The following is a 51268-nucleotide window of genomic DNA, read 5'->3' on the forward strand; positions in this document are numbered from 1 at the left end:
CTTCTTCTCAAGTCCCCTCATCTCCTCGCCAGGAGGAGAAGCGCCAGCTTTAGGTAGGGGTCGTCCCGGCTCTGGAGGGCGCTCATAAGCACGTCCTTTGGGAGGGCTGACAGCACCTTTTCCGAAAGCTCCGGAGGCATCTCCACAAGGGCCTTGACGAGGCAGTCCTGCCACCCCTCCGCCTTTGTCTCAACGCCGTTGTCCCCCGCCGGCATCTCCAGCGCCTCCTCGAGGGACCTCCTCTTAAGCACCATGCGCCAAGGGCGTCTTCAACCCGGAAAAAGGTTATACATATCCAAAGCGGGACGCCTCCTCCTTCACAGCCGTCTTGAGGTCAAGCCTCTTGAGCCACAGCAACTCCTCTATGGTTTTCCTCGCCGATATGGGGTCCTCCATCTCTGCCGCTTTTACCAAGGCCTCCATCCTCAGCGCAAGCTCCTTCTTGAGGTCAACGCCGTACATCTCCTCTACGTAGCTAGACACAGCCGGCGTAAGCGCCGAGACCTCTGCCACCTGCGCCCTACCCCCCTCGACGACGACCGCCTTCGCCTCTTTTACAAATCGGGTGCCGCCTATCGCAGATAGCTGGATTATCAACATGCCGTGTAGACCCTCGGGGGGAGCCTCGGCCTCCACTATGCGCAAGACGGCGTCTTTAACCGTGTCGGCGTGCATCGTCGTCAACGCGCCGTGTCCAGTGAGCTTGTAGTTGACCAGGGTCCTGAGCTCCGCCGGCGTTCTCGCCTCGGCTAGGGCGACGACGGTGTGCATCGTGCCGTACCTCAGGGCTTGATCCAGCGCCGCCCACAGCTTCTCCTCCCCCGGCACGGAGATGTGGAGGAGTTGCCCATCTAGGGGGGCCCAGATCTCCCTAGCCCCCCTCTCCACCACAACGACCTGGAACCACGGCGGGGTGAGGTAGAGGAGCTGGTTTAGCTGCGTCGTTTTTCCGGAGCCCATACCGCCTGAGAACACCACGCCCCCTTTAGTCTCCAGGACAAGAGAGGCCAGAGCCAACAGCTCCAGCCCCTCTGGGCTGTAGGCGCTGGACACCCGCTCCGTCTCGAGCCTTGGCCTTGAGAGATACGGCCTCAGCAACGCCTTGGAGGGCTTGGGGTAGGCGGACGTCTTCCTGATGTTGACGTTGTACTCGATTAGATCTGCGGCTATCCTCGCCTTGTGCACCGGGTCCTCCCGCGTCAACATGGGCTTGTCCATGGTGAGAGAGGGGAGAAGCTGCTTCACTACCACATACATCAGGGGCTCGGGTATGGTGATGTTGGTGGGGAGGCGGATCTCGTTTCTCACCGCGACGACTCGCCTGTACCTCCCCAGCTCCACCACCTGGAACCTGAGGTACTCCAGCTGCTCCCGTAGGTTCTTGGGGACGTATGTGTATTTGGCGGCCGGCGCCGTGGCTTGGGGAATAACTATCTCGGTCAGCAGGGGGTCCTTCATCATGGCCTCCAACGCGCCGTATCCCATGTAGTCCCGCGCGCCTGACCACCGGTCCAGGAGGTAGTGGACCACCTCTCTGTAGTCTCTGTACAAAGCCCAGATGGCCCTATCGCGGAGGCCCTCCGCTATAGATTTAACCACCTTTGGGTACTCCTTCTCGTCGGGGGGCACGGCGCCTCTAAGCATCACGAGCAGAAGCGCCGTCTGTAAATCGTCGGGGAGATCCGGATCGATTACGACGTACATGAGGTCCTCGGTTATGCAGACGTCTGTCCTAAGCCCTCTGTCGACGATCACCCCCTCCCTCCTCAGCCAACACCTAGATCTAAGGCTTTTGTCGGCGTGGGCGTAGATCATGAGAGCTTTATCCGCGTAACGATGTGTTCAACCGACCTCCGGTTTTCCCTATCCCGTAGCACGGAGCTGGCCACGGACTCGCCGTAGTACTCGCTTATGGCAACCCGCTTCAGCACCACAGGCGCGATCTTTCTAGCCAACTTCACCTCGTCCTTTTCCACCATGTTGACCACCACCAGCGCTGAGTAGGCCATATAGCGGCGGTACTGCTCCGCCTTTATGTCGGAGATCCTCGAAATGAGGCGGCGGTCCGCCATGAATATGTTGTACACCCCGGCGCTCTGGAGCTTCGACAGCAGCTCGGCCCTGAGAGCCGCCGTGGTGTCTACGACCACGGTGTCCACCGGGATCCTCAGCTTTGTGACAAACTTCGGCATGTAGCTCATCCACTCGAGCATCGCCTCGCCGAAGTCCTTCACCACGTCCTCCCCCAGCCGCTGGTACAGCTCGAAGGCTTCGTAGCCCGGCATGAGGTAGAGGACGGGGGATATCCTGTGGACGTAGGGCGCGCCGCCCTTTAAGAAGGGCGCCAGCCAACCCGGCCTCCTTGGCGCTCTGAACAACTGCGATAGGTCTGCCTTCTCCCAGTCCATGTCTACCAACAACGTGTAGCCCTTGGCCACAGCCAACACGCTCGCCAGCGTGGTCTTCCCAACGCCCCCGTCTAGCGACGAGATCAGGACCAGCTTTATGGGTCTCACAGCCTCTCCGCCAGCCTCCGGTATACCAAGGCTGCCGCCGCTCTCTTTAAACTTTCGCCGTCTGTCACAGGGCCGACCTCCCTTCTAATTTCCCTCAAGACGTATGAGGCGGCCTTTTTGTCGGATAGGCTCTCCAACCTCAAGAGGGAGGGCCTCAGCTTGACCCCGCCTCCTTTTACGTTAAGCAGGGCGAGGCGCGCCGCGATGCATATATCCCTGTGGGCTCTGTAGAACGCCTCATCTCTACAAGCCTCGGACACCTTCTTGAGCAACTCCGAGGCGGCTCCGTCAAGCATAGCACATCCTGAGCCTTTCGGGGTCCTCCGCCACCTTTTTCACCACCTCTGCGAAGGCGGCGTCTAGCTCGATCTTCTCCCTCAGCACCTTCACCAACTCGTCCAACGCCCACCCGCCCCCCCTCGGCTGTACAACCTGGGGGTTGCCCCTCCGCCCCAGCCGCCTCCTCAAGGCCTCAACCACGACGTCGGGCTCTTCACATAGCAACGGGTACTCGCCGCAGAGGCCCGCGTATCGCACCACCTCTGGGTTTATCTGAAAGAGAGGCACCTTATCCACCTTAAGCGCGAACTCCACAAGCGTCTTGACGGCCTCGGCCGCCTCTCCCCACCTAAACCTCCGGATAAAGGTGGCGGTTGGACAGCTCGTGACTCTGGGCTTCACCCTGCCGTATATGACGTTTAGATCCTCCACCGAGGCGACGATATATACAACGACCGCCTCTCCCCGTCTGCACAAGGGCTCCACCTCCGCCGGATCCGCCATGTGGAACTCCTTAAGCAGGCTCACCCCCCTGGGCGGGGGGCCCCACCTCATCTCCCACCCCTCCCCCAGCCAACTCTTTACCTCTGTCAGCGTCGTCATAACGCCGAGATGTACAAACCTTCGGAGCTTGGGTTTTTTGTACAAGACGGCGAGGTGCACATCCTCCCCAATAGGGCGTCTATATGCGCCAACCTGCCCGTGTCTAGCCAATACAGCCACTCAGCCAGGTGCCTATTTCTCCTATCTCTCCACCTAGTCCACGCAACCCATGCGTACCCCCTGCTATGGGCCAGCTCCCTAAGCTCTGCGGGAAAAGCGCGTCTAAAGACCTCAAGCGGCTGCAGACGCGGCACCTCCGACACCCAGCGGAAAATCGTGGAAGCCCTGTTCCGCCAGGTGTACCTCACGCCGGGTTTATCAAGCGACGACAGGAGAAAACAAGGCGAAACCTGAACCCTCACGTCAAGACGCTCACCAGTCTCCACGTAGAGCCACCTCGCTCTGGCGTGAGGAGCTACGTAGCCTCCCTCGACAAACAGCGTCCACTCATTCCTGAAGGGCCCCCCCACCTCGAGCCCACGTAGACCCACCCACAATATCCCCGGGTTATCGGCAACCAACTGCACCAGGTCGTCCACGTCGCGCGCAAGATGCCTAAACCTCCTCACCAACTCGCCGCTGAGCCTCTCCCCCAGCAGGAGTAGCCAGTCGTCGGGGGAGCTGTGGAGGAATATACATGGGTCCGCCCTAGGCTTAAACACGTATGAAATCCCTCTTTAAAAGCACGTCCAGGGTGGTGGACCGGCCGGGATTCGAACCCGGGATCTCCCGCGTGCAAGGCGGGCATCCTTCCGCTAGACTACCGGCCCCGCCACACACCAACCAACACCTTAAAACTTTTCCGCCACCCATCAAGCCCCGGAGTCCTCAGACGCCTTGTGGTCTCTCCAACGGCTGCGAAAGGAGGCGCCCGCTGGCGGGAGGAGAGGGCGTTGTATTACAACAGAGCCCCCTTAGGACGGGGAGGCGGTCGTGTTTTCTTCGTTTAGCCAAACGGGCGGTGGGTGGGCCTTCTGGGGCTTCACCACGGTGTATCCGCTTGCTGTTTTCACGGCGTGGTGACGGGTCCTCATAAGCTCGAACAAAAGGCTCCCTAGGTGGTTGAGGACGAATATAGCCTCCCTCCCCTCCTCTACCGCCGCGAGCCTCCGCTCTACCCACCTAACCCAGACTCTCGCGTTGTTGATGGTGGCGCAACAGCGATCTAGGCATATCAACCAACCCAGCGGCGTGTCGGACAACATGGGGTAAACGCACCTAACCGCCTTCTGCAACATGGAGACGCTTTTGGTGTAGTACTTCTCCGCGCCAGTGGATAGGTAAAAGCCAAGGTAGAAGAGAGACCAGTAGGCTCTCATGAGGCACTTCCTCTGCCTTCTACATAGCACCGCCGCGGCGTTTATATAGCTTAGGGCGGTCTCCAGGGCCCCGAACACCTTGATGATCCCCGACGCCTTAGAGACGCAGAGCTGTCTTCCAAACCAAAGAACTTCCGTGTCTCCAAGGTCGCCTGGGCACGTTCCAGCGTATATACAAGGCTTGCTAACTACCGGCACGTAGTCTCCCGGCCCCTATTTTAAATCTATGCTCGTAAAAACAGCGGGCGGCAAGCTCTTCACCACATGCCACACGGCGCTACGCGTCTCCTCGGTGTATGGAATCACGATCTTGTTGCCCTCTACCCTTGGGGCAACGACGTAACCCCTGGCCCTCAGCTCCCCCACGATCCTCCTATAGACTTGCTCCACCAGATACGGCGTGTTGAGGGTTATAGAGATGGCCTTCTCCATATATAGACCCCCCAACTCGAAATATAAACTTTTTCCGCCCATCTCCAGCGAAAAAGATTAAAACGTGGGTGTATAAACACGGCGAGCCCGGTCGTCTAGCGGCCAAAGGACAACCCGGCTTGGGATGCGGGGCTTTGGACAGTGCCGCCGGCACCCACAACCCGTGGCCCGGGTTCGAATCCCGGCCGGGCTACCACCGCCCTCACCCCTTCATACGTAGCCGTAGTCCTGCCGAGCACTGCCTCTTCGGTAGTTGGGACGCGGGAAAAATCTATATTGACCACCCCCTTGTCTATAGTGCTCGCCCGGGATTTTGCAAAAAGGCCGGTGGTGACCTCTACGCCCGACGCCTCAATTAGGGAGGTGGCGTCGATTATGTCGAGCCGTCGGATCGGCCTCGTAGTTATCGTTGATAGGCGCAATCCCGAGTTGGTGGTCGGCGTTGTGTCTGAACGCGACATAATTAGGGCCGTGGCCCAAGGGCTAGACCTGGGCAGGCCTGTGGAGGAGGTCATGTCGGCCCCCGCCATCGCCGTTGAAGCGGAGGAGCCGGTTTGGAGGGTGGCCGAGATCATGCAGAGACACGGGATAAGACATGTGGTTGTGACAAGGGGAGGCCGTCTTTATGGCGTCATCTCCATAAGGGATCTCCTCGCCGAACGCGCCGCGTTGAAAACGCTAGCTGAACACGCCAGAGAAATATTTTAAATAACTACTTCGGCATAAACATGGATAAGATCGTGGTCGGCTACGACGGCTCCGTGCAGGCAAAGAAGGCGCTCAGCAAGGCGAAGGAGCTGGCGGAAAAGTTCGGCGCTAAGATATATATAGTTCACGTCATCGATACGGCTGTCCTCTCCCTATCTGACGTCTTCTCTTCTCCAACCGTGTTGGCAAGCCTTAGGGAGAAGGCTGAACAGCTAGTCAAGGAGGCCGTCCAAACGGTGGGGGGCAACGCCGAGGGGAAGATACTCGAGGGAGATCCGGCCCACGAGATCGTGAAATTCGCCAGGGAGGTAAACGCCAGCTTGATCGTGCTAGGCGCAAGAGGCCTTTCAACCATAAGGCGGGTTCTCATGGGTAGCGTATCTTCTAGGGTAGTCCAGGAGTCTCCCATCGACGTTCTGATAGTCAAGGGCTAGCCAGCCTCCGCAATAGCGGTAGAGACGCGGCCGCGAGGGCTATCCCAGACGCCAGAAAGGCCAGGTGGGGAGAGGCGGCGTATAGGTGTGCAATAGAGACGCCTCCGGCTATCGACCCCATATATTCAAGCGCAAGCGTGGAGCCCATAACCCGCCCCCTGTTTTCCGGCGTGATTAAGTCGCCTACCAACGCCCTTCTAATAGACATGGCGACCTCGCCGCCTACCCCCACGATTATCGCCGCTGTAACGAGCGATACGATGTTTTTCCAGAGCCCGAGCATGAGGTAGCCCACCGACATGAGGAGAAGCCCCGAAAACAGCGCGGTGACCCGAGGCGCTTTATCTATGACAGACATCAGGACAAGGCCGAACAAGATCCCAACGGCAGTCGCGGCGCTCTGCGTCACTCCCCACGACGTGTTGTCGATGCCCACCACGTTTACGGCATACAACACGCCGAAAGTCTGTAGAGCCGTTCCAGCAAACGACGTCACAAACCCAAGGAAGGCGACGTACGCCATAAAGGGAGACATGAGGCGGACCCCCCTCCAGATGGCGTAGGACCTCACGACCTCGCGCAGTAGCCGTCTCCCGTCCAACGGACGTACCTCTATCGTCTCCTCCAACGCCCTCATCCGTAGCACGGCCACAGTCACCGATACAAGGCCGGACAGCACGAAGGAGAGACGCATGCCGAGTAGCCCCATGTGATCCAACAGATAGCCCCCCACCGGCGGCAGAAAAAGCCACGGCACCTGGGGGAGCACTGCCGTCAACATCATGCCGCCGCCCCTCCTGTGGGGCGGCAGGGAGTCCAGCAGTATGGCGGTTAACGCCGGTTGGTAGAAGTGAAGAGCCCAGTCCACCACATACACCACGGCGAACTGCCTCCAGTCCTGCACCACCGCGTAGAGGAACTGCACAGCCGCTATGCCCCAGGTCCCCACCACGATAGACCTCTTCCTCCCCACCACGTCCGTTAAAACACCCCCTGGGAGTATTGTGAGAAGCACCGCCAGAGACCCCAAGGATCTCACCAGCCCTATCTCGATGTCGGAAGCGCCAAGCATGTGGAGGTACATCGACATGTATGGCTGAGTCAGAGAGCCGGAGATCGCGAACAGAAACCACGACACCACCATAGCTCCGACGTTCCCCCTAAGCCAATATGAGAGGCCCACGTTGCCGCCTCATACAAACCGCTTTATAAATTTATAAAGTGGGGCCTACGGACGCGCTATGAACAACTGGCTTATAATGGCGATAGCCTTCGCCGCCACCGCGGGTCTGCTCTTTGCCACCTTGGCTACGGGAGCCTATGGCAGAGAACCCCTGTTTAAGCCCTACTGGGAGGACCAAGCCAAGCGGCAGGAAATCCTGGGCAAAGCGGCTCAAATCGGCGTTCTAGCCCAGAGGGGCTCCCAAGGCGTCGTCGTTGTGGGGTACCGCGACCAACTAAACGCCACGAACCGCCAGGAGCTGCTAGCCACGTTAAACGAGCTCCTCAAGGCCGCCGACGGCTACACCGTCTACCTCGCCCCGTGGGCCACAGACAACGCCACCAAGCGCTACCTCTCCCTCCTCTACAGCGGGAAGATAGCCCTCCAAGACTACCTACGGGGGAGGGTGGAGACCTCCACTTTATACGACCAACGTGTGGATCAAGCGCTGGACCTCGCGACGCTGGTGGCTAATACATATGGACAGTACAGACCGCTCGGCGGCTCTCCGGTTTCACAGACGCCGCCTATATACGTCGCCATATTCCGCAACGACACCTCATACGTCGTGTATGAGCCCTTCACAGTCGGCAGAGACCGAACCTACGCCGACTGGTTCAAGTGGGTGAAGACCGCCATCGTGAACCTAGGTCAGGAACAGGGCAAGGTAACTCCATAGATAGTAGACCCCAACAGCGTATACATAGCCGACGAAGAGCCTCCTGACCGCGTCCCGCCTCAACTTCCCCATGATATAGCGGCTTGATATGTAGGATCCCACGAAGCTACCCGCCACCGTTGCGGCCGCCAGAGAGACGTCGAGAACCCCCAGCGCGGCGTACGTCGCAACCGAGGAGACCGCCGTCGGGAAGATAATCCCCATGCTCATGGCGGCCGCCCTCTTTGCGTCAAGGCCGGAGGTCAACATGAGGGTTGGCACAAAGACCGTCCCCCCACCCACTCCGAAAAGAGAAGAGGCGAACCCCCCTATAAACACAAGTGGAGGGCCGAGCCAAGGCGCATTTCTACGCGGTTCCACGTTTTTCAGAAGCACACTCCCCACAGACACTAGATATAGGCCGTACGCCAGCTTAACCCACGGCCCTGAATATTTGACAGAAAATGCGGCGCTTACCGCAGCAGCCGCGAGGGACAAAGCCGCGTAGCCCGCCAAAGACTTGAAGTCAATCGCCCGCCTGTAGTTGTACACTGCAGTCGCCGATGAGACCACTATGGAGAACATACTCGCCGCAGCGGCCGCTTGAAAAGGCACCCCCCAGAGGTTCAACAAAGGGACAACGATCACGCCTCCGCCCACCCCAATAAGAGGGCCAAGAAGGCCGCCGAGCAAGCCTGCCAAAGCCGCGGCCCACACAACATCCGCAACAACAGATATATAAAGCCGCAGACCTACGATCCGTCTCTGTATAATCGTTTAGTCGCTGTACAGGCTCTGGGCTCGGCCATACCGGCACCCTGAGAGGTCCAACCCTCAGAGAGGCCGGTTGTGGAGACCGGCTTCGTAGGGGGCTTGCCGCCTGCGTGGTTGAGGGCGCCAGGGGAATATAGGCGGCATGTTTAAAGAATCTGCAGAGAGAAGCCATACTGTGATGTCGCCTCAATAGCCGGAGGCGTGAAGAGACTCGCATGGGCTGATAAGCTTTTTAAATCAGTTGTATGTTGCTACCGTGGCGCGGAGGAGGAGGTACGAGGGCTTGAACCCCTTCGTGGCGGCTGGGCTTATAAAATTCAGCGAGGAGGGAGAGCTCGAACGCATCAAGCTCACCCCTAAGTCGGCCGTCGTAATTTCTGTGGCTCTCATAGCGGCTATACTGGTGCTAAACCTCATACACCCACTGTAGCGGAAAAATTTTAATTCACCAACATACTGCGTCTCTAGGCGGGGGTGCCCGAGCCAGGTCAAAGGGGCAGGGTTTAGGTCCCTGTGGCGTAGGCCTGCGTGGGTTCAAATCCCACCCCCCGCACCTCCATTATAATTTACTATCACAGAAGCTCATGGTAAATAGGCTTATTAGACATCGCAGGCCGCCTTTCCCATGTCGGAGATGTTAAGGAGGGATCTGCTGAAGATAGGCGGCGGCTTCATAGTTGGTCTCGCCGCCGGCTACGGAATCGGCAAGTTTTTCCAGCCCGCCACGGTGGAGGTGGTGAAGCCGGGCGGCACCGAGACCATCAAGGCCGCCACGACCACCACGGCAACAAAGGCGCGGCCAAAGACGTTTAAACTTGCGGTTGTGGCTTATCAATCCGGAGCCGCCTCTGTCTTCGGAGTTCCAGCCGTCAACATGGCTAAGCTCTTAGTCGATAGGATAAACGCCGGAGGCGGCATAAACGGGGTCCCCGTGGAGCTGGTGGTTAGAGACGAGGCTGGGGGGCCTGACCAGATGGTGGCCTTGTACAGACAACTCACTCAGCAGGAGGGCGTCGACGCCTATGTGGGCCTCATCTCCAGCGCCGACTGCCTCGCAGTGGCGCCTGTGGCGGAGCAACTTGGGACTGCCCTCACTGTGTTTTTCGACTGCGCCACGAAGCAGCTGGTGGATAAGGGCATCATGAAGAAGGTCACCTTTAGAACCGCCACGACCACCGCCCAAGACAACGTGGCGCTTGTGAAGTACCTGCTGGAGGTGAAGCCGGATTTCAAGACCGTTGTTGGGATTAACCAGGACTACGCCTACGGCCGCGACAACTGGGCGGATTTCACGGCGCTGCTGAAGCGCCTAAAGCCCGACGTGCAGATCCTGAGCGAGCTGTGGACGCCCCTCTTCACCACCGACTACTCAGCTCAAATCGGCAAGATACTGGATCTAAAGCCCGACCTCGTATACACATCCTTCTGGGGACCCGACCTCGCCAACTTCGTCCAACAAGCGTCGGCGAGGGGGCTCTTCAAGGTGACCACCGTAGCCTTTACACGGGGAGAGTCCATGCTACAGGATCTAAAGGGGTCTATGCCGCCCGGCCAGATAGTACAGGCGCCCCACTACTTCGAGTATCCGGACCCAAGACTCAACCTCCTGAACCGGGAGATAGCCGGCGAGTATAGGAGACGCTACGGGTCGTGGCCTCCCTACCCGGCGTACCACATGGCAAACGCCATCCTCGGCGTGAAATACGCGTACGAGGCGGCGGCCGCCGTATACGGCGTAGACTGGCCGGACGTGGGGCTGGTGGCCAAGGTCTTCGAAAGGCTGGCCTACCCGTCTCCAGGCGACTACATCATGATGACGCCTGTACACAACGCCGCGAAGGGCGTGGTTGTGGGGACCACGGCAGAGGTCCAGGGATACGACTTCAGACTCCTAAGGCCTTACAGATATATGCCGCCGGCTGAGATAACCCCAACGTGGCCTAGCGAGGAGTGGTATAAGCAGATAGGCTAAATGATCGAGTTTTTCCTCGCCGTGTTGACTTTCTGGACACACCTCGTGCTCCTATCCGTCGGGCTTCAGTTCATCTACAGCTCCGCCAAAACCCTCAACCTGTCCCACGGCTCCTTCTTCGTGCTGGGGGGCTATGTAGCGTCTTGGGCGTTCGCCGCCTTAGGCAACTTCGGCATCGCGGTTTTCGCGGCCGTTGGGGTTGCGGCGTTGGCGGGCGCCGCTTTCTACATAGGCGTATCTAGGCTCGCCCGTGATGAGACGTCGCAGCTGTTTTTCACCTTCTCCCTATTCTGGATCTTCGAAGGGATCTACCGCACCGTCTTCGGAGTCGGCATATACAACGCCTACGCCTTCGCCGAGAGCTTGGGGAGGGCAGCGGGCATCCCCTGGGCCTACATACTAGGCGCAACCGCCGCCGCGGCCGCCCTCACCGCTGTGTACCTCCTCTTGTATAAAACCCCGTGGGGTTTGTACCTCAGGGCAGCGGGCGACAATCCCCTGATGGCCGAGGCCTTGGGGGTGAAGAGCGGGCTTGTCCACGGCACCGGCGTGGTGTTGGGCGTAGCTCTAGCCGCGCTAGGTGGCGCCGTATCCTCCATGTGGCAGAGCTTCACGCCGGGCTTGGCGGGGGTGGCGCTGGTGTACGCCTTCGCCGTTGTGGCCATGGCTGGGCTGGGCAACGTGATGGGGGCCTTGGTGGCCTCCCTGATTATATCCCTCATAAGAACGGCGTCTGTGTTCTACGCACCGGAGCTGGAGCTCTTCAGCATCTACATAGCCGTGTTGGCGGTGCTGGCGGTGAAGCCAAGCGGCTTGTTCACGCGCCATGAGAGACGGGTATAAGGCCCTCCTCTTCCTAGCCGCATACGGCCTGGCGTACATATTGGCCCCAGGCGCCTACCTCAGATACGAGGTCGTCTACTTCGGCGCTGTATCTCTAGCCGTCTTGGGGGTGACGAAGCTGTTGGACGCCGGCTTGGTGAACTTCGGATACGGCATGTATGTGGCAGCTGGCGCCTACGCGGCGGGCCTGCTGTATAAACACTTGGGCGTATCCGACGTAGCGGCAGGCGTCGCCTTAGCCGCCGCCGCCGGCGCCGCCTTTGGATACGCCGTGGGAAAGGCCACGGCCAGATTCCGGGGGATCTTCTACGCCCTGCTCAACCTCTCTGTATCCATGGTGCTCTACGGGGTGTTGGTCAAGTTCTACACAGTCACCGGGGGCTCCGACGGCATCACGATACCGACCTACCTCCTCTTCGGCTTTCCAGCCGGGACAGACGCTATAGCGGGTTTAACCGCCGCCTTGGCGGCGACGGGCCTCTATATGAGGTCTAGATATCTGAGGAGCGCCCTGTACTACAACGCTTTGGGCCTCCGAGAAAACGAGCTGAGGATGAGGGCTCTGGCGGTCAGCCCTGAAGCCGCCGTGGTGAAGCTCACCGTGTTCTCGGCGGTCTTCGGCTCCGTCTCCGGCGCCTTATTGGCCTACCTGACCAACCACGTGTCGCCGGACCTATCGTTCTGGTCCGAGTCATCCATCATGGTGATCGGGGGCTTAGCCGGCGGCTTCATATCGCCTATGTACGGCTTTCTAGCGGGCGCCCTGGTGTTGAGAATCTTAGACATCTTGGCGAGCTACTACGTGTACGAGCTGGTCGTGGGCGTGGGCCTCATGCTTATATTCGCCCTAGCCCTAGCTAGGTCGTATGTCGGCGGTGCTAGAGGTTAGAGGCGTCTACAAGAGATTCGGCGGAGTGGTAGCGCTGGAGGACGTGAGTCTCGCGGTGGCCCCGGGGGAGGTGGTCGCCGTAGTGGGCCCCAACGGCTCTGGGAAAACGACCTTGGTGAACGTGATAAGCGGATACGTAGCTCCAGATAGGGGGAGCGTGTTGCTGGAGGGCAGAGATATAACGAGGTGGAGCGCGGAGAGGAGGGTGAGGGCAGGCGTCGTGAGATCCTTCCAATTCCCCCTACTGTTCCCCAACCTCACCGTCGAGGAGAACCTCCGGGTCGCGGCGTCGGGCCTCAAGCCTTACACCCTAGGCGAGGTGGATAGGCGGGTTGTGGAGGAGGCGCTCCACCTCTTCGACCTAGAGGCGGTGAGGAGGAGACGCGTTACGGAGCTTTCCGAGGGCCACAGGAAGTTGCTCGACGTAGCGCTGGCCTTCGTATTTAAGCCGAAGGTCGTGCTACTAGACGAGCCCACCAGCTCCGTCAGCTCCCAGGAGAAGTTCGCAGTTATGGAGAAGATCGTAGAGGTTGTGAAGAAGAGCGGAGCCTCCGCAGTCGTCGTTGAACACGACTTGGAGGTTGTGAAGAAGTTCACAGATAGGGTGGTGCAGATGATGGCGGGTAGGGTGGTGAAGGTCGCTAAGACCGCTGAGTGGAGCCATGATTAAGGCTGAGAGGCTCGAGGTCAAGCTCGGGCCGCTACACGTGGTCAGAGGCGTCACTCTGGAGGTGGGCGACGGCGAGGTGGCGGCGTTGGTGGGGCCCAACGGCGCCGGGAAGACCTCCACCCTGCGCGCCATAATGGGTCTTTACCCCCACGGCGGGAGTGTGCTGTTGGACGGGCGAGATATAAGCGGCCTTAAGGCATACGAGAGGGCCCGCCTTGGGATAGGCTTCAGCCCCGAGGACGGCGGGCTCTTCCCCTCCTTAACGGTGAAGGAGAACCTCCTCCTGCCCATGAAATCGCTACGCCTGCCCGAGGAGAGGCTGGAGGTGGTCTACGGCCTTTTCCCCATGGTGAAGGAGCTACTGGGGCGCAAGGCCTACACCCTCTCGGGCGGACAGAGGAAAATAGTGTCACTAGCTAGGGCCATACTGGTGGGGCGCAGGGCGTTGCTCCTAGACGAGATCTTCGAGGGAGTATCGCCCAAGTTCGCAGACGACATAAAGAAGGCGGTGACCGACTACGTGAAGGGAGAGGGGGTGTCCCTCCTACTGGCAGAATCCTCCACACAGTACATAGCCGGCTTCTACCACAGAATATACAAGATAGAGAGGGGGGCGGTGCTAGAACACCAGTAGACCACATCGCCTTGGCCACCCTACGCCAGGTGTCCCCGACGACGCGGCTCCTAGTTGGCCCTCGCCGCGTGTCAGCCGCCTCCCTGCCGACGCCGGAGATGCCCTCCCCGTGCCAGGCTCCGCGGCCGACGCTAGAAGGGGGTAGCTGTTTTTAAATAAGCCGTCTAGAGCGGCCGTGAAGGTGGTGGTGAAGATCTACGGGCCTAAGTACTTCGGCATCGACAGATACGACGTGGTGACCGAGGTGCTCGAGGTAGATGGGGAGCCGACGGTTATGGACGTGCTGGATAAGCTGGAGGGCAGATATCCGGGTCTGAAGAGGAGGTTGTTGTCGGGCGACGTGGTGGCCCCCATGCACGACGTTTTGATAAACGGCAGATCGATAGCCTTCCTCAGGGGGTTGACCACAGCTTTGAAAGACGGCGATGTTGTACAGATAGTGCCTCCCTTCGGCGGCTAGACGCGAACAAATAAAACCGGGTTGTCCATGGCGCATGTGTGTCTTCCGCTGGATGAGCCCGACGCCCGCGGCGTCTTCAAGAGGCGGCTAAACAGGTTCGTGGGCGTGGCCGAGATAGGGGGAGCCGACGAGCTTGTACACATACACGACCCTGGTAGGCTGGCTGAGCTGCTCTACCCAGGCTCGGTCATTTGGGCGAGGCGGAAGAAGACGGGGAAGACCCGATACTACTTGACGGCCGTCGAGCTCGCCGACGAGCTTGTGTTTGTGGACTCCGCAAAACACAACAAGATCGCCTCTTGGCTCATAGAGTCCGGGGTCCTCCTCCCCGGATATAGGGTTGAGAGGCATGAGCCGGCATATGGGAAAGGCCGCTTCGACCTACTCCTCCGCGGCCCAAAGGGCGAGAAGGCGCTGGTGGAGGTCAAAGGCGTAACGCTCGAGGTCGGCGGCAGAGCGCTCTTCCCAGACGCACCCACCACGAGAGGGGCGCGGCATATGGAGGAGCTAGCTAGGGCGGCGGCGGACGGATTTGAGGCGCATGTGGTATTCCTAGTCTTAAGGAAGAAAGCCGCCGTGTTTTCGCCGAACTGGGAGATGGACAGAAGATTCGCCGAGGCTCTAGCGAGAGCCTATAAAAGCGGCGTATATGTACACGCAGTGAAGCTGGAGACGTCTAGGTGGTGTCTGAAGTACGTAGAAAAACTCCCTATCGATTTACAGCTCTAATAAGAGCTCTTGAGGTTGCTACCATTCAAACCCTTCAGAGTTCTCGCCCAGTTCGCCCTCCACGCACCCCGAGTTGCTACTACCCAAAGATACGCAACTACTAAATAGGTAGACGACGTCAACATCATGGAGCTTAGAAAAGGTATAAAACTGCTCAGGGGATCGCCCAACACCCTCATAGCGGGGGTATATGTGGTGGATCCGGGTCAGCCGGAGACGAGGGCTCTGGAGATTGTGTCCCAGGTCGGAGGTCCTCCCACTGTACTCCTCACACATTTCCACGCAGATCACCTCTCGGCAGTTCCAGACGGCTCAACCGTCTACGCACCATGGGGAGAGGAGCTTTTTGTCGCAAGCGTTAAGGCGCGTCTGTTTTTAACCCACGGCGTATACGTCGACAAGGCAGTCTACAAGGGGCGCGACTTGAAGGTAGATGGCGTGGTGAAGGCGGGCGACAGGGTAGGCCCCTTCGAAGTTGTCCACCTGCCGGGCCATACCTTTGGACACGTGGGATACTACGCCGACGGCCTGCTCTATGCCGGCGACGCGATATTCGGCGAAAAGGTGTTGGAGAAATACGGAGTCCCCTACCTGATGGACTACTCAGCATTCCTCAACACGTTGGACCGTATACTCTCGCTTGAGCCGGAGTTGCTTGTGGTCGGCCACGGCCCCGTGGTGGGGAGCAAGAAGAAGATCTCCGAGCTAGTCGAGACGAATAGAAAGGCAGTGGAGAGGGCCTACAAGCTTGTGGAGGCCGCGTTGCCCGGCGATGTGTTAACGCTGGCTAAAAACCTGCTGAAGAGGCTGGGGGTGGAGGCTGGCTGGGAGAACCTGCTCCTCACCGCCACCACCGTCCGCGCCGTACTGTCGCACCTTTCAGCTGAGGGTAGGGCGCAACCCGACGAATTCGGCGTATGGCGCTAGCGCCGAGTTGGGCAGAATTGACATCTTTCGAAAGCGATATATAAAGCCGCGTATATTTTACACATGTGGACCAAGCTAAAGAACTTCATAACCAGCCTCTGCCTCATCCTAGCGCCGTATGTAGACGCGTGCAAGTTCGGCGCGCCCCCCGAGAGGAGCGGCGCTGGGGAGGTTAGGCGGGAGAGGTGTACAAAGCTGTCTCCCTAACCCGTTTTGTTTTTATCCACACAACAGCCCACTGATGTGAATCTGCTCCACTTCATTGGGTCCTTCCACGTGGAGGTGGCGAAGATGCTGGACAAGGTCGTGAGCTACGGAGAGGCGGGCGGCTTGATGGAGTGGGTCAACGGCGAGGTGGGGAGGAGCGAGGTGTACTTCCTCTGGTTCCCAAAAACGGGGAGGCTCGCCTACGCCGTCAGAGGGCCCTTGCACAGAGGCTCAGGCGAAGTTGAGGCGAAAAACGCCGCAGAGGCCATCGCCCAAGCGGAGCGCCTAATCAGGAGGTTGAGATGAGGGTGGCGGTTTTGTACACCGGGGGCAAGGACAGCCACTACTCCATGTTGAAGGCCATGGAGGAGGGCCACCAGGTGGTGTGCCTAGTCACGGCAGCATCCCGTAGGTCAGACTCCTACATGTTCCACACCGTGAACATAAGGTGGAGCCTCCTACACGGAGAGGCGATGGGGATCCCCCAATACCTCGTGGAGGTAAGCGGCGAGAAGGAGCAGGAGGTGGAGGAGCTCTACCAAGCGCTGAGGCCAATAGCGGAGAGACACGGCGTCGAGGGGATAGTCACGGGGGCCGTCGCCTCTAGGTACCAGAAGGCCCGGGTAGACGCCCTTGCTGAGAGGCTGGGCGTGAAGCACATAGCGCCTCTCTGGGGGCGGGATCAGGCGGAGGTCCTCAGGGAGGAGGCCGCCAGACTCCGCTTCGTCATCACGGCGGCTATGGCGATGGGGCTTGGGCCGAGGCACCTAGGCCTAACGGTGACCCCCGAGGTGGCCGAGGAGATAATCGCGCTTAGCGGCAGATACGGCTTTTCCCCCGTGGGCGAGGGGGGAGAGTACGAGACCTACGTCGTCGAAAGCCCACTCTTCTCCATAGAAATACTGGAGGGGGAGCCCCACTGGCACCCCGCCGGATGGGGGTACTACCTCATCAAAAACGCCAGGGTCAAAAGATATAAAGAAGAGATCTTGGGGAGACAGCCCCGGTAGCTCAGTCCGGCAGAGCGGCGGTGGACCGCCGGTCCGCCGAAGCTGCAGACCGCGTGGAGACCCGTAGGTCCCGGGTTCAAATCCCGGCCGGGGCTCCACCTCTACTTCTGCTGGTTGAGTAGGTGGTAGAACGCCGGCGTTACGTACCTGAGCTTTGCGACTTGTTGCGCCTTGGGGGGCAACGGTTGGGCTAGGGACTTGATCTTGTCCGTGGCTACGTATTTCTTGATCCTCTTCCTGAAGTCGAGGGATAGCTCCTCGTACTCCGCCACGTACCCCTCGTCGGCTAGTTGCCTCAGCACCTCCTCCACCGTCAGCTGCGTTATCTCCATCTTCTCCCTAAGCTCGTCTCTAGCTATCACGGCCAGTGCGTACACCGTGGAGGCGTCGGCTGATGTCACCGACGCTAAGATCGACGCAACTAGGGTTCTCAAATCCACGGCTGTAGATCAGCTCCTACATATATGTATTGCGGGGTGTCTTACTCGAACCACCGCGACTTACCTACCTTCTTAAGATCCTGCATGAGGAGCTCCGCCAGCTTTATCACGGGCTTCGTGTAGAGCTGGCCCCGTCTGTTGTAGTAGTCCAATGTGGCCGAGAAGGGTATCTTCAGCGCTGCGCCTTGGTACTCGATCCCCCTCTCGTGTTTGTTCAGCACTATGTAGAGTTTGGCGTCGAAGAACCTCTTTATCAGCGCAAGCGGCTTTGTGCAGTCTTCGTAGCCCTCCACCACCAGCACTATCACATCTGCTTTATCTAAGCCGAAGACCTCGATGGGGGTTATCCTGGAGAGCTGGTACATGTCGATAAATACGGCGTCTATGGAGTGTTTCACTACGTTCCGCCTCACGGCCTCCGTCAGGTTTCTAAATATCTCCTCCCAATTCTCTATTCTCCAAACGGAGGCGGGGTCCACCGCAAGCGGGATCACAAACAAGTTTTTCGTCCTCTCGTCTTTATACGCCTCAACCTCGGGGGTCACCTTCTCGATATCTATCTGCGGCGCTGGGAAGTACCTCGAGGCGCCGCCGCCTAGGTCGATAAGGAGTACGTTTATGGGAAGAGCCGCGGCTGTGTTTACAGAAAGTGTGGTTTTTCCAGCGCCTCCTTTACAGCTTGTGAAGGCTACTGTCCCCGCCCTTATCATTTATCACTGCGGCGCCGAGGGGCGGCACTTCTCCGCGAGTATCGAGATAAGCGCGGCGAGTTTAGAGTTGAACTTCTCAGCCAGCTTCACTAGATCCTCGGGAGATAGGGATTTGCTCAACGCCTCTATATGTGGCTCCTCCAGCAAATCGATGTTTTTATATATCACGTCTATCATCCTGTCGTTCATCACCAGAGGCGTGGCCTTTGGAGCAATTAGAAACCTCACGAAGGTCCTCTCCTCGGCGGGTAGCTTCGCAATGGTGGAGGCCACAAACCTCATAAACTGACCCACGTCTGTGGTCGCCTCCTTAGGGGCAGGCGGCGGGGGAGGCGGAGGAGGTGGCGGCGGCGCCGGCTCCACGGCTTGTCTTACCTCTTGGACAACCTCGGCGAGCTCCCTCTTGGGCTCCTCCTTTTTCTCGCCAACGATGGTCCTGAACTTCTCCATGGCTTTGGCATCTCATAGCCTTATAAAAGTTGCTGAGCTAAGTTGTGATGAGGAAGAGGGGCGCTAGATCGCTGTATATCTGGCTGTAAAATTGGACGAATCTTCTCGTAATATCCCAAAGTTCGTCCAGCTCCTTTATTAGGTCGAAGAGCTCGTCGAGTGTTAGGTAGGCCGTCTTCCCGCCTCTTATCTCCTCCAGCCTAGCCCTCAGCTTCTCAATCACAACCTCGGACTCCCTGCTCAAGGCGGCTAGTCTCTCCTCCACATCGCCGAGCCCCAGCTGCCTAAACTCCGGAACTCTGCCTATCAGCCTCTCCAGGGTGTGGGAGAGCCTCGCCGACTCCTCCCTTATGTAGCTCTCGGCCATGTCTACAACTCTACTGAGTTGGCCGACTACCTCTTCGTAGAAGCGGTTGCGGGAGTCTCCGTGGGAGTCCGCAAGCTTCAGAAGATCGCCTATAAGGGCGGCGTCTCCGTATTTACGGAGATATCTCTCCACACTTTATCGATGGATGTTGTTTATATAGATTCGGAGCATCTCTCAGACGGCTTATACCTCTTGACCACCTGCCCGTACCCGGCGCTCTCCAGAGCCAGCTCCATCTGCCTAAGGGCTTGGCACGGCCGCGCCGCGGCGGCCTTTGCAGCCGAGGCCACGGCCACCTCCACCACCACCTCTCTACACTCCACGCCGCATTTCTCGTAGATGGGGCCGGCGTCTCCCACGGCCTCCACGTATTTAGCTGCCAGAGTCTCGGTATCCTCGCCGAGCTCCACAGCCGTTTTTAAGGCGAGCGCTATGGCGTCCCCGGGGGCCACCGCCGCCGACTGGACCAGGGCAAGGGCAAGCCTTTTGGTGATGAGGTTGCCCCGCGTCAGCGCCAGCTCCACATAGTCCCTAAAGGGCCTTAGATCTACCCGGTGCCTCTCCGCGGCTTCGTACAAGGCGTTTAACACCTCAAGCCACCCCTTCTCCCCCACCTCTTCGGCCCTCTTGCCGGCGTAGTACTCAAGCCCGCTTGTTAAAGACGGCGGGGCCTCAGCCGACAGCCTGATTGGGTGTATCAAGGCGTTGATCAGCGCCTCATCCATAGCCCCGCCTCTGCAGAGCTTCGCCATCTTGCCCACGCATGGGCTTTGGCCCATGGCCAAGGCGACGGTGGCTTTAGCCAAGTCGTTGTAGGCCTCCTCCACTATGACAAACGCCTTAGCTAAGACGCGTAGGTTCACCTCGCGGCGCACGATGCCGCACTGGCGCCTCACCTCCTCCTCCACCCTCTTCAACACCTCCTCATATATCCCCCCGGAGGTTGCCTCTATCGACTTAGCCACCCAGCCGGGCCTCATCAAGCGCCTGAGCTCCTCGGCGGACTGGAGAGCCAGTATCTTCACATACTCCCTATGCGGCCCCGCCAGCTTGTCGGCCAGCGACAGTAACTTCTCCAGCGTCCTTACCCTGGACTCCACCGCCTCGTAGTGGGCGGCTTGCGACGCGATATGCGGAGGCAGATGCCTATATGCCAAAAGGCTTACGAACCGCCTCGCCTTGGAGCAAGACGGCGCGTAGAGGATTTTGACGTACGCAGCCAGCTTCTCAGCGTAGGCGTCCCTCGCTCCGTCGGCTACCCTGCGGGGGTCCTCGTCGCAGAACTGAAGAGCCTTAGCCGCATGCAACGCCATGTAGGCAACGCCCTCCCCCCACGTGGATACGCGCTCCACCACGGCGTCTGCGTAATCGGCGCCGCAGTACACATCGCTGTTCTTGGCGAAAATCTCCCGGGCGAGGCCGGCGTCTGGCTCAACGGCCAGCCGCTCGTACCCAGCCAGCTCCGACCTACACCTCACCGCCAACTCCGTCGGGAGGACCACCACGCTGGGGAACCCCAGCCGTTTAACGTAGTCGGCCCTCGCCAGTATCCTGCCGCAGCTATCTCTCCAGAGCGCGGCTTGTTCAGACCAAACCTCGGGCTCTGCGTAGAACTGAGGCGGTAGCGCGTCAAAGACCGCGAAGGCCCAGCCAGCCCTACGGGCCAGCCTTAGATATTCGGCGAAGGTGGAGGTGTCGGAGGCCAGGTCTATGACCACGGCGCCCTCCTCAGCCGCGGCATACGCGACGAGCCCCACCGCAACCGATTTGCCAACCCCGTGCGGACCCACCACCACTAGGGAGGCGCCCTCCCTTAGCCTCTTGGACAGCACGCCGGCTAGGGGAGGGGGGACCAACTCCACCGCAACCTCCCCAAGCTTGAAATAGGCGAGGCCCCCCCTCCTTGAGAAGAGATACACATGTTGAGAGTGGCGCCTTTATAAAACGTTGAGATTCTAAATTGAATATTAAAATCCAAGCTCCAAATGCCATGTGTCTTCTGCGCTTGATTCCGGAATTGCAGGTAGCCGCTACATGCGGATCCTGCTTAAGCAGACCGAGGTGAAGGCCGACGACGCCCTGGGCCGGATATACGGCCTACTCGCCGAGCTGGGGTACTTCGCAAAAAGGGGAGACAGGTACAAGCGGACGGGCAAGCTCCCGCCTGCGGTGTCAAGCCGCCTACTGGGGGCGGTTTTCGACGACGTAATCATCCCTCACCTCCTCGGCGACCCGGTGAAGCCGAACTACGAGGCGCTTTTCGCAGCCACCGCCCTCTTCCAAGGCCTAAGGGTTAGAGCCGCCGAGAAGCTCGGCAGAGGCGGGATAGTGTTGGTGGCGGGGTGGCTTCCCTGCGGCTTCTCAACGGAGGTCGCGGCGGCCACCGGCGCAGACCTCGTGATCCTCGACGAGCACTGGGAGATCCTCGCCCTTGAAGAGGAGCGGATGTCGCTCCTGCCCCTGGAGCTGGTGAAGGTGGGAACCGAAATGGCTCCGTCCCTCTACGTGGGGTTCGAGGTGGGCAGGCTGGAGGATCTCCCCCTGGACAAATACGGCAGATTCACCCTCGCGCTGGTTTGCCACAGGGGAGTAGATGTGAGAAAGGCCCGCGAAATCGCCGAGAGGGTTTACAGAGTGACCTTCTCGGGAGGCCTCGGGATATTTGCAGACCTCATCGCCGAGGCGCTGGGCTTGGGACGTGGCGAGGAGTGCGGACGCGGGGGGAAGACGATATATAAGGACCGCGACCTCTGTATAACGGATGTTTCGTAGGAGGGAGAGCAAGACCGTTGTGTTCATGGGCATCGGCGGCGTGGGCAAAACCACGTATATATACAGGGTGCTCGGCATAGCCAAGGCCCCGAGGGTAACCAGGAAGCCAGGGGTTTACCAGATAACGGCGGGAGATACGCTGTTGTACCTGGTGGATACGCCCGGCCAGTACGCCGTCGAGGTAGCCCAGAGATACTACGAGGCGATTAAGACCTTCGGCACGAGGATAGACCTCGTCGTCTACGTCTACAGCGTCGTGGACCCCCCGACGCTCCAAGCCCTGTGGGAAATCGAGAACTGGGTATCTAGGTACCCGCCTCACACAAAGGTGCTTCTTGGAAACAAGAGAGATCTCGCCGAGGAGGTGGGCGTATTTACTGAGGGGGACGACGCCGCTACGGCCTTGGGGTCCGTCCGGCTCTACTACACCTCAGCCCTTAAAGACGAGCCCGAGGAGCTCCTCAGCCACCTTGTTGAGAACCTCTAGCTAGCTGGAGGAGCCACGGCTCCGCCCCGGCGGGGGGCCTAAGCCCCTTTAACAGCTTGGCCTCCTTGACGCTCTCCTCCTTCCTCCTCCTAGCCGCCTCGTCCCCCCGAGGCGGGGCGTTGATGGCGGTGGGCCTCCCCTCCGACATGTTTACAAAGGTAAAGTAGCCGTCTGCTACATGCCTAACTCCGCCCCGCCCCCACGCCTCCACGGTGAAGCCGATCTCCACGCTGGTGGAGCCCACATATGTAACGCCGGTTTTCACGGCCACGATGTCGCCTACGTATATAGGCTTCCTGAAGATTATCCTGTTGACCCCCGCTGTGACGTACGTCGCCGGGTAGAACTGGAAGGCTTTGATGTAGGCCAGCTCGTCAAGTCTAAAGAGGAGCCGCCCTCCGTCCATCAAAAGCCCGTCGACGGAGTCCTCAGGCATCGCGAGGAACTTGCTTACGTCGCGCCAGTCGTCCCCCGCCCTAGGCATCTCGCCTCTAACGGCGGCGTCCACCTCCGACCGCCACCTCTTGAAATAAAGACAGAGATCTTCCCAGCCGGCGTCGCAACGTACGCCCTTGTTAACGGGGACCGGTCTCCCGTCTAGCCCAATTTTCACAAACACCATCCTACCCACGGTGGCCAACTCGGCGCCGCCCGCCCTATAGGACTCCACAAGCACCGAGACGCTTGTACGTCTAGACTCCACAACCCAAGCTCTGAACTTCAGCAGGTCGCCGGCTCTCGCTGGGGTTAAGAAGTGCATCTTGTCCAGGTAGCCCAAGACCGCGTCGCCCTCCACAAAACTCATCGCCGCCACGTTACCCACCTCCACAACCCACCTTAGCATGTACCCGCCATACAGCGCCCCGAATGGGTTTACATGTCTCTGAGACACCAAGCGGGTGGACTCGACCAGAGTGGACGAGACGACAACATCCACGGGGCTAACAAGGCTGGTCTTTATATCATCTCTACGCCCCACTCCAAGGCCGAGAAAGAGCCCCGGCCGGGATTCGAACCCGGGACCTCCCGCTGTCTCGCCAGCGGATACAAGGCCTACGCGGGGCTGAGCCCCAGGGCGCTCCGGCCCGCTGAGCTACCGGGGCTTGCTTCCATGTAAAAACAGCTATTTAAAATTTAAGCCGGGGGGCCGACTTTCACGGGGCCGCCAAAGGCGGCGCTCCAGCGGCACTCAGACAGGAGATGGGCCGGGGATATAAACTATTGGGCGACCGCCTTGGCGAGCTTCGCCTCGTAGTGCTCAACGATCTTCTTCTTAACCTCCTCGAAGTGCTTAGGCAGATCCTCGGGTTGCACCCCCCGTTGGAGATACCGGGAGAATCTCGCCTTATAGAGCTCTGGGTTCTCCTCCTTGAGCTTCGCCGCGTACTCCGCCACGTGTTTACCGGAGACCCTGTCGTCCTCCGGGAGCACCTCCTCGCCGTGTGGTATCTCCAGGCCGGCGTCTAGAGCGCCTTTTAAGACGGCGAACACCCTAGACCCAGCCACGGGCCTGTGGAGGCCGATGTCGAGGACGGCCTCCCTCACCCCCCTCAGCCTCGCCTTGTACCCCGCCACAAGGCCGAGCAGGTAGGCCGCCGACGTGTTGTTCTCGTCGCCCCTCCAGCCGAACTTAGCAAGCGCCCTGGTGTCGACGCCCACGATCGTCACATCGCCCTGCGGCTTCGCCACGACGACCTGGGCGATTATGTGTTTGTTGGTTTTCCTAACCACGAGCCGCGGCTTCCGAGAGAGTATTAGCCTCCTCCTCTTCCTGTAGTTTGTGAGGCCCTCCCTCCTCCTTCTGAACGGCACCTTGTATCTAGGGCCCCTCGCCATGCTACCTCACAGGCTCCTTTGTCAGCTTGTGCTCGTTTATGTACGTCTTCAAGTGGCCTAGGTCGCGGAAGTAGTTGCCCTTCACCATCTCGTACAGCTGCCTCCAGACCCTCGGCTCCAACCTGCCGCTTCTCTTCAGGGTGTTTAGGAACCTCCTCATGGCCCTCACCTTGTTCTTCCACACCTCCTCCTCGTCTGTCCTCCTCCCCTTGCGGCTACCGTGCCCCCTCCTCCTGCCCTCCCTCTTCTTTACGTGTCTAACGCGCCAGCGGCCTCTGGACACCCCCCTCTCCTGCTCCGCCCAGATGAGCCCCTGGTCTATGAGGGCTCTCACGTCGTCTTTAGTCACAACCTCGTCGAGCTTCTCCACGGCCTCGGGGGAGATCTTCACCCTACTTACGCCAACGCCCAAGATGTCAGCCGCGAGTCTCTTCACGTCGACCATACCTACTGGCCGGACTGGGCCTTATTTAACTCTTTCTTCAGAAGCTCCTCCACCCTCCTCCCCGGGTTAAGCACGTAGAAGCCCAGCTCCCGCGCCTTCTTCACTATCTCCAGCCTCTTCCTCAGCCCAACCGTCCCGCCTATTCTCACGGCGTGGGTCTTGGGGTCAAGGCCGGCGAGTTGGTCGGGGCTGTGCACAAGCACCTCCACAAAGCCGCTGGGGTGAAGGCCGCGCACGGCGGCGGGCTTGCGGTAGCCCACCTCCACGGGCTTAGGCCAGCCCTTCCACTTCCTCCTGATCTTGTTGTCGATGGTGCGTTGGTTTCTCCACCCGCTGTCTTCAATCCGCTTGTACCGCCACTGGTCTATACGGACGAACTCCGGCTTCCTCCGCTTGAGTACAAGGCGTAGCTTGAGCAACCTCCTGAGAGGCTGGGGAAGATCTCTCCTTGGCCTAGCAGACACGAAAACCCCGGACTGGGCCAGTATTTAAGTGTTAGTAGACGTAGGCCAGCAGGACGCCTCCTATCTTCTTCTCCTTGGCCTCTACATGCGACATAACGCCCTGGTTCGTCGAAATCACCAGAATCCCGATCTGCCTCGCCGGGAGGAACTTCTGCTCCCACTGCACGATCTCCCTGTACTTAACCGGGTACCTAGGCTTTATAGGGCCTATGTCGTTGATCTTGCCCAGGAGCTGAACCACATATTTCCCCCCTCTCCCATCGTCGATATACTCCACCTCCCCCACGTAGCCATGCCGCTGGAGAACCCTCAGGGTGTAGTAGATAAGCTTGTTGACGGGCCAGATAGCCACCTGCCTCTTGCCCATCGCCTCGGCGTTCTTGATCTGGATCAGGGCGTTGGACAGCAGGTCAAGCATCACCATAGCCCCCCGCCCACCCCACCCTTTAAAAACATTTCGCCAGCTACACTCCCGCAACGCCTCAGAAAAATGCGCCCCGAAGCCGGCGGCGGACCACGCGCCCTCGCAGAGCCGGGGGACAGGCGTGGTCACCCCAGCGCAACCGCCCGAGATTAGCTTTCCAGGAGGTCCCGAAAACGCCCCGTTTGTCTAGGGTTCCCCTTCCTTCGCCTAGGGCGCGGCGGGGGCCGCCCAGCCCGGCTCAGAAGTACTTCCTAAAGCCTAGCTGAGGCGCCACCTCTCTGAAGCACCTTCTGCAGAGGTTCAGCCCGTATTTGCGGATGACCGCCTCCCTCGTGCCGCATCTGATGCACCTTATCTTGCTTTTGCCGTAGGGCCTCTCCTTGGGGGGTTTTGTAGAGGGCACGGCTTGAAAAAGGGTGCTCTATTTAAAATTTTACGAGCCGAGAAACAGCTCGAAGTTGCGCTGGAAGATTTCGTCCAGCTTGCCGGTCTGCGTCAGATTCTCGATGACTTGGTCTACGACGAGCTTAAGATCCTGGGCGCACTTGGGCATAGCCACGGAGATGTAGCCGGCGGAGCCGGGTATCTCGAAGGCTATCTTTAGGTCGGGGAACTTCTTAACCAGCGCGGTGGCGATGGAGCGGTCTAGTATTATGGCGTCTACGTCGCCTCTCTTCAGCACCTCCACCATATATGGATATACCTTGTCGTACCTCCTTACGGTTGCCTTGCCGGGCTTCTCCAGGTTCGCCGCAGCCCACTCCTCATGGGTCGTGCCGATCTGCACCCCCACTGTCTTGCCGTAGAGATCCTCCACCTTATTTATATCGGTGCGGGAGGCCTTGGTCACCACCACGATGGACTCCCTGTAGTAGGGCATGGAGAACTCGAGGACCTTCTCCCTCTCGGAGGTCCAGGTGATGGCGCTGATGGCGAGATCCACGTCCCCCTTCCTAACGGCTTCTAGAAGGCCGGCGAACCTCATATCCCTAATCTCCAGCTGGACCCCCAAGGCCTTGGCGATCTCGCGGGCGATGTCTATATCCCAACCCACTATCTTGTCGCCCATAACCCACTCCCAGGGAGGCCACGTGGCGTCTGTGCCGACAATCAGCTTCCCCCTCTTCTTGATAACGTCCACGGAGACGGGGCAAGCCGCCTGGGGAGAGGCCGGGGCGGAGGTAGCCGACGAGGTAGTTGTAGCAACCGGCACGGCTGTGGTAACGGGCGCGGGGGTTTTAGGCGCCGTGGAGACGCCGACGAGGTATCCCAACACAACGCCTACGAGCAACGCGACGACCGCGGTGGCTATCGACTTCATGCCAACGGATAAAAAGGCGCTATTTAAGAATTCTCATGAAGGTTGCCGTCGTTGGAGGCGGCATCATAGGCCTTTTTACGGCATACCACCTGCGGCAACAAGGCGCAGATGTCGTGATAATAGACCAGGGCGAGCCCGGCGGCTGGTCTAAAGCGGCGGCGGGAATACTCGAGTTCACCCGCTTCGTGATCAACCGGATCAACGTGAGGTCCTACCCCCGGAGGTACCTCTCCATGGCTCTCCGCGGCGACGCCAGGATAAAGACCTGGGACTGGGGCTGGATTTCGGCGTATCTCAAGGCGTGGGGGAGGGAGCCCACCCAGGACATGTGGGAGGCCATAAAAACCCTCGGCGAATACTCCCGGCGTCAGTACAGAGCGCTGGCCGAGGCGGAAAACGACTTCGCCTACTCGGAGGAGCCTCTCTACGAGGTGGGGATAGACGTGGCGGCGGCGCTGGAGGAGGCCAAACGGGACCCCCTATCGCCGAAGGTGGAGGCGGGCAGATGCTGCGGCAGAGAGGCGCTGGCGTATCTAGACGCCGCGAGGCTATCCACAGAAGACTTCGTAGCTAGGATGCTTAGAGAGCTACGGGGGGTCCAGACGGTGAGGAGGAGGGCGCAGGAGGTGGCCGGCCGGGAGGTCTGGCTAGAGGGCGGCGACGTGGTGGGGGCAGACGCCGTTGTGGTGGCTGCTGGCTACTGGGCGAGGAAATTCGGAATCCCAGTCGCCCCCTTTAAGGGCTACGGCTTCAGAACCACGGCCAAAGCCCAGAACATGTTTATAGAAATGGCCAAGGGGGTCGCGGTGGTGCCCCTCCCCAAGTGGACAAAGGTAACGGGTAGGTTCGACCTAGACGGCACGGAGGACCACAGCCCCTCCGCCAGGGTGTTGCAGAGAGCCCGCCAGATCTTGGGCAACTTCGAGGTTCTGGAGATGTCGGTGGGCTACAGGCCCTGTACCCCAGACGGGTTCCCCGTGGTGGACAAGGTGGGCGAGGTCGTGGTAGCCACGGGGGCGTGTAGACTCGGCTGGACCTACGGGCCCGCCCTGGGGAAGCTAGCCGCCGACCTAGCCCTCGGGAAGCCCGGGATAGAGGCCCTCACCGCGCGCCGATTCCGCCGCTAGAGACAGACCCTGGCCGTGGGGAGGACAAAGGGCCCGAACCTCCTGTAGGCCCCCCTAACGTACGCCACGGCCGTCAACGCCGCCGCCACCGCATCGACGAGATCCCTCTGCCGCAGGCCCAGCCACCTCTCCACATCCCCCCTAGACAGCCCCATCGCCTTTATGCTAGTCGTTGGGTGCACCTCTATCACCTCGCTCCCCAGCGCGTCCGCAAGCCTAATCCCCCTCTCGGTAAGTTTAGCCATGCCCCCCATCATGGGCGGCAGAAGCCTAAATCCGAGCCTCCTCAGCTCCCTCTCCACATCTCTTAACCCGCGCCCCCCAGGCGGCGTTGATAGGGGGGCGTCTATGGCCACAACAGCGGGCTTAAGCAAGACGGCGAGCTTGACGACATCCCCGTCGCCTAGCCCAAGCCCTAGGTAGAGGAGGTCGCATCCCTCAAATACGGCAACGGCAGAAGGCCTACGCACCGAGAGGTCGACACCGGCAACAACCACGAGAAAGAGATGGTGTAGAAAAAATTACAGTTTCTTCGTGCAGAACCACCAGGTCTTGCACTCAATTCCGGGCTCCTTTAGCCTCTTCTCAGCCTCCTCGTAAGAGTGTGGCGGCGGAACTATCACCGGGTCGCCGGGTCTCCAGTCGGCTGGAGTGGCGTAGCCGTGCTTGTACGAGAACTGTATCGCGTCGATTATGCGTAAGATCTCGTCAATATTTCTGCCGTTTGCGATCGGGTAGAGAGCGAACCAAGCCAGCTTTAGCTCTGGGTCAATCAACGCCAAGGCTCTCACCGTCACTGTCGTGCCTGGCGGAATGGCGTTGAATAGACTAGACACTTGGAAATCGGGCACATCAGCAATTATTGGAAATGGAATCTCGACGCCCCACAGCTGCTTTATCTGCCTCTTCCACTCTATGTGACTTATATCGGTATCTACGCTTAGGCCGAGTAGCTCGACGCCCCTCTTCTTGAACTCGTCGTATTTCTTCGCAAACGCGATAAACTCCGTCGTACAAACCGGCGTGAAGTCGCCGGGGTGGCTAAACAGCAGTAACCACTTGCCCTTGTAGTCGCGGAAGCACTTCCTCCCAGCGTCTGTGTTGAAGCATAGATCTTCCGGTATTTTCATGCCCAGATATGGGCCCTTTACCTCTGGCATAGAGACTTCTCCCTCTGGAGTTATAAATGTTTCGATTCCGAAGTTGCTTCGGGAAATCCGGCAGGCGGAAATCGGCTTGTTTTTGCGGGTAGAGGAGGGCTGGCGCCCCGGCCGGGATTTGAACCCGGGTCACGGGCTCGACAGGCCCGCTTTAGCTGGCACACGGCCATATACTAGTCCGGGCTATACTACCGGGGCTCGCGCCGCGTTCTCCCGGCCGCGGCAACCTCAATATACTTGTATTAAAAAGTTTTCTCCCCGCGATTGGGTTGCAACCGCAGGGTCCAAGACCCCTTCCGTGATAAACAATTTTGGCACTTCATGTTCTCCCATGGAGGTGTTCGTTGGCACGTCTGGGTGGCTCTACGCCTGGAACTTGGGCAGGTCGCTGGAGTGGTATGTGGAAAACAGCGGGCTTAACGCCGTTGAGCTAAACGCCAGCTTCTACAGGATTCCCACCGAGAGACAAGCGGCGAGGTGGGCCGCGGCGGGGGGCAGGCTTAGGTGGGCTGTGAAGGTCTACAGAGGTGTGACGCACTTCGGCAAGCTTTCCGAGGGCGCGCTGGAGCTGTTGAGGAGGTTTCTCGCCGCCTTCAAGCCGCTTGACCCCTACGTAGATTTCTACCTCTTCCAGATGCCGCCTTCCTTCGCCAGATCCCGCCGTAGTATGTCCAGAGTTGAGAAGGCCGCCGGCGTCGTCGGTAGAAGGGCGGCGTTTGAGTTCAGGCACCCCAGCTGGTTTAGCCAAGAGGTGGTGGAGTGGGCTGAGGAGGCGGGCTTCGCCCTCGTTTCTATCGACTCTCCCGAGTGGACATGGGTTGTGGAGGCAGGCGGTGTTGTGTATCTCAGGATGCACGGCCGGACCTCTTGGTACTCCCACTTCTATGACGAGGTGGAGCTTAGGGACGTGGCGCAGAGGGTCGTGGCGCTTAGGCCGGCGAGGGTCTACGTCTTTTTCAACAACGACCACGCCATGTTGGAAAACGCCAGGTCTATGCTGGCGATTTTAAAGGAGCTTACGCAGTAGCTCTACGCCGAAGTACAACAACATGGCCGCCAGCGCGGCTAGGAAGACGGCGTAGCCCTTCGCCGAGAGGAGGCGCGAGGCGGCGTTTCCAAGAGACGCCATGAGTGCCAGCCAGAGGTAGTCCATCCAGACGTGCGCCGCGTACACCGCGGCGAAGACGTAGGGGGGCTGGGCGGCCAGCTCGGCCACTATGGGGCCGGCCACCGTTATCCACCAGAGGAGGAAGTAGGGGTTTAGGGCCGTCAGCGCCACCCCCGCCGCCAGGGGGCTGGCGAATCTGGAGGCTGGGAGAGACGGCGGTCTGCCTCTGGCTATGCCCCAGGCGTCTCTCAGGAGGAGGAAGGCGAAGTACAGTATGAAGAGGAAGGCCGCGGCGGCCAGGGGGACCTTGTAGGCTTCGACGTTGAGTCTGCTGAAGGCGTAGGCTAGAGCCGCCACGTAGGGTAGCTCAAAGGCCATGTGGCCAGCCGCCACCCGGAGGCCCGCCCTCCAGCCCCGCGCCGCGCCCAAAGCCACGGCGGAGGCCGTGAGGGGGCCGGGGGAGAAGGCGCCCGACGGCGTTATGAGGAGTATGGCTAAGATAAGGTTCAACATGTTTAAACCCGCACCTCCCCCCTTTTTATGTTTAGGCTCGGCATCGCGCAGATATCCCCCGGCCGCCTAGAGGCGGTGGGCCAGCTGGTGGGCAGGTCCGAGCCCGACCTCCTCCTTCTGCCGGAGTACACAAACTTCGACCCCACGGGGCTACCCCCCGAGGAGGTCTGGAGGAGGGCGGCCACTCTGGAGGACTTCGTCGGCTTGATTGGGCGGCTGGCCGCGGAGCTGGGGGCTTACGTGGCCGGCGGCTTCCTGGAGCGCGGACCGAGGCCTAGGGTGTACAACACCACCGTCCTCGTGGACCCGGGCGGGAGGGCGGTCGGCATCTACAGGAAGACCCACCTCTTCGACGCCTACGGCTATAGGGAGTCGGAGTTCGTGGAGCCGGGGGTCGAGCTGTCCCAGGTCTATGCTGTGAGGGGGGCTAAGGTCGCCTTCGCCGTCTGTTTCGAGCTGAGGTTCCCCGAAGTGTTTAGAGAGCTGGCTTTAGCCGGGGCGGAGGTGGCTGCAGTCCCGGCGGCGTGGTACGCCGGACCTCTTAAGGAGGAGACGCTACACCTCCTGGCCAGGACGAGGGCTGTGGAAAACGGCATATACGTCGCAGTCTCTGCCCTCTGGGGGCCCCGCTTCACCGGCAGATCGCTCGTGGTGAACCCCTTCGGCGTTGTGGAGGCGGAGCTGGGCGCCGGGGAGAGATACCGCCAGGTCTCGATAGATCTACGGCTTGTGGAAGAGGCCAGAAAAACCGTGCCGACGATATACCTCAGGAGACCGCGTCTATATAGACGGCTCTGTGTTGAACAAAACGGTGAAGAGGGCTTTTAACCGACTCAGCCGGCTACTGCCTCAGCTTGGCGCAGCTCACGTGTACATAGAAGCGGCCCCTCCTCTCGAAGCCGGGGCCGGGCGGAGCTAGGTAGGTTGTGCAGTCGGGCAGACCGGCCTCCATGAAGGCCGCGTGTCTGTTTCTGCAGCTTTCGCACTCCCCGCAGTGGGCCTCGCCGGACTTGTAGCAGGACCAGGTCTCGTATATCAGATCCCCTATCTCCTCGTGGCACATCTTGAGGAGTTGCGACTTCTTCAGCCCCTCCCTGGAGGGGGTCCAGATCTCCACGTCTCTCTCCGCGCGGAAGTGGCATATGCGGAAGGCCGTCTGGAGGGCCTCGACGCACTCCGGCGAGCAGTCGGGGTAGAGGGGCTCCCAGGTGTCCTTACGCGGTTTAACGTCGTCGTAGTGGGCCCCGTATACGACGTAGGTCTTAGCACCTGTAGCGCTCCGTATGGTGTAGGCATACGCCGTGGCCACCGCCGCCATGACCACGTTTCTGATGGGGACGACGACGGTGGGCGTGTACTCCTTCTCCACCGCCAGAGCCGCGTCGGTGAGCTGGGTGCCGCGCCAGAGGCTCCCGAGGGCGGATAGATCCACCACCCTGTGCTCCACCACCCTCCCCCAGCCCCTCGCGGCGGCCAGCTCGTCTATCTTCCTGAGGAGGACCTGCGCCTTTTCCACCTCCACCGCCGCCTTCTGGCCGTAGAGGAAAGACAGGGCATGTACGTCGCAACCCCTCCTCAGCCAGAGTGATGCGTAGCAGGTGCTGTCCGGCCCCCCCGAGACCACCGCCACGGCCCTACAGGGCTTCTCCACCGCGGGTCTAACGGCCATGGAGGCGGGGAGGCCCAGGTATATATCAGTATGTGTAAACCACGTCCACGGGGAACCCAACGTCTATGTTAAACCCCTGACGCGCCACGAGGACAGAGGCGCCGACCACCCTCGCCCCCGCCTTGTCGCACAGGCCCGCAAGCGCCTTGAGGGTTTTCCCCGTCCGGGCGATGTCGTCTACTATGAACACCCTATCTCCTCTTTTGACGTAGGCGCTGGGGATATATAGGGTCACCGGCCTCCCCTCCCTTAGATATGTAAACTCGTAGTTCTCAACGCCCGGCTCCCTGTACTGCTTCGCCACGACGAGGGCCGCCTCGAGGCGGGAGGCCGCGGCCACCGCGAGCGGGATGCCGTCCGCCGCCGCCGTCAACACCACCTCTACCTCGAGGCCGGGGAACCTCCGGGATAGGTAGATCTCGTAGAGGCGCCAGAACTCGGGCAGATTTACGAAGGACATGTCTACGTACGAGTCGTAGAGCCGTATCTTGGCCTTCACCACGGCCTCTATCGGATACGCAGACGATAGCTTCGCCAATATCTCCTGTGCCGTCTCCACAGACGGCAACATATCCCCCGTCACGTACCGGGAGAGCACGCTCTCCGGCAGATCCAACAGAGGCGATAGATCTCTGTAGGTGACGCCAAGTAGCTTCTTCACAGACCTCAGGTAGCTCACGGCGTCAAGCTGAATCCTCAAGCCCTCAACCCTCCTCACGCCATATTTAACGAGGGTAATTATACAAATTCTCTGCCAACGGTATTCCTTGCAATTATCAACTTAAGTATGTTCTCGGCCCCCTCAGCCCCCACGTAGTACGACAAGAGGCCCAGCAACGAGCGGGCTACGTTGGTCTCCCTGAAGTAGGAAGCGCCGCCGAACCACTTCATAACCTCCAGGGCGGTCTCGACGGCTGTCCCCACAGCGAGGTATTTGGCGACGGCGCCGGCGGTGGCCACGTCTTGTACGGCAAACGCTACGTCGCCGCCGTAGAACCTATCCGCGATCCAAGCCGCCTTGTAGACAGAGAGCCTCGCCGCCTCAAGCCTCGCGTAGAGCTCCGCGAATTTGAAACTCACCGACTGGTAGCTCGCGATAGGCCTCCCGAAGGCAGACCTCTGCCTAATCCACTCCAGCCCCCTGTCAAGTAGCCACCTGGCGGCGCCCACCGACGCCGCCCCTATCACCGTGCGGGCTAGGTTGAAGCCCTCCATCGCTATCTTGAAGCCGCCGTTGAGCTCGCCGACCACGAAGACATCCTCCACCGGGAGGCCCTCCAGGGTGAGGTAGCCCGTGGGTAGGCCGCGGCGGCCTACCTCGTCCCAATCTCTGTAGGTGAACCCCGGCGTCTGCCTACCCCTCCTCTTCAGAAGCGCCAGGAAGAGCGTCACCCCCCTGTGTTTATCCTCAGGCGCTCCGGTCCTCGCCACGGCGACTGCCCCTCCTCCATAGGGCAGAGCAAGAGCCGTGGAGACCCCAGTCACCATGTTCTTCTCGCCGTATAGCCTCCACAGGCCGCCCTCCTTGACGGCCTTTGTCTGCACAGACGCCACGTCGCTACCCCCCTGCGGCTCCGTGGAGGCTATGCCCACGAAGGCGCGCCCGGCCGCGACCTCCGGCAGAACCTCCTCCTTGGCCTCGTCCCGGCCGTGGCGCTGTACTACGTAGGGCCACGCCGTCTCCAGCAGGACGTAGACGGGGGTTGCCAGAGACGGGTCCGCGTAGGCCAGCTCCTCCACGGCCAGCGCCGCCTGTAGAAACGTCGCCTCCTGGCCTCCGTACCTAGAGCTCAAGGTCATGCCTAGGAGACCCGCCTCCCCCAACCTCGCCGCCACCTCCGCCATGGGCCACCTCCCCTCGTCTATCTCGACCCACCTAGGCGCGATAACCCTCTCCGCGAAGGATCTAACCGATTCGACGAAGAGCTTGTCCTCCCTAGAAAGGCCGAAGTCCATATATACCCAGAGGCCCGTTTTTAAGTGTTGGAGTTCGAGCTCTACCAAGACCACCTGGCCGTGTACTACAGAGGTAGGAAGATACCGGTTCTACCCCTGTACACAACCCCGACGCTACACCACGTCCAGTACGTGGCGGCGTATGTGGCAAGGAGGCTCCTGGAGGCCGGCGTGTTGAGGTTCAAGACGGGGGACCCCAGAGCCGCCAAGGTGATCGAGCTTGCGTGCAGAGGCCGTTGCACATACGGCGAAGACGGCGTAGACGTCGAGGGTGTTCTAGAGGAGGCCTACTACAACCACCTAGCCGATAGGGTACTGGCGTACGCCGTTTCCACAGACGCCCTGGTTATCCCATGCGCGGATCAGCCCCTGGCGAGGGCGTTGGCGAGGCGGGCTAGGGAGTACGCCCCCGGCCTCATGCTGGTGGCCTCTCAACACGGCGGCGTCTGCCCCGAGGCGGACGTTGCCCACGTGCCGCAGCCGGCGGAGGCGCCCATCCCCCTGGGGCCGGCCTCCAGGGCGGCGTTAGGCACCGCCATGTGGGCTATCGACGAGGGGGTGGCCGAAAGCCCGCTGACGCCGTTGCTCGACGCGGAGGTGCCGTAGACTCAGCCCTCCAGGTGGCTATCACCGGTCTATAGTGTCCCGATGCCTTCATCATAAAGACATGCGGCGGCCGGGATTTGAACCCGGGGCTTCCCGGTTATGAGCCTTACGCGGGGCTCCGCCCCAGAGCGCTCTAACCAGGCTGAGCTACCGCCGCCGTCATCTACAACACTCTGGTTAAAAAGCTTTACCGCCGGTGGTGCGGGGGGTGGGATTTGAACCCACGCAGGCCTACGCCACAGGGACCTGAACCCTGCCCCTTTGACCTGGCTCGGGCACCCCCGCCCACCTCCTCATATCTACGCGGTTAATAAGTTTTTTCCACTACGTCTTCTTGACAAAACGCGGCCTCGGGTCCACCCCGTAGAAGGCTCTGCCGGCGCCGTGGAGCGGGATGTTGACCCTCTTGAAGTCGTACCCCCACTGGTCGGCGACGCCTGGGGCGGCCCAGCTGTGGAGGACCTTGAATATAAACAGCGTTACCTCCCCCACCTCCACCTCCATGTAAACCTCGGCCTCGTACCCCGCTATAGCCCCCGCCACCCTCGGCACATCCACCTTCTCGGACTTCTCGAAGGCTACGCCGAACTGGGCGGCTTTATCCACATCGCGGCCGCTGACCGTCCCCAGCTTGTATATCAGGTCGGCCGCCTCCAGGGGGAGGACGTTGAGCGTCGCGCGTCTGTGGTGCTTGAGGCACTCGTGGGTGTAGGAGCTCCTCTCCACCGCCACGGCCACCGTGGGCGGGTCCTCAGACACGGGCGTGTTCCAGGAGGCCGGCATCAGGTTGAGCCGGCCGCCGGGGCACCTCGACACTACGACCAGGGTGGGGCGGGGGTGGAGAAGCCGGTAGAACTTCCCCTGGTACATGACTGTGTGGTGACAGCCCCTTTAATACTTCTCCACCACCAGGGCGTAGGGCCCGCCCTCGTCGGCCTCGACGATCTTCACGTCGTTGACGGCCATGAGCCTCCTGAGCATCACGTAGCAGACGTAGTCGTCTGTCACAATACGGTACCGGGACCCCGGCGGCGCCGACGCCAAGACCGAGGCCACCTTCCGGAGGGGGTCGGGGCACTGCATGCCGGACACGTCTATAACCTCCATGTGCCCGCGCGCTGCTGCTCCATATAAGTTTTTATCTGAGAAACGGGAGGAGAGACATGGAAGAGAAGCCGATCTTCGAGACCAACCTGCCTCCCGACAAGGCGAAGAAGGTCGTGGAGGTGCTGAGGGAGGTGTACGACCCCGAGATCCCCATAAACGTCTACGACCTCGGCTTGATCAGAAAGGTGACTCTGGAAGACGGCGTGTTGAAGGTGGTTATGACTCTGACGGCCGTGGGGTGCCCCGTAGCCGGCAACGTGGCCCAGGAGGTGGGATACGCCATCCAAGCCGCAGTGCCGGAGGCAAAAGACGTGGAGGTGGAGCTAGACTTCGAAAAGCCCTGGGACCCCACCCAGATGACCCCCCAGGGGAGGGAGCTCTTCAAGGCGATATACGGCTACGATATAGTGGAGCAGTACATGGCGCAACAACAAGCCGCCCAGCTAGAGCGATAGAACCCCCGCCAGGGAGAGAGCCGCGGCGACCCACAGGAGGTACCTCCTCCAGTCCACCCGCCTCCCCGCGAGGTACTGGGCGGCGGGGTGCCACCTGGCCACCTCCTCTAGGAAGAGGAGCACAAGCTGCATAACTGCGGAGTTCACCAGGGCCGGCCCCAGGCCGAAGGCCCCCGCCATCGCGGCGGTCACCACTCCGAAGGCAGTCGCCGCGTAGATGAGGGCGGGGTAGGACATAAGCGCCACGGCGGCTACGTAGGCCGCTGACTGGAGAAGCCGCTGCTCGTATGGGAGAGCCGCCGTCTCGTTATACGCCTTCTCCAGAGCGCGGGGGTCTACCAGGGGGTGGCCGGCGAGGGCAAGCGCCGCGGAGAGGGCCACAGACGACCAGTAGATGACGTATGTGAGGTATAGCCACCTCACGGGATTGGCGCCGCGCCGGATTAATAACTGTTATATCTAGCACCCAAGCCGCCACACATGTTGGCGATAGAGGGGGGGAGGCCCGTCAGGGAGAAGCCCATCGTGGCTAGGCCTGCGGTATACAGCGAGGAGGTGATCCGCGACATAGCCGAGGTCCTTAAATCCGGCGTCTTGACTGCGCAACACGGCAGGTGGGTAAAGGCCTTCGAGGCAGAGCTCGCCGCCTACCTCGGCGTGAAATACGCCGTGGCGGTCTCCAACGGCACCACAGCCCTCCACACGGCGCTTAAGGCCATAGGCGTGGGGCCGGGCGACGAGGTGGTGACCACCCCCTTCACCTTCGCCGCCACCGCCACCGCAATTCTACACTCCAACGCCGTGCCGGTCTTCGCGGACATAGACAGGGAAACCCTCAACCTAGACCCGGCCTCCGCCGAGGAGAAGATCACCGAGAGGACGAAGGCCGTGGTGGTGGTCCACCTAGCCGGCATGCCCGCCGAGATGGACCAGTTCATGAAGCTGGCGGAGAGATACGGCGTGAAGATCGTGGAAGACACGGCACAAGCCCTCGGCGCAGAGTACCGGGGGAGGAGGGCAGGCTCCATAGGCCACATATCCACCTTCAGCCTATACGCCACGAAGCACATAACCTCCGGCGAGGGAGGCGCCGTCGCCACAGACGTCGCCGCCTACGCGGAGAGGGCAAGGCTAATTAGGGCACACGGCGAGGTGGGGAAGTACAGCTACGAGCTCCTCGGCTACAACTACAGGATGACCGAGATGCAGGGCGTACTCGCCTACCACCAGCTCAAGCAGATGCCCGAGATGCAGAAGAGGCGCGAGGCCTACGTAAAGACGCTGTTGGAGGAGCTGGCCCCCCTAGAGGGCGACCTCCTCACCATCACAAGGCCTAGGCCCTACGTCAGACACGCTTGGCACCTCGTCCAGATACTACTCGCCGTGGAGAAGCTAAAAAAGCCCCGCGACTACGTAGTAGAGGCGCTGAGGGCAGAAGGCGTGGGAAACGCCTTCGTCGCCTACCCAACCCCCCTCTACAAGACCCCCCTCTTCCAGCGCAGAGAAGGCCACGGCCTCGGCTGCCCCTGGACCTGCCCATACCAGAGGCGCAAGGTGGAGTACAAGCCCCTCCCAAACGCCGAGTGGGCCGCGGAGCGCGTCCTCTCGCTACTGGTCATGCCAAACCTAACAGAACAAGACGCGGTGGACACGGCGACGGCGGTGAAAAAGGTGCTAACAGCCCTCAGAAGGTAGCCACCTCCCTCAGAAACCTGGCCAGGTGGGGCGCCTTGGCCTCCAGCTTCTTCACGGCAGTCTCCACGTCGTCGTGGGGGTCTACGCCGTACCTCAGAAACGAATACGCGTGGACCCCCAACACGTGGACCACCGCCACCACGAACGCCACACACATCCACTTTAAAAAACCCTCCGTAGCGGCGTTTAGGGCCGCGCGGAGGCGCTATATATTCAGCCTGTCTCCATATATACGCCTCACGTTTTCAACACATATCTTGTACATATCTTCCTCGGTGAGGACCCCCCTCGCTACATACTGCTTAAGCTTAGAGGCTAGAGTCCACGGCGGGATGACGGCCCCCGGCCGCGACTTGTCGTCTATGTAGTCGCTCTCCACCACAAACACGGGGCCCGACTTGAGGGCGTCCTCGAACTCCCCCCTCCGGCCCAGGGGGACGGAGGGAGAGAGCCCCCTGGCGTAGGCGTACCCCGCCAGCGCCCCCTCCACGTGGTGCATCACAACCCTCGCCGGGTCGACGCCCGCCCTAGCCACCAGAGCGGCGATGGAGTCCACCGTCTCCCGGCCACGCCGCTCCAGGTGGAGGTGCACAACAGCCCCCACGTCCCTCGCCCGCTCAAACACGTAGAGAAGCACCCTGTTGCAGAGATCCACGACACCCTCCCCCACGGGCCAGTGAGGCCTCCCAAACTCCCCCATGCCCACCGCCCGCCCCTCCTCCACATACCTCGCCGCCAGATCCACAGCCCAACGCATAAACTCCTCCACCTCCCCAGCCCCCCAGCCGGCCTCCAGAAGCCTAACACACTCCGCCGGGTGAACCCCCACCACAGCCCCAGAAACAAGCCCAACCCCCCTCGCCACCTCCGCATTCCTAACCGTGTGGTCGTAAAGCCTCACAACCCACCCCCTATCCCCCGGCACGCCACCAATAGACCAAGAAAGCAGAGACACAAACACAAGCCCCACCCCGCCAGCCGCCCTAAACCTCCTCGCCACCTCCCCAGCCCCAAACCCAGTATACTCATTAGCATGGGCATGATTGTCAAAAACCCCCACAGCCATACCAGAAAACAACCTCCACTATTTAACCCAGATCATGCCCCCAGAAAGATAAAGTAATACGAGCCAACCCACCCCCGCCCCCCGCCGAGAAACCCCCATAAAGACATGAAGGTAATAAAAACATACGAAACCACAAGAGTAATGGTCAAAATCAGCGTGCTCACACTATTCGCGATACTGGTGCTCACAGGCATACTGCCCACAAACGGCGCAGACGCAGGCATCAGCATACTCTAGGCCTGGACAACCTCCTCGCAGTATTTTTCAAGTCTAACAGTTTCATCCCTTGGACCCACATCTGCAAAAACTAAAAACCTCACAAAGCCCAACAATGAGCTAAGGGTGTAGACGTACTCTGGCCTGTCTTCCTCCGGCATGTTCAGAAGCCCGCCGACTACCACGAACTCAGCCTTTATCTTGCCGGACGCGAAGCTGTCATACAGCGTGAAGAGGTCGTGGAATGTCCTCACCACATATATCTGGTCATCTCTCAGCTCTATGCCGTGGAAGGAGGTCCAAAAGCCGATTTTCAGGAAGATTGCGCTGTCCTTTATCTTTTCTAGTAGTGCGTTTACTTTTCTAACTCTTTCTCCGTGTATACACACTACGCTTTTTAGGGGGGCCGTTATGCCGAGTTTTTCCTCTTCTACGAGCTCCGTGTGGCCTCTTGTGTGTAGTGGGTGTACGTACATAATCCCCTTCCCCTCTACGATGTCGAAGATGTATCTCGGCCCTGGGGGGCGTGTCCTTGATTTCTCGAGTTGTACGTACCGTATATAGTGGCCTATGCTGTTTTTTCGGTACCAGACGTGTATTACGTGGTCTGCTATGTAGCTGACGTGGGGGGTGTCTTCGTCTGCTATGACGATTATGGGCTTCTCCTTGGTTATCTGGTAGAGGATGGAGTGCGTCACCACGTCTATGTTCTGCCGCGTGGCCATTCCTGTGACTGAGTCTACCACGGCGGCGCCGTAGCTGGCTATGTGGTCGAGTATGTACCGGGCTATGTCTTGTCTGAAGGCGCGTGGGAAGTCGTAGAAGTCGAAGGTGGAGGGGTCTACCCCTACTCTCCTGGCGGCTTCCTTTAGGAGGTCGGGCCCTTCTGTGGTGGAGATCCACAGCACCTTGTCGGCTACGCGGCTGGCTAGTCTTATGGCTAGGGAGGTTTTGCCCGAACCTGGGGGGCCGTATATGAGGGTCATCCCGCGCCGCACGACTTCTACGAACTCCGACACGGCTTTGCCTTTTCTCCGGTTTTTATCTTGTTCGGTGGGGTTTGGGGGGTGCCATGTCAGCCCTCTCGAGCTGTCTTCATGGTTCTACAGCGCCTGGCTTCATCACGTCTGTGTGTCCTTGGCGGGTTTTATCTTTTCGCCTTTTGTACAGTTCGGCGTGTGTACTGTAACGTATATAATGTGGATTGTTTCGGGTTCTGTGGACGCGGTGGAGCTGTTTCGGGAGTTCTACCTCTCGCTGGGGATGCCGCTGAGGGCTATTATCGAGTATAGGATGAGGAGGCGGGGGGCCACCGTGTCTGACCTGTTTGAGAGGCCGTATCTCCTCTACTTCTACGTGTCGCAGGACTTGGGGCCTCACAACGCGGAGCTTATCGTGAATCTTTTCGTGGATTTTGCGAGGAGGCGGAGGATCGACTCGAAGGTGGCGGGGGAGGCGCTTCGTAGCCCCGACGGCTGGCGGCGGTTTGTGCAGTATCTCGAGGGTTTATGAGGGAGTTCTTCCAGGGTTTTACGCTTGTCTACGGCCCTCCTGGGTCTGGTAAGACGTCTCTCGCCTTGTATGGGGCTGCGCAGATGGGGGAGAGGGTGCTCTACGTGGGGTTCTACGAGACGGCGGATAAGGTGAGGGCTAAGGCGGAGGGGCTTGGGCTGGACTTCTCCAAGTTTGTCGTGCTTGACTTCCTCGCCGTGTCGGACGTAGATGTCTTGTTGTCTAGCGTGGTGGAGCAGTACCTCAAGTATTCGCCTGACGTGGTGGTTCTGGACGGGATAAACGCCCTTCCTCAGACCAGGGAGGCGGCCTCCTCGATCTATAGGATCTTCGGCGTCCCCACCATCGCCGTTGGGGAGGAGCAGATCGGGGGGTCCCACTTCGCCTATGTGGCGGATACCCTTCTCGAGGTTAGCCAGGTCTTCCACAGGGGGGCCCGCTACAGGAAGATCAGGGTTGTTAAGACGCGGCTGGGGCCTGGGCCGGGGGTGGAGTTCTACTTCACCATCTCTAGACGCGGCGTCCGCATCGTGAGGAGGTGGTCGCAGAGCTTTATGAGGCCGGAGCCGGCGGCCTCCCCCTCTGGGAGGAGGGTGGCCTTCTCGGAGGAGGTGGTCTCGGCCCTCGCCAGGGCTATGCCTGGGCGTAGGAGGCCCGGCCTTCTGGCGGGTAGCAGAGTTGGGGCTTTCCTGTGTGAGGACCCCGTCTGTCTCAAGATCGCCGCGGGCTACCTCTGCGACTACCTCGACGGCGCGAGGGTGGGGGTCGTCTCCACCTACGGCCACATGGCGGCTTTGGCGGAGCAGATGGGCTGCTCGGTGGAGGAGGTGGTGGTGCCTACGTCTGAACTCGGCGATGATCAAGCGCTGTGGAGCGCCGTGGAGAGGCTGGGGGATGTGCAGGTTGTTTCGCTCTACGGGCTTGAGGAGGTTCTCCACGTATATGGGGCCGAGAGGGTGGGGTACGTCCTCGACTTCGTCCACAGCGCCTTCCCGGAGGCGGCTCTGCTCGCGACGTTTAGGGGGGTCGAGCCCACGCCCGACCTCTTGACCATGTTCAACACCGTCTGGCGGTACTTTCCAGACAGGGCGGTGGTGGTGAGGTCGGCACTGGGGTGGCCCGTCCAGGTGTTGAGGGTGAGGGAGGAGGGGGGCCGCTTTATTCTGTCTGCATAGCTTTAATACCTCCCTACTCTCCTATATGTGGGCGCCAAGGACCCCAAGGCGGCTATTGTGGAGATCTTGAAGAGGGAGGGGCCGGTGCCCGTCTACAGGCTGGCCAAGGCCTTGGGGATGTCCTACGGGGCTATCCAGTGGTACATATACACCCTGGAGAGGGAGGGGGTGGTGGAGACTGTGAAGATTGGGAAGAGGCGGTACGTGGTTCTCAAGGCCTCCGACTGGATGGGGAACGTCAAGGTGGGGGATGTCCTCGAGGAGTTCCTCCTCACGCTCGCCGCCCTGGGGGTGAGGCAAGACATGACCCTGAGGGAGGCTCTGGAGACTCTGGAGAAGAAGGCGCCTCACATAGCCGAGCTCCTCCGTAGGCTTGTGGAGAAGGCCTAGCCCGGCAGCACCTTCCCCGGGTTTAGTACGTTGTAGGGGTCGAAGAGCCTCTTGAGCTCCCTCATGTAGCTCAGCGCCGCCTCGCCCAGCTCCGCCTTGGCCAGCTCCCTCTTCAAAACGCCGATGCCGTGCTCCGCCGAGATTGTGCCGCCGAGTTTTGCCACCAGCTCGGCCATGTCTCTGATGAAGTTCTCAACCCTGGCGGGCCCCTCCTCACGCCGGTACCAAGTCGCGGGGTGTATGTTGCCGTCTCCCACGTGGCCTCCGAGGAGGAGCGGGACCCCGTGTCTGGCGGCCGCGGCCTTGAGGCCTCTTACGGCGTCTGGCAGCTTCGATATGGGGACCGCCACGTCTTCTATCACCAACACCCCGCCGCCGGCGGCCTTGATCTGGCCGTAGAAGAGGCGGCGTCTCGGCTCCAGCAACCTCATGGAGGCCTCCCACCCCGCCGCCTCGAGGGCCACCTCGCCTCTGAGGAGGCCCCTCAGCTTGTTGATGACCTTTTCCTCGGCGCCGGCGTTTACGTCTACGCCTATGAAGAGGGCGTTTTTCTCCTCCAGCCCCACGAGGGCGGAGGTGGGGGCGTCGAGGAATTCGGCGAAGAGGGGCCAGACCCTGCTTGCTCTTACCCTCACCACGTCTTCGACGAGGGTCTCCACGTCTCTGTAGTAGGCCAACACCGCGGCGGCAGACTCGGGGACGGGGGCCAGCTTCAGAGTCGCCTCTGTGATCAGCCCGAGGGTCCCCTCGCTGCCGACGAACAGTCTAACCAGGTCGTAGCCGTTTCTACACTTGTATGTGCGGCACCCCAGCCTCAAGACGTCGCCGCGGCCCGTGACCACCCTTAGGCCGAGGACCCAGTCCTTCATGGTGCCGTATTTCGCCCCCCTCATCCCCCCCGCCCCGTTGGCTATAGCTCCCCCCACCGTCGCGCTTTTGACCGAGCCGGGGTCCACAGGGAAGAAGAGGCCGTATCTAGCCAGCGCCAGGTTGAGCTCCTCCAGCTTAACGCCGGGCCCCACCACCGCCACCCCGTCTACCGGGTCCACCTCCACCTTGGCCATCCGCTCGAAGCTCACCACCAAGCCGGGGGCGGTGGCGGCTGCGTTGCCCGAGAGGCTCGTGGCGCAGCCCTGGGGGAAGAGGGGGGTCCTGTTCTCCACAGCCCACCGCACGAGCTCCACCACCTCCTCCTCTTCCTCGGGGAAGACGACGCCTATGGCCGAGCGGGAGAACTCCATGAAGGACGCGTCGCGGACGTAGAGAGCCGCCACCGCTCCGTCTTCCACAAACCTATCCCCGAACCGCCTCCTAAGCCAGCCCAGATCCATAAGGGGGGTGGGGACCCCCTTTATCTGTTTTTAGTGGAAAAATTAAATATACGCGGCCATGTTTCAGGGGGCCCGTAGCTCAGTCAGGTCAGAGCGGCGGCCTTCGGAGCCGTAGGCCCCGGGTTCAAATCCCGGCGGGCCCGCCACAATTTTTATAAACAGCCGCTTAACTCCAGAGTGGCGGGGGGCTGCACGGCGCGCCGGCCGTGCTCCGCCGTCAGGCGGACCTAGGCTTGGGGGCCCGAAACCGGCGCCGGGCGGCGCCTCCGGCGGCGTACCGCCTGGGCTTACCGATGAGCTCCGGTCCAGGGGGGCGTCGGTCCCCGGGCTACTCCGGCCGTAGGGCCGGGGGGACCTGGGCATGCGGGGAAACGGCGGAGGTCCGGGAGGGAGCACGCCTAACCCGCAGCCGGCGCGTTCCCTGGGGCTCCGGGGGGAGAGACGCTTGGGCGGGCGCCGTCCGGCGGCGCCGTCGGCGCCGGGTCGCCGCCGCTAGAGGACCTCGGGGCCTCCTTCTCCAAGGTGTACGTCGATCTCCAGCCTAACGCCGTATTTCCCGGGGATGTAGACGCCGGGCTCTATGGTGAAGACCATGCCCGGCTTCAACACGTCGGGGGAGGCGGGGGAGACGTCGGGCGCCTCGTGTATCTCCAGGCCGAGGCCGTGGCCCGTCCGGTGTATGAAGTAGGGCCCGTACCCCCACCTCTCTATTGTCCCGCGGGCCGCCTTGTCCACCTCGGAGGCCCCCGCCCCCGGCCTAGCGGCGGAGAGGGCGGCGCGCTGGGCCTCCTCGACGGCTGCGTATATACGCCGGTACTCCTCCGGGGGGTTTCCGTAGTACAGCGACTTGGTCAAGTCGGCGTAGTAGCCTCTGTAAGAGGCCGACACGTCCAAGACTGCGGCCTCCCCCTGTCTCAGCTTCTTTTCTGTGGGCTCTTGATGGGGCAGGGCGGTGTTGGGGCCGAACTGTACGAGGATGGGGCCGGGGTCCAGCCCCTCCTCGTACAGAGACGTGTATATCCTGGCGGCGAGCTGGCGCTCGGAGATGCCGGGGGTCAGCTCCAGGCTCTCCAGGACGGCCCTTATCTTCAAGGCCGCGGTCTTTATCCTCTCCACCTCGTCCCTCCGCTTGACCGCGCGGAGCTCTCTAATTACTGCGTCGGCCGTCGCGAGGCGGGCGTGGGGGAGGGCCCTCTTGACGATGTCGAGGTGGCGCAGGGTGGTCCCCCCGTCTATGTAGACAACGTCGGTTCTGCACCCCGCGGCGGCTTGGCGGAGCGCTTGGGCTGGGTCCTCGCCGTCTTTATAGGCGTAGACCTCCCCGGCGATCCTCCCCGCGTCTAGCGCTGGGACGACGGCGGCTTTCCGACCGCCGCATATGACCACGGCCTTGAACCGCTCGTAGGTCTCGAGCCAAACCCCAGTGAAGTAGGCGAAGTTGACCGTGGTGGTGGCTATCAGAGCCGCCTCCTCCGGCGGTCGGCCTGCGGGGGGCGCGGTCATAGGACCTTGACGAGCCCCTCCTCCGACAGCCTCCAGCCGGCGGTTTCCCAGGTGTAGACGTCTGAAATAACCCAGACCACGGGCCAGAGCCTCATGTGGCGTATGTCCAGCGGACTCGGCACGGGGGGCCCGGGGTGGGTGTGGAATATCGCCACGAGGGCTAGGCCGGCCTCCTCGGCCTCTGTGACGGCTCTGTAGAGCTCCTCTGGGTCTATCCTGAAGGCGGTGGGGCTCTCGAGCACGTTTCTCACCCAGCGCCATGTTTTAACCGTTTCCCCCTCGCCGAAGAGCAACGCGGCGCACTCCGCCTCGGGCCTGCAACGCTCCGCCGCCTCTTTGAAGAAGAGGGGCGGTATCTTCACAGCAGGGGGACGTAACGGGATATCTTAGACCTCTTCGCCACCTCTAGGGTGAGCTTCTCTATCTGGTCGGCGGCGCCCTTCACCACGGCTATGGTGAGGCACCTCCCCTCCACGTGGAGGTGGGTGTAGGCCACTATGTGGGCCTTGTTCTCCTCTATCACATCCCCTATCTCTGAGAAGGCGTCTGTCAGAGCCATCACTACGCCTAGGCACTGATGGCCCGGCTCGGCGTGGCTCCTCCTGGCCTCTAGGTACTCCTGTAGGGCCGTGGCCACCACCTCGCTTCTGGTTACGCCCATCTCCTGCGAGATCCTGTCCACCTTATCGGCAACGTCTCTGGGGAGCGATACGCCGAACCGCTTCACGCATCTGCCCGGAAATGTCTATATATTAGCTTTTGTAGAGCGTCATGGTCTGCATCGGCGTGGTGGACACCACCTTCGCGAGGGTAGACATGGGCGCCGCCGCCGTAGATGAGCTGAGGAGCCTCATGCCGCACGCCCTGGTGAAGAGGCTTACCGTGCCCGGCATAAAAAACACCGTCTGGGGCGCCCTCCGCCTGATAAGGGAGGGGTGCGACGCGGTTATGGTGCTGGGCTGGGTGGGGCCTACCCAGGTGGATAAGTACAGCTATCTAGCCACCTCCATCGGCCTTATGCAGCTTCAGATCTCCACGGGTGTCCTGGTCATCGACGTGACTGTGCACGAGGAGGAGGGAGGCGGCGACGAGAGAAGGCTGAAGGAGATCGCGCTTGATAGAACGCGGAAGCACGCCTGGAACCTAGTACAACTCCTGACTGAGGGGCTGGAGCGGTACGCCGGGAAAGGCCTAAGACAGGGCTATCCACACGCCGGGGAAATTTTATAAATTTTAGCAAATATCAACCACGTGACATATATAAAGTTCCTAATTAAACGTAAAGTGTACAGCGCACCGAATCCAGATAAAGTAAAGCAAGTTCATCATTATTAAATCGGTTGCCCTGCTTTTCTATATTTCTAGAGAAATCTATTTAAAGCTGAGGTTGTAGTGAGGCAGGGCGGCTACGGCAACAGGGCGCCCCCACGCCTCCCGCAGTTGCCGTAGTCCCGCCTTCTCTACAGTAGTTTTGACAGGAGGGTGGCCAGCAACCCGCTTAGGTAGATCCCGTCGAAGACCCCGGCTCCCCCTATGGAGACCAGGGGGGGCCTGTGGCTTAGGATCTTCCTCATGTTCATGAGGTCCGCCCCTATAATCGTGCCGTATACGGCTGTGACGTAGGTGGCGGCGGGGCCGCCTCCTGCGATAAGCGCCGAGAGGGCGGCGATTATGGGCGGGGCGAAGGCGGGGGTGACGACGCCTACGCTTGGGATAACCCTGCTCACCGAGTATGTGAGGAGCGACGCCGCGGCTATCGCGGCGACGAGGTGTGGGCTGTATATCTTGGCTAGGAGGTACGTAGCTACGGCGAGGGGCACGACGGCTCCGCCCACGTTGACCGCGATGTAGGACTTCTCCTCGTGTAGCGCGACGCGGGGCACTGGGATGGGGATGCCCAGCACAACTACGTAGTCGACCACCGGTATGTAGTGCCTCCTGGAGACGGTATACACCACGACGTTGATGGGGCTCGCCGCGAGGCTGAAGAAGGTCATAGACATCGCGATGAGGAGGGCGGCCGCGGGGTGGATCCCGGTCGCCTTCAGCACATCCACCATAGCGGCGGCGGAGAGGGGGGCTAGAGCTGCGGCGAGCGCCGCGTATATTACGCCGAATACGCCGTGGAAGGGGAGCGCGACGACGACCCTCATCTCCGGCTTGCCTTTGAGTAGGCCGCCTCTGCTATGTCTGCGGCGAAGCCAACTATCGAGGCGGCCTCGTGCATTACGGCGGTGGCCTGTGGACAGGGGGGCTGTAGGGTCTCTCTGGCTAGGTCAGCCCGACGGAGCAACACCTCTAGGGCTTTACCCGCGTCGTTGTTGTAGAAGGCGTTGAAGGAGTCTTGGAGGTAGCGGTATACCTTCTCGAAGATGGTTTTGACGCCGGCTGTGCACAACATCTCGTTTTGGAGGTAGTAGTTGGTGGCGCGGTCTATGGCGTCGCCTACGTGTTCTAGGTTTTTTATGGTTATGACGTAGTCCACGTAGTGCTCCGGCCTCTGGGCTATGTTCCTCTTCACCGTCCTTAGGGAGAAGAAGTAGAGCTTGTCCAGCTGGTCGTCGAGGCGCAGGATCTCCTCGGCGTATTTCAACGCGCCGCCGGACAGCATTTGGAGGAAGAGGGCGAACATGGCGTCTACCGTGGTGTACATGCTTCTGACCGCCTCGTCGATGTCGACGTCCTCCCTAGTGACTATCTTCAGCCTGAGCAACCCGCCCACCTCCATGAGCACCACCCCCGGCAACTTGCCCTCTATCTTGGTCACCAGCGCCGAGATGTCGCCGGTCTCCACCTCGATCTCGTCCACCCCCTCTATGTAGTAGGCGATTACGTCCCGCGTCAGCTTCTCCACGTCCTCTCCCCCCACCCTAACCCTCCTGGCGGCCGTGGCCTCGGAGCTGGGGAATATCGTTATCTTGTCTCTGTCTACCAAAAGCTTGACTGGGGAGCCCACCGTGAGCCCATGCGACTCGACCCACTCCTTGGGTAGAGTTACCCCAAAGGACCTCTCGCCTACTCTGATTATTCTACGTAGCTCCACGGTCTACTTGAGGCTCCCGGTTTTTAAGTCAGACTGGGACGGCTCCATCACTGCTCAACATCGGTGATGCTCATCACGTCTGTCGACGGAGCACGGCCTTTAAATACTTGGCGAGGGGGTAGAGGGTGTCCGCCCTTATGACCGCCTTCGCCGCTCTAGCCACCTCCTCGCTGGTTGGGTTGAAGGCTATGGAGTAGCCGGCCTTCCTCAACATGTGTAAATCGGCTTCGCCGTCTCCCACGGCCACCACCTCCCGCCAGTCGGCGCCCAGTATGCCGAGGATCCTCTCCGCAATCTCGTCCTTGTTCCTATCGCTTACGGAGACTGCGACGGTGGCCACCCCCCCGGCGTTGTACACAAGGTCGTTGACTATGTAGAAGTCGAAGCAGTGGGAGAGGCGCCTCGTGTAGCCCACCCCCGCCGAGAGCGCTATGGAGTATACCCCAGCTTCCTTCAGCACCCCGCAGAGGGCCTCCAGCCCACGCCTCGTCTGAAACCTCGCCTCTACGAAGCGTCTCGTGGCGCCCTGCCACAGGAGGACGTCGTAGAGGGCCCACTCGTAGTAGTCGATGGCCCCCAGCCTATACAGAGCCCTGTTTAAACCAGCCTCTGTCCCCAAAACCGCGTGGAGCCTCTGCCACGCGGAGAGAAACGGCGTAATTACGCCGTCTACGTCGAGGATAACTACGCGGTAGCTCATTCCCTATACACCCGTATGGCCCTCGACGGGCAGTGCCGCTCCGCCTCTTTCACCTGCTCATAGAGCTCGTCTGGCACAACCCCCTCCTCTACGCCGTTTACGGCGTATTCAGGCGCCACCACCGGCTTCCCGCCTTCGCCCGGTATAAAGACGGTAGAGGCGTAGAAGAAGCAGAAGTGCGCCACTACGCACTTCGACCTGTCTATCTTCACCCTCACGGGCATTGGGAAGCCACCGAAGTAAGTATTTATTGTTTACCGTCTAACAGCGCTAGAGCGGGGACGCCGTCTACGGCGTCGCCCCCGTCGGTAGCCACGGCGCCTCATGTGCGGAGTCTAGAGAGCGGAGGTCCCCTCTCTCTGGAACCCAAGGGACTGCCCCGGGGCGAGAGGCCCAATACGCGGCTTCGCCGGCCCCGCGCGCCGTCCGCTGCCCGCGCCGGCTGACGCTCGCCGTCAGGTCGGCTCTACGCCGAGGCTTTGTAAAATCGCGTTTTTTATGTCCGCGACGGGCCGAGGCTTGGCGATTCTGCACGGCTTTCCTCCACACAGCGCTCCTTCGTACTCCAGAAGCCTGCGCTTCAGCTCCACGCCGCCGGCGTAGCCGCCGAGGGTCATATCGCTCTTGACCACCCTGTGGCAGGGGAGGAGGACGGGGAGGGGGTTCTCGGCCATCAGCCAGCCGACGTGTCTCGGGCTCGTGCCGAGCGCCTCGGCGTATAGCTTGTAGGTGGTGACGTAGCCCCTGGGTATGCCGAGGAGATACAGCAACCTCCTGTCTATCCTGTCGAGGGGGAGCTCCTCCACGATATCTCTCAGCTCCACCCATCTGCTACAGCGGGGCGGGTTGACGTATGTCCTTACGCCGTCCCACCCAACGGCGGCTGGGCCGTAACGTGCACAGATCACGTATGGGCGAAGTCTTTAAGTTAAATCAGTTGTCGGCTTGTGGCTAGGGTAAAGCTCGCTGGGGTGCTCGTGGCTTTGGCAGGCGGGAGGGCTGAGCTGGAGCTGGAGGGCTCCACCGTTAGGGAGATCCTAGGGGGGCTGGCCTCCGTCTCGCAGAAGCTCTACGAGCGGGTGGTGGGGCCCGACGGGAGGCCTAGAGCCGATATCTACATCGCCGTGAACGACGTGGACATCAGGTTGCTCTCGGGCCTCTCCACGGCGGTGAAAAAGGACGACGTTGTCCTTATCCTGGCCTATATACACCCCGGCTAGTCCCTTCTCCTCCTGTCCACCACAACGGCTGGGATCTTCTTGGTCGACTGGGCGTTTTGATCCGCTATAACCACCTCCTGTCTGTAGTACACCACGCCCCTCGGGAGCTCCTCTCTGGCGAATATGGCCCTTAGGAGGAGGGTAGAGCCGAAGAATAGGAAGGTGGCCATCCCCGTCAACACCGCGCTCCAGACAGTGGCGTACTCTAGGTAGGCCTCCAGGGGGGTGAAGGGCAGTATGAGCCTCTGGCCCATCACCTCCCTAATCGCCCAGAGGCCGTTTACCACAAACCACACGAGTATCCCCGCGAGACCCCACCTTATAAAGAAGTCCCCCAGCCAGCTACCCAGGGGGCGCCTCGGCGGTATAGAGGCTATGAAGGCGAGGGCGAAGGCTATTATCATGAACCAGACCCAACCGCCGACGACCGGGTGCTTCATATACTGCGAGACTGCCCCCAGCAACTGTCCCAGATCCATCTGCACTACCCAGCCCCCGAAATATAAGAGTATTGTTCTGTTTTACACGTTTACGGATTTAAAAGTGCTGTGTCTAAGCCATGATACTGGCCAACGACGAGCTTAAACGGCTTATATCGCTGGGGAGGCTCAAGGTGGAGCCTCTGGCGCCGGACACCGTGCGGGAGAACGGCCTCGACCTAAGAATTGGGGGGGAGTACGCCATCTACGCCTACGAGGGCGCCGTGGTTAAGCC

General features: G+C 60.6%; 74 protein-coding genes and 9 tRNA genes (2 of these 83 cut by a window edge). 33 read left to right on the plus strand and 50 right to left on the minus strand.

Annotated features, from left to right (window positions below; all coding sequences use genetic code 11):
- From TNEU_RS06120 to TNEU_RS06165, 10 genes are all read right to left on the minus strand, one after another.
- A protein-coding gene (locus tag TNEU_RS06120) for a hypothetical protein (protein WP_012350566.1) crosses the window boundary here: on the minus strand, positions 1 to 21 show its beginning. Its footprint begins 318 nt before the window's first position; only the first 21 of its 339 coding nucleotides appear in the window; the start codon lies at positions 19 to 21; the stop codon falls past the left edge of the window.
- On the minus strand, positions 18 to 254 hold the full coding sequence (locus TNEU_RS06125; protein WP_012350567.1) for a hypothetical protein: 237 nt from the start codon (positions 252 to 254) through the stop codon (positions 18 to 20). Before TNEU_RS06125 ends, TNEU_RS06120 begins: the two co-directional genes overlap by 4 nt.
- Positions 255 to 285: 31 nt before the next feature.
- Positions 286 to 1815 carry a type II/IV secretion system ATPase subunit gene (locus tag TNEU_RS06130; protein ID WP_012350568.1) on the minus strand — a complete coding sequence of 510 codons (1530 nt, stop codon included), beginning with the start codon at positions 1813 to 1815 and terminating at the stop codon, positions 286 to 288.
- A complete protein-coding gene (locus TNEU_RS06135; RefSeq protein ID WP_012350569.1) occupies positions 1812 to 2516 on the minus strand; it encodes a ParA family protein in 705 nt (234 codons plus the stop codon). Before TNEU_RS06135 ends, TNEU_RS06130 begins: the two co-directional genes overlap by 4 nt.
- Complete coding sequence (locus tag TNEU_RS06140; RefSeq protein ID WP_012350570.1) at positions 2513 to 2812, minus strand: hypothetical protein; 300 nt, start codon at positions 2810 to 2812, stop codon at positions 2513 to 2515. The genes TNEU_RS06135 and TNEU_RS06140 overlap by 4 nt, the downstream gene beginning before the upstream one ends.
- Positions 2805 to 3398: a hypothetical protein gene (locus tag TNEU_RS06145; RefSeq protein ID WP_012350571.1), complete on the minus strand. Its 594-nt coding sequence runs from the start codon at positions 3396 to 3398 to the stop codon at positions 2805 to 2807. Before TNEU_RS06145 ends, TNEU_RS06140 begins: the two co-directional genes overlap by 8 nt.
- Positions 3395 to 4060, minus strand: a complete 666-nt coding sequence (locus tag TNEU_RS06150; RefSeq protein WP_012350572.1) for a hypothetical protein — start codon at positions 4058 to 4060, stop codon at positions 3395 to 3397. Before TNEU_RS06150 ends, TNEU_RS06145 begins: the two co-directional genes overlap by 4 nt.
- 33 nt (positions 4061 to 4093) lie before the next feature.
- Positions 4094 to 4168, minus strand: a tRNA-Ala gene (locus TNEU_RS06155).
- A 144-nt stretch (positions 4169 to 4312) separates the two neighbouring features.
- Positions 4313 to 4915 (minus strand): ATP:cob(I)alamin adenosyltransferase, encoded by a 603-nt coding sequence (locus TNEU_RS06160; RefSeq protein WP_012350573.1) that lies wholly within the window; start codon positions 4913 to 4915, stop codon positions 4313 to 4315.
- 15 nt (positions 4916 to 4930) lie between these two features.
- Positions 4931 to 5149, minus strand: coding sequence for a hypothetical protein (locus tag TNEU_RS06165; RefSeq protein ID WP_012350574.1), 219 nt, complete (start codon positions 5147 to 5149; stop codon positions 4931 to 4933).
- 84 nt (positions 5150 to 5233) lie between these two features.
- On the opposite strand from TNEU_RS06165, the gene TNEU_RS06170 reads away from it, so the two are divergent.
- The 3 genes from TNEU_RS06170 to TNEU_RS06180 all read left to right on the plus strand — a co-directional run bounded on the left by TNEU_RS06170 (position 5234) and on the right by TNEU_RS06180 (position 6291).
- Positions 5234 to 5345: transfer RNA gene (locus tag TNEU_RS06170), tRNA-Gln, on the plus strand.
- Between the two features lie 101 nt (positions 5346 to 5446).
- Positions 5447 to 5857: a CBS domain-containing protein gene (locus TNEU_RS06175; protein WP_012350575.1), complete on the plus strand. Its 411-nt coding sequence runs from the start codon at positions 5447 to 5449 to the stop codon at positions 5855 to 5857.
- Positions 5858 to 5877: 20 nt separating this feature from the next.
- Positions 5878 to 6291, plus strand: coding sequence for a universal stress protein (locus TNEU_RS06180; protein WP_012350576.1), 414 nt, complete (start codon positions 5878 to 5880; stop codon positions 6289 to 6291).
- Here the strand turns inward: TNEU_RS06180 and TNEU_RS06185 are convergent.
- Complete coding sequence (locus tag TNEU_RS06185; RefSeq protein WP_012350577.1) at positions 6281 to 7474, minus strand: MFS transporter; 1194 nt, start codon at positions 7472 to 7474, stop codon at positions 6281 to 6283. The two genes, TNEU_RS06180 and TNEU_RS06185, sit on opposite strands and share 11 nt — an antisense overlap.
- 58 nt (positions 7475 to 7532) lie before the next feature.
- On the opposite strand from TNEU_RS06185, the gene TNEU_RS06190 reads away from it, so the two are divergent.
- Positions 7533 to 8192, plus strand: coding sequence for a hypothetical protein (locus tag TNEU_RS06190; RefSeq protein ID WP_012350578.1), 660 nt, complete (start codon positions 7533 to 7535; stop codon positions 8190 to 8192).
- On the opposite strand, the gene TNEU_RS06195 is transcribed toward TNEU_RS06190, so the two are convergent.
- Positions 8160 to 8888: a sulfite exporter TauE/SafE family protein gene (locus TNEU_RS06195; protein WP_012350579.1), complete on the minus strand. Its 729-nt coding sequence runs from the start codon at positions 8886 to 8888 to the stop codon at positions 8160 to 8162. The genes TNEU_RS06190 and TNEU_RS06195 overlap by 33 nt on opposite strands.
- A gap of 313 nt (positions 8889 to 9201) precedes the next feature.
- Between TNEU_RS06195 and TNEU_RS06200 the strand changes: the two genes are divergently transcribed.
- The 14 genes from TNEU_RS06200 (at position 9202) to TNEU_RS06260 (ending at position 17384) form a co-directional block, all read left to right on the plus strand.
- Entirely contained in the window at positions 9202 to 9375 is a 174-nt protein-coding gene (locus tag TNEU_RS06200; protein WP_012350580.1) for a preprotein translocase subunit Sec61beta, read from the plus strand.
- A gap of 38 nt (positions 9376 to 9413) precedes the next feature.
- Positions 9414 to 9498: transfer RNA gene (locus tag TNEU_RS06205), tRNA-Leu, on the plus strand.
- A 72-nt stretch (positions 9499 to 9570) separates the two neighbouring features.
- On the plus strand, positions 9571 to 10917 hold the full coding sequence (locus tag TNEU_RS06210; protein WP_245521946.1) for an ABC transporter substrate-binding protein: 1347 nt from the start codon (positions 9571 to 9573) through the stop codon (positions 10915 to 10917).
- The gene (locus TNEU_RS06215; protein ID WP_012350582.1) at positions 10918 to 11760 is read left to right on the plus strand and encodes a branched-chain amino acid ABC transporter permease; all 843 of its coding nucleotides are present in this window, start codon (positions 10918 to 10920) and stop codon (positions 11758 to 11760) included. It begins immediately after the preceding gene.
- Positions 11744 to 12649: an ABC transporter permease subunit gene (locus tag TNEU_RS06220; RefSeq protein ID WP_012350583.1), complete on the plus strand. Its 906-nt coding sequence runs from the start codon at positions 11744 to 11746 to the stop codon at positions 12647 to 12649. Before TNEU_RS06215 ends, TNEU_RS06220 begins: the two co-directional genes overlap by 17 nt.
- Complete coding sequence (locus TNEU_RS06225) at positions 12627 to 13319, plus strand: ABC transporter ATP-binding protein (protein WP_012350584.1); 693 nt, start codon at positions 12627 to 12629, stop codon at positions 13317 to 13319. Before TNEU_RS06220 ends, TNEU_RS06225 begins: the two co-directional genes overlap by 23 nt.
- Entirely contained in the window at positions 13312 to 13953 is a 642-nt protein-coding gene (locus TNEU_RS06230) for an ABC transporter ATP-binding protein (RefSeq protein ID WP_012350585.1), read from the plus strand. Before TNEU_RS06225 ends, TNEU_RS06230 begins: the two co-directional genes overlap by 8 nt.
- Positions 13954 to 14128: 175 nt before the next feature.
- Positions 14129 to 14413 carry a MoaD/ThiS family protein gene (locus TNEU_RS06235; protein ID WP_012350586.1) on the plus strand — a complete coding sequence of 95 codons (285 nt, stop codon included), beginning with the start codon at positions 14129 to 14131 and terminating at the stop codon, positions 14411 to 14413.
- 27 nt (positions 14414 to 14440) lie between these two features.
- Positions 14441 to 15142, plus strand: a complete 702-nt coding sequence (gene sfsA / locus TNEU_RS06240) for a DNA/RNA nuclease SfsA (RefSeq protein ID WP_012350587.1) — start codon at positions 14441 to 14443, stop codon at positions 15140 to 15142.
- A gap of 126 nt (positions 15143 to 15268) precedes the next feature.
- Positions 15269 to 16069 (plus strand): MBL fold metallo-hydrolase, encoded by an 801-nt coding sequence (locus TNEU_RS06245; RefSeq protein WP_012350588.1) that lies wholly within the window; start codon positions 15269 to 15271, stop codon positions 16067 to 16069.
- Between the two features lie 63 nt (positions 16070 to 16132).
- Positions 16133 to 16276 carry a hypothetical protein gene (locus tag TNEU_RS10270; RefSeq protein ID WP_012350589.1) on the plus strand — a complete coding sequence of 48 codons (144 nt, stop codon included), beginning with the start codon at positions 16133 to 16135 and terminating at the stop codon, positions 16274 to 16276.
- 36 nt (positions 16277 to 16312) lie between these two features.
- Positions 16313 to 16582: a hypothetical protein gene (locus TNEU_RS06250; RefSeq protein ID WP_012350590.1), complete on the plus strand. Its 270-nt coding sequence runs from the start codon at positions 16313 to 16315 to the stop codon at positions 16580 to 16582.
- Positions 16579 to 17286, plus strand: a complete 708-nt coding sequence (locus tag TNEU_RS06255; RefSeq protein WP_012350591.1) for a diphthine--ammonia ligase — start codon at positions 16579 to 16581, stop codon at positions 17284 to 17286. The genes TNEU_RS06250 and TNEU_RS06255 overlap by 4 nt, the downstream gene beginning before the upstream one ends.
- Positions 17277 to 17384: transfer RNA gene (locus TNEU_RS06260), tRNA-Cys, on the plus strand. The genes TNEU_RS06255 and TNEU_RS06260 overlap by 10 nt, the downstream gene beginning before the upstream one ends.
- Before the next feature lie 3 nt (positions 17385 to 17387).
- Here the strand turns inward: TNEU_RS06260 and TNEU_RS06265 are convergent.
- The 5 genes from TNEU_RS06265 to TNEU_RS06285 are packed head-to-tail and all read right to left on the minus strand — an operon-like array spanning position 17388 to position 21172.
- Positions 17388 to 17726, minus strand: coding sequence for a hypothetical protein (locus TNEU_RS06265; protein WP_012350592.1), 339 nt, complete (start codon positions 17724 to 17726; stop codon positions 17388 to 17390).
- A 41-nt stretch (positions 17727 to 17767) separates the two neighbouring features.
- Complete coding sequence (locus TNEU_RS06270) at positions 17768 to 18436, minus strand: nucleotide-binding protein (RefSeq protein WP_012350593.1); 669 nt, start codon at positions 18434 to 18436, stop codon at positions 17768 to 17770.
- 3 nt (positions 18437 to 18439) lie between these two features.
- Positions 18440 to 18886 carry a hypothetical protein gene (locus TNEU_RS06275; RefSeq protein WP_012350594.1) on the minus strand — a complete coding sequence of 149 codons (447 nt, stop codon included), beginning with the start codon at positions 18884 to 18886 and terminating at the stop codon, positions 18440 to 18442.
- A gap of 37 nt (positions 18887 to 18923) precedes the next feature.
- Entirely contained in the window at positions 18924 to 19385 is a 462-nt protein-coding gene (locus tag TNEU_RS06280) for a hypothetical protein (RefSeq protein ID WP_012350595.1), read from the minus strand.
- 20 nt (positions 19386 to 19405) lie between these two features.
- Positions 19406 to 21172 (minus strand): P-loop NTPase family protein, encoded by a 1767-nt coding sequence (locus tag TNEU_RS06285; RefSeq protein ID WP_012350596.1) that lies wholly within the window; start codon positions 21170 to 21172, stop codon positions 19406 to 19408.
- Between the two features lie 73 nt (positions 21173 to 21245).
- On the opposite strand from TNEU_RS06285, the gene TNEU_RS06290 reads away from it, so the two are divergent.
- Together TNEU_RS06290 and TNEU_RS06295 are read left to right on the plus strand one after the other, a co-directional pair.
- Positions 21246 to 22025 carry a hypothetical protein gene (locus TNEU_RS06290; protein WP_012350597.1) on the plus strand — a complete coding sequence of 260 codons (780 nt, stop codon included), beginning with the start codon at positions 21246 to 21248 and terminating at the stop codon, positions 22023 to 22025.
- Positions 22015 to 22512, plus strand: a complete 498-nt coding sequence (locus TNEU_RS06295; RefSeq protein WP_012350598.1) for a Rab family GTPase — start codon at positions 22015 to 22017, stop codon at positions 22510 to 22512. The genes TNEU_RS06290 and TNEU_RS06295 overlap by 11 nt, the downstream gene beginning before the upstream one ends.
- Here TNEU_RS06295 and TNEU_RS06300 read toward each other — a convergent pair.
- The 8 genes from TNEU_RS06300 to TNEU_RS06335 all read right to left on the minus strand — a co-directional run bounded on the left by TNEU_RS06300 (position 22487) and on the right by TNEU_RS06335 (position 27002).
- Positions 22487 to 23449 (minus strand): acyl-CoA thioesterase, encoded by a 963-nt coding sequence (locus TNEU_RS06300; RefSeq protein ID WP_245521947.1) that lies wholly within the window; start codon positions 23447 to 23449, stop codon positions 22487 to 22489. The genes TNEU_RS06295 and TNEU_RS06300 overlap by 26 nt on opposite strands.
- 58 nt (positions 23450 to 23507) lie before the next feature.
- Positions 23508 to 23615: transfer RNA gene (locus tag TNEU_RS06305), tRNA-Thr, on the minus strand.
- A gap of 115 nt (positions 23616 to 23730) precedes the next feature.
- The gene (locus TNEU_RS06310; RefSeq protein WP_012350600.1) at positions 23731 to 24348 is read right to left on the minus strand and encodes a 50S ribosomal protein L18; all 618 of its coding nucleotides are present in this window, start codon (positions 24346 to 24348) and stop codon (positions 23731 to 23733) included.
- 1 nt (position 24349) lies between these two features.
- The gene (locus tag TNEU_RS06315; protein WP_012350601.1) at positions 24350 to 24793 is read right to left on the minus strand and encodes a 50S ribosomal protein L19e; all 444 of its coding nucleotides are present in this window, start codon (positions 24791 to 24793) and stop codon (positions 24350 to 24352) included.
- 2 nt (positions 24794 to 24795) lie between these two features.
- Positions 24796 to 25257 (minus strand): 50S ribosomal protein L32e, encoded by a 462-nt coding sequence (locus tag TNEU_RS06320; protein ID WP_012350602.1) that lies wholly within the window; start codon positions 25255 to 25257, stop codon positions 24796 to 24798.
- Between the two features lie 31 nt (positions 25258 to 25288).
- Positions 25289 to 25681: a 30S ribosomal protein S8 gene (locus tag TNEU_RS06325; RefSeq protein ID WP_012350603.1), complete on the minus strand. Its 393-nt coding sequence runs from the start codon at positions 25679 to 25681 to the stop codon at positions 25289 to 25291.
- A gap of 238 nt (positions 25682 to 25919) precedes the next feature.
- Positions 25920 to 26084 carry a 30S ribosomal protein S14 gene (locus tag TNEU_RS06330; RefSeq protein ID WP_012350604.1) on the minus strand — a complete coding sequence of 55 codons (165 nt, stop codon included), beginning with the start codon at positions 26082 to 26084 and terminating at the stop codon, positions 25920 to 25922.
- 30 nt (positions 26085 to 26114) lie between these two features.
- Positions 26115 to 27002 (minus strand): ABC transporter substrate-binding protein, encoded by an 888-nt coding sequence (locus TNEU_RS06335; RefSeq protein WP_012350605.1) that lies wholly within the window; start codon positions 27000 to 27002, stop codon positions 26115 to 26117.
- Between the two features lie 35 nt (positions 27003 to 27037).
- On the opposite strand from TNEU_RS06335, the gene dpdh reads away from it, so the two are divergent.
- Complete coding sequence (gene dpdh, locus TNEU_RS06340; RefSeq protein WP_012350606.1) at positions 27038 to 28129, plus strand: D-proline dehydrogenase; 1092 nt, start codon at positions 27038 to 27040, stop codon at positions 28127 to 28129.
- Here dpdh and TNEU_RS06345 read toward each other — a convergent pair.
- The 3 genes from TNEU_RS06345 to TNEU_RS06355 all read right to left on the minus strand — a co-directional run bounded on the left by TNEU_RS06345 (position 28126) and on the right by TNEU_RS06355 (position 29487).
- Positions 28126 to 28626: a DUF429 domain-containing protein gene (locus TNEU_RS06345; RefSeq protein WP_012350607.1), complete on the minus strand. Its 501-nt coding sequence runs from the start codon at positions 28624 to 28626 to the stop codon at positions 28126 to 28128. The genes dpdh and TNEU_RS06345 overlap by 4 nt on opposite strands.
- Before the next feature lie 24 nt (positions 28627 to 28650).
- On the minus strand, positions 28651 to 29289 hold the full coding sequence (locus TNEU_RS06350) for a peroxiredoxin (RefSeq protein ID WP_012350608.1): 639 nt from the start codon (positions 29287 to 29289) through the stop codon (positions 28651 to 28653).
- A gap of 100 nt (positions 29290 to 29389) precedes the next feature.
- A tRNA-Asp gene (locus tag TNEU_RS06355) sits at positions 29390 to 29487 on the minus strand.
- Between the two features lie 133 nt (positions 29488 to 29620).
- On the opposite strand from TNEU_RS06355, the gene TNEU_RS06360 reads away from it, so the two are divergent.
- Positions 29621 to 30316 carry a DUF72 domain-containing protein gene (locus tag TNEU_RS06360; RefSeq protein ID WP_012350609.1) on the plus strand — a complete coding sequence of 232 codons (696 nt, stop codon included), beginning with the start codon at positions 29621 to 29623 and terminating at the stop codon, positions 30314 to 30316.
- Here TNEU_RS06360 and TNEU_RS06365 read toward each other — a convergent pair.
- Positions 30296 to 30910 (minus strand): LysE family transporter, encoded by a 615-nt coding sequence (locus TNEU_RS06365; RefSeq protein WP_012350610.1) that lies wholly within the window; start codon positions 30908 to 30910, stop codon positions 30296 to 30298. The genes TNEU_RS06360 and TNEU_RS06365 overlap by 21 nt on opposite strands.
- 27 nt (positions 30911 to 30937) lie before the next feature.
- Here TNEU_RS06365 and TNEU_RS06370 point away from each other — a divergent pair, with 27 nt between their 5' ends.
- Entirely contained in the window at positions 30938 to 31738 is an 801-nt protein-coding gene (locus TNEU_RS06370; RefSeq protein ID WP_012350611.1) for a carbon-nitrogen hydrolase family protein, read from the plus strand.
- Positions 31739 to 31751: 13 nt separating this feature from the next.
- On the opposite strand, the gene TNEU_RS06375 is transcribed toward TNEU_RS06370, so the two are convergent.
- The 3 genes from TNEU_RS06375 to TNEU_RS06385 are packed head-to-tail and all read right to left on the minus strand — an operon-like array spanning position 31752 to position 34535.
- Positions 31752 to 32579: a 7-cyano-7-deazaguanine synthase gene (locus TNEU_RS06375; protein WP_012350612.1), complete on the minus strand. Its 828-nt coding sequence runs from the start codon at positions 32577 to 32579 to the stop codon at positions 31752 to 31754.
- Between the two features lie 25 nt (positions 32580 to 32604).
- The gene (locus TNEU_RS06380; RefSeq protein ID WP_012350613.1) at positions 32605 to 33297 is read right to left on the minus strand and encodes a phosphoribosyltransferase family protein; all 693 of its coding nucleotides are present in this window, start codon (positions 33295 to 33297) and stop codon (positions 32605 to 32607) included.
- Positions 33298 to 33317: 20 nt separating this feature from the next.
- A complete protein-coding gene (locus TNEU_RS06385) occupies positions 33318 to 34535 on the minus strand; it encodes an acyl-CoA dehydrogenase family protein (protein WP_012350614.1) in 1218 nt (405 codons plus the stop codon).
- 24 nt (positions 34536 to 34559) lie between these two features.
- Between TNEU_RS06385 and TNEU_RS06390 the strand changes: the two genes are divergently transcribed.
- Positions 34560 to 35141: a hypothetical protein gene (locus tag TNEU_RS06390; protein WP_012350615.1), complete on the plus strand. Its 582-nt coding sequence runs from the start codon at positions 34560 to 34562 to the stop codon at positions 35139 to 35141.
- Positions 35142 to 35203: 62 nt separating this feature from the next.
- Here TNEU_RS06390 and TNEU_RS06395 read toward each other — a convergent pair.
- The 4 genes from TNEU_RS06395 to TNEU_RS06410 form a co-directional block, all read right to left on the minus strand.
- Positions 35204 to 35298 (minus strand) — tRNA-Met (locus TNEU_RS06395).
- Positions 35299 to 35338: 40 nt separating this feature from the next.
- Positions 35339 to 35426: transfer RNA gene (locus TNEU_RS06400), tRNA-Leu, on the minus strand.
- Positions 35427 to 35465: 39 nt separating this feature from the next.
- A complete protein-coding gene (locus tag TNEU_RS06405) occupies positions 35466 to 36011 on the minus strand; it encodes a flavin reductase family protein (protein ID WP_012350616.1) in 546 nt (181 codons plus the stop codon).
- A 21-nt stretch (positions 36012 to 36032) separates the two neighbouring features.
- Complete coding sequence (locus tag TNEU_RS06410; protein WP_012350617.1) at positions 36033 to 36248, minus strand: sulfurtransferase TusA family protein; 216 nt, start codon at positions 36246 to 36248, stop codon at positions 36033 to 36035.
- Between the two features lie 56 nt (positions 36249 to 36304).
- Between TNEU_RS06410 and TNEU_RS06415 the strand changes: the two genes are divergently transcribed.
- The gene (locus tag TNEU_RS06415) at positions 36305 to 36703 is read left to right on the plus strand and encodes a metal-sulfur cluster assembly factor (RefSeq protein WP_012350618.1); all 399 of its coding nucleotides are present in this window, start codon (positions 36305 to 36307) and stop codon (positions 36701 to 36703) included.
- On the opposite strand, the gene TNEU_RS06420 is transcribed toward TNEU_RS06415, so the two are convergent.
- Positions 36692 to 37126 carry a hypothetical protein gene (locus TNEU_RS06420; protein WP_012350619.1) on the minus strand — a complete coding sequence of 145 codons (435 nt, stop codon included), beginning with the start codon at positions 37124 to 37126 and terminating at the stop codon, positions 36692 to 36694. The two genes, TNEU_RS06415 and TNEU_RS06420, sit on opposite strands and share 12 nt — an antisense overlap.
- A gap of 57 nt (positions 37127 to 37183) precedes the next feature.
- Between TNEU_RS06420 and TNEU_RS06425 the strand changes: the two genes are divergently transcribed.
- Complete coding sequence (locus TNEU_RS06425) at positions 37184 to 38398, plus strand: DegT/DnrJ/EryC1/StrS family aminotransferase (RefSeq protein WP_012350620.1); 1215 nt, start codon at positions 37184 to 37186, stop codon at positions 38396 to 38398.
- Here TNEU_RS06425 and TNEU_RS10275 read toward each other — a convergent pair.
- The 3 genes from TNEU_RS10275 to TNEU_RS06435 all read right to left on the minus strand — a co-directional run bounded on the left by TNEU_RS10275 (position 38388) and on the right by TNEU_RS06435 (position 40699).
- Positions 38388 to 38540 carry a hypothetical protein gene (locus TNEU_RS10275; protein ID WP_187146763.1) on the minus strand — a complete coding sequence of 51 codons (153 nt, stop codon included), beginning with the start codon at positions 38538 to 38540 and terminating at the stop codon, positions 38388 to 38390. The genes TNEU_RS06425 and TNEU_RS10275 overlap by 11 nt on opposite strands.
- 63 nt (positions 38541 to 38603) lie before the next feature.
- Positions 38604 to 39464 (minus strand): TatD family hydrolase, encoded by an 861-nt coding sequence (locus TNEU_RS06430; protein WP_012350622.1) that lies wholly within the window; start codon positions 39462 to 39464, stop codon positions 38604 to 38606.
- 233 nt (positions 39465 to 39697) lie between these two features.
- The gene (locus TNEU_RS06435) at positions 39698 to 40699 is read right to left on the minus strand and encodes an RAD55 family ATPase (RefSeq protein ID WP_148682387.1); all 1002 of its coding nucleotides are present in this window, start codon (positions 40697 to 40699) and stop codon (positions 39698 to 39700) included.
- Positions 40700 to 40898: 199 nt separating this feature from the next.
- Between TNEU_RS06435 and TNEU_RS06440 the strand changes: the two genes are divergently transcribed.
- Genes TNEU_RS06440 through TNEU_RS06450 form a run of 3 tightly spaced genes read left to right on the plus strand, consistent with a single transcriptional unit; the run spans position 40899 to position 42757 of the window.
- Positions 40899 to 41192, plus strand: a complete 294-nt coding sequence (locus tag TNEU_RS06440; protein ID WP_012350624.1) for a hypothetical protein — start codon at positions 40899 to 40901, stop codon at positions 41190 to 41192.
- Positions 41189 to 42367, plus strand: a complete 1179-nt coding sequence (locus TNEU_RS06445) for an RAD55 family ATPase (protein ID WP_012350625.1) — start codon at positions 41189 to 41191, stop codon at positions 42365 to 42367. The genes TNEU_RS06440 and TNEU_RS06445 overlap by 4 nt, the downstream gene beginning before the upstream one ends.
- A gap of 27 nt (positions 42368 to 42394) precedes the next feature.
- On the plus strand, positions 42395 to 42757 hold the full coding sequence (locus TNEU_RS06450) for a helix-turn-helix domain-containing protein (protein WP_012350626.1): 363 nt from the start codon (positions 42395 to 42397) through the stop codon (positions 42755 to 42757).
- On the opposite strand, the gene TNEU_RS06455 is transcribed toward TNEU_RS06450, so the two are convergent.
- On the minus strand, positions 42754 to 44088 hold the full coding sequence (locus tag TNEU_RS06455; protein ID WP_012350627.1) for an FAD-binding oxidoreductase: 1335 nt from the start codon (positions 44086 to 44088) through the stop codon (positions 42754 to 42756). The genes TNEU_RS06450 and TNEU_RS06455 overlap by 4 nt on opposite strands.
- Before the next feature lie 68 nt (positions 44089 to 44156).
- Between TNEU_RS06455 and TNEU_RS06460 the strand changes: the two genes are divergently transcribed.
- A tRNA-Arg gene (locus TNEU_RS06460) sits at positions 44157 to 44234 on the plus strand.
- 346 nt (positions 44235 to 44580) lie between these two features.
- On the opposite strand, the gene TNEU_RS06465 is transcribed toward TNEU_RS06460, so the two are convergent.
- From TNEU_RS06465 to TNEU_RS06475, 3 genes are read right to left on the minus strand one after another with little or no spacing between them, the layout of a single operon-like run.
- On the minus strand, positions 44581 to 45591 hold the full coding sequence (locus tag TNEU_RS06465; protein WP_012350628.1) for a M24 family metallopeptidase: 1011 nt from the start codon (positions 45589 to 45591) through the stop codon (positions 44581 to 44583).
- Positions 45588 to 45953 (minus strand): M67 family metallopeptidase, encoded by a 366-nt coding sequence (locus TNEU_RS06470; RefSeq protein ID WP_012350629.1) that lies wholly within the window; start codon positions 45951 to 45953, stop codon positions 45588 to 45590. The genes TNEU_RS06465 and TNEU_RS06470 overlap by 4 nt, the downstream gene beginning before the upstream one ends.
- Complete coding sequence (locus tag TNEU_RS06475; protein WP_012350630.1) at positions 45950 to 46318, minus strand: CopG family ribbon-helix-helix protein; 369 nt, start codon at positions 46316 to 46318, stop codon at positions 45950 to 45952. Before TNEU_RS06475 ends, TNEU_RS06470 begins: the two co-directional genes overlap by 4 nt.
- 44 nt (positions 46319 to 46362) lie before the next feature.
- Here TNEU_RS06475 and ribC point away from each other — a divergent pair, with 44 nt between their 5' ends.
- Positions 46363 to 46821 (plus strand): riboflavin synthase, encoded by a 459-nt coding sequence (gene ribC, locus TNEU_RS06480; protein WP_012350631.1) that lies wholly within the window; start codon positions 46363 to 46365, stop codon positions 46819 to 46821.
- 230 nt (positions 46822 to 47051) lie between these two features.
- Here ribC and TNEU_RS06485 read toward each other — a convergent pair whose 3' ends face one another.
- The 5 genes from TNEU_RS06485 to TNEU_RS06505 all read right to left on the minus strand — a co-directional run bounded on the left by TNEU_RS06485 (position 47052) and on the right by TNEU_RS06505 (position 50242).
- Positions 47052 to 47744 carry a DUF1614 domain-containing protein gene (locus TNEU_RS06485; protein ID WP_012350632.1) on the minus strand — a complete coding sequence of 231 codons (693 nt, stop codon included), beginning with the start codon at positions 47742 to 47744 and terminating at the stop codon, positions 47052 to 47054.
- The gene (locus TNEU_RS06490; RefSeq protein ID WP_012350633.1) at positions 47741 to 48634 is read right to left on the minus strand and encodes a phosphate signaling complex PhoU family protein; all 894 of its coding nucleotides are present in this window, start codon (positions 48632 to 48634) and stop codon (positions 47741 to 47743) included. The genes TNEU_RS06485 and TNEU_RS06490 overlap by 4 nt, the downstream gene beginning before the upstream one ends.
- A gap of 73 nt (positions 48635 to 48707) precedes the next feature.
- On the minus strand, positions 48708 to 49334 hold the full coding sequence (locus tag TNEU_RS06495; RefSeq protein WP_012350634.1) for an HAD family hydrolase: 627 nt from the start codon (positions 49332 to 49334) through the stop codon (positions 48708 to 48710).
- On the minus strand, positions 49331 to 49558 hold the full coding sequence (locus tag TNEU_RS06500) for a ferredoxin (protein ID WP_012350635.1): 228 nt from the start codon (positions 49556 to 49558) through the stop codon (positions 49331 to 49333). Before TNEU_RS06500 ends, TNEU_RS06495 begins: the two co-directional genes overlap by 4 nt.
- A 231-nt stretch (positions 49559 to 49789) precedes the next feature.
- On the minus strand, positions 49790 to 50242 hold the full coding sequence (locus tag TNEU_RS06505; protein WP_012350636.1) for an MGMT family protein: 453 nt from the start codon (positions 50240 to 50242) through the stop codon (positions 49790 to 49792).
- A 39-nt stretch (positions 50243 to 50281) separates the two neighbouring features.
- On the opposite strand from TNEU_RS06505, the gene TNEU_RS06510 reads away from it, so the two are divergent.
- On the plus strand, positions 50282 to 50554 hold the full coding sequence (locus tag TNEU_RS06510; RefSeq protein WP_012350637.1) for a MoaD/ThiS family protein: 273 nt from the start codon (positions 50282 to 50284) through the stop codon (positions 50552 to 50554).
- Here TNEU_RS06510 and TNEU_RS06515 read toward each other — a convergent pair.
- Positions 50551 to 51033 (minus strand): hypothetical protein, encoded by a 483-nt coding sequence (locus TNEU_RS06515; RefSeq protein ID WP_012350638.1) that lies wholly within the window; start codon positions 51031 to 51033, stop codon positions 50551 to 50553. The two genes, TNEU_RS06510 and TNEU_RS06515, sit on opposite strands and share 4 nt — an antisense overlap.
- 80 nt (positions 51034 to 51113) lie before the next feature.
- On the opposite strand from TNEU_RS06515, the gene dcd reads away from it, so the two are divergent.
- Positions 51114 to 51268: the 5' portion of a dCTP deaminase gene (gene dcd / locus TNEU_RS06520; protein ID WP_012350639.1), read on the plus strand. The gene runs 376 nt beyond the window's last position; the window shows 155 of its 531 coding nt (coding positions 1–155); it begins with the start codon at positions 51114 to 51116; the stop codon falls past the right edge of the window.

This window comes from Pyrobaculum neutrophilum V24Sta (genome assembly GCF_000019805.1).
Lineage (GTDB): Archaea > Thermoproteota > Thermoprotei > Thermoproteales > Thermoproteaceae > Pyrobaculum > Pyrobaculum neutrophilum.

Excerpts from the sequence above, each read along its gene's own strand:
- TNEU_RS06370 (WP_012350611.1), top strand. The coding sequence starts at position 30,938 with ATGTTTAGGCTCGGCATCGCGCAGATATCCCCCGGCCGCCTAGAGGCG.
- TNEU_RS06145 (WP_012350571.1), bottom strand. The coding sequence starts at position 3,398 with ATGACGACGCTGACAGAGGTAAAGAGTTGGCTGGGGGAGGGGTGGGAG.
- TNEU_RS06415 (WP_012350618.1), top strand. The coding sequence starts at position 36,305 with ATGGAAGAGAAGCCGATCTTCGAGACCAACCTGCCTCCCGACAAGGCG.
- TNEU_RS06270 (WP_012350593.1), bottom strand. The coding sequence starts at position 18,436 with ATGATAAGGGCGGGGACAGTAGCCTTCACAAGCTGTAAAGGAGGCGCT.
- dpdh (WP_012350606.1), top strand. The coding sequence starts at position 27,038 with ATGAAGGTTGCCGTCGTTGGAGGCGGCATCATAGGCCTTTTTACGGCA.
- TNEU_RS06430 (WP_012350622.1), bottom strand. The coding sequence starts at position 39,464 with ATGGCTGTGGGGGTTTTTGACAATCATGCCCATGCTAATGAGTATACT.
- TNEU_RS06165 (WP_012350574.1), bottom strand. The coding sequence starts at position 5,149 with ATGGAGAAGGCCATCTCTATAACCCTCAACACGCCGTATCTGGTGGAG.
- TNEU_RS06245 (WP_012350588.1), top strand. The coding sequence starts at position 15,269 with ATGGAGCTTAGAAAAGGTATAAAACTGCTCAGGGGATCGCCCAACACC.
- TNEU_RS06465 (WP_012350628.1), bottom strand. The coding sequence starts at position 45,591 with ATGACCGCGCCCCCCGCAGGCCGACCGCCGGAGGAGGCGGCTCTGATA.
- TNEU_RS06350 (WP_012350608.1), bottom strand. The coding sequence starts at position 29,289 with ATGCCAGAGGTAAAGGGCCCATATCTGGGCATGAAAATACCGGAAGAT.
- TNEU_RS06225 (WP_012350584.1), top strand. The coding sequence starts at position 12,627 with ATGTCGGCGGTGCTAGAGGTTAGAGGCGTCTACAAGAGATTCGGCGGA.
- sfsA (WP_012350587.1), top strand. The coding sequence starts at position 14,441 with ATGGCGCATGTGTGTCTTCCGCTGGATGAGCCCGACGCCCGCGGCGTC.
- TNEU_RS06485 (WP_012350632.1), bottom strand. The coding sequence starts at position 47,744 with ATGAGGGTCGTCGTCGCGCTCCCCTTCCACGGCGTATTCGGCGTAATA.
- TNEU_RS06210 (WP_245521946.1), top strand. The coding sequence starts at position 9,571 with ATGTCGGAGATGTTAAGGAGGGATCTGCTGAAGATAGGCGGCGGCTTC.
- TNEU_RS10270 (WP_012350589.1), top strand. The coding sequence starts at position 16,133 with ATGTGGACCAAGCTAAAGAACTTCATAACCAGCCTCTGCCTCATCCTA.
- TNEU_RS06230 (WP_012350585.1), top strand. The coding sequence starts at position 13,312 with ATGATTAAGGCTGAGAGGCTCGAGGTCAAGCTCGGGCCGCTACACGTG.
- TNEU_RS06130 (WP_012350568.1), bottom strand. The coding sequence starts at position 1,815 with ATGATCTACGCCCACGCCGACAAAAGCCTTAGATCTAGGTGTTGGCTG.
- TNEU_RS06295 (WP_012350598.1), top strand. The coding sequence starts at position 22,015 with ATGTTTCGTAGGAGGGAGAGCAAGACCGTTGTGTTCATGGGCATCGGC.
- TNEU_RS06455 (WP_012350627.1), bottom strand. The coding sequence starts at position 44,088 with ATGGATCTGGGCTGGCTTAGGAGGCGGTTCGGGGATAGGTTTGTGGAA.
- TNEU_RS06405 (WP_012350616.1), bottom strand. The coding sequence starts at position 36,011 with ATGTACCAGGGGAAGTTCTACCGGCTTCTCCACCCCCGCCCCACCCTG.
- TNEU_RS06310 (WP_012350600.1), bottom strand. The coding sequence starts at position 24,348 with ATGGCGAGGGGCCCTAGATACAAGGTGCCGTTCAGAAGGAGGAGGGAG.
- TNEU_RS06500 (WP_012350635.1), bottom strand. The coding sequence starts at position 49,558 with ATGCCCGTGAGGGTGAAGATAGACAGGTCGAAGTGCGTAGTGGCGCAC.
- TNEU_RS06495 (WP_012350634.1), bottom strand. The coding sequence starts at position 49,334 with ATGAGCTACCGCGTAGTTATCCTCGACGTAGACGGCGTAATTACGCCG.
- TNEU_RS06140 (WP_012350570.1), bottom strand. The coding sequence starts at position 2,812 with ATGCTTGACGGAGCCGCCTCGGAGTTGCTCAAGAAGGTGTCCGAGGCT.
- TNEU_RS06190 (WP_012350578.1), top strand. The coding sequence starts at position 7,533 with ATGAACAACTGGCTTATAATGGCGATAGCCTTCGCCGCCACCGCGGGT.
- TNEU_RS06360 (WP_012350609.1), top strand. The coding sequence starts at position 29,621 with ATGGAGGTGTTCGTTGGCACGTCTGGGTGGCTCTACGCCTGGAACTTG.
- TNEU_RS06315 (WP_012350601.1), bottom strand. The coding sequence starts at position 24,793 with ATGGTCGACGTGAAGAGACTCGCGGCTGACATCTTGGGCGTTGGCGTA.
- TNEU_RS06325 (WP_012350603.1), bottom strand. The coding sequence starts at position 25,681 with ATGGTGATGCTTGACCTGCTGTCCAACGCCCTGATCCAGATCAAGAAC.
- TNEU_RS06375 (WP_012350612.1), bottom strand. The coding sequence starts at position 32,579 with ATGGCCGTTAGACCCGCGGTGGAGAAGCCCTGTAGGGCCGTGGCGGTG.
- TNEU_RS06425 (WP_012350620.1), top strand. The coding sequence starts at position 37,184 with ATGTTGGCGATAGAGGGGGGGAGGCCCGTCAGGGAGAAGCCCATCGTG.
- TNEU_RS06385 (WP_012350614.1), bottom strand. The coding sequence starts at position 34,535 with ATGGACTTCGGCCTTTCTAGGGAGGACAAGCTCTTCGTCGAATCGGTT.
- ribC (WP_012350631.1), top strand. The coding sequence starts at position 46,363 with ATGGTCTGCATCGGCGTGGTGGACACCACCTTCGCGAGGGTAGACATG.
- TNEU_RS06410 (WP_012350617.1), bottom strand. The coding sequence starts at position 36,248 with ATGGAGGTTATAGACGTGTCCGGCATGCAGTGCCCCGACCCCCTCCGG.
- TNEU_RS06220 (WP_012350583.1), top strand. The coding sequence starts at position 11,744 with ATGAGAGACGGGTATAAGGCCCTCCTCTTCCTAGCCGCATACGGCCTG.
- TNEU_RS06180 (WP_012350576.1), top strand. The coding sequence starts at position 5,878 with ATGGATAAGATCGTGGTCGGCTACGACGGCTCCGTGCAGGCAAAGAAG.
- TNEU_RS06365 (WP_012350610.1), bottom strand. The coding sequence starts at position 30,910 with ATGTTGAACCTTATCTTAGCCATACTCCTCATAACGCCGTCGGGCGCC.
- TNEU_RS06335 (WP_012350605.1), bottom strand. The coding sequence starts at position 27,002 with ATGAAGTCGATAGCCACCGCGGTCGTCGCGTTGCTCGTAGGCGTTGTG.
- TNEU_RS06125 (WP_012350567.1), bottom strand. The coding sequence starts at position 254 with ATGGTGCTTAAGAGGAGGTCCCTCGAGGAGGCGCTGGAGATGCCGGCG.
- TNEU_RS06215 (WP_012350582.1), top strand. The coding sequence starts at position 10,918 with ATGATCGAGTTTTTCCTCGCCGTGTTGACTTTCTGGACACACCTCGTG.
- TNEU_RS06515 (WP_012350638.1), bottom strand. The coding sequence starts at position 51,033 with ATGGATCTGGGACAGTTGCTGGGGGCAGTCTCGCAGTATATGAAGCAC.
- TNEU_RS06255 (WP_012350591.1), top strand. The coding sequence starts at position 16,579 with ATGAGGGTGGCGGTTTTGTACACCGGGGGCAAGGACAGCCACTACTCC.
- TNEU_RS06445 (WP_012350625.1), top strand. The coding sequence starts at position 41,189 with ATGAGGGAGTTCTTCCAGGGTTTTACGCTTGTCTACGGCCCTCCTGGG.
- TNEU_RS06275 (WP_012350594.1), bottom strand. The coding sequence starts at position 18,886 with ATGGAGAAGTTCAGGACCATCGTTGGCGAGAAAAAGGAGGAGCCCAAG.